This window comes from Nakamurella sp., from assembly GCF_044224575.1.
Classification (GTDB): Bacteria; Actinomycetota; Actinomycetes; order Mycobacteriales; family Nakamurellaceae; genus Nakamurella.
In genome coordinates, this window is sequence record NZ_JBGAKE010000013.1 from 114,640 (window position 1) to 160,627 (window position 45,988).

The 45,988-nt window shown below is 70.9% G+C and carries 45 protein-coding genes and 2 pseudogenes; 25 read left to right on the plus strand and 22 right to left on the minus strand.

Features of this window, described 5'->3' with window-relative positions; genetic code table 11:
- Positions 1-459: 459 nt before the first annotated feature.
- From ACILSK_RS16015 to ACILSK_RS16025, 3 genes are all read right to left on the minus strand, one after another.
- A complete protein-coding gene (locus ACILSK_RS16015) occupies positions 460-966 on the minus strand; it encodes a GNAT family N-acetyltransferase (RefSeq protein WP_395728167.1) in 507 nt (168 codons plus the stop codon).
- 548 nt (positions 967-1,514) lie between these two features.
- Positions 1,515-2,336: a tRNA (adenine-N1)-methyltransferase gene (locus ACILSK_RS16020; protein ID WP_395728168.1), complete on the minus strand. Its 822-nt coding sequence runs from the start codon at positions 2,334-2,336 to the stop codon at positions 1,515-1,517.
- Positions 2,333-3,559, minus strand: coding sequence for a site-2 protease family protein (locus ACILSK_RS16025; protein WP_395728169.1), 1,227 nt, complete (start codon positions 3,557-3,559; stop codon positions 2,333-2,335). Before ACILSK_RS16025 ends, ACILSK_RS16020 begins: the two co-directional genes overlap by 4 nt.
- A gap of 109 nt (positions 3,560-3,668) precedes the next feature.
- Here ACILSK_RS16025 and ACILSK_RS16030 point away from each other — a divergent pair, with 109 nt between their 5' ends.
- Entirely contained in the window at positions 3,669-4,532 is an 864-nt protein-coding gene (locus ACILSK_RS16030) for a RecB family exonuclease (RefSeq protein ID WP_395728170.1), read from the plus strand.
- A gap of 3 nt (positions 4,533-4,535) precedes the next feature.
- On the opposite strand, the gene hisG is transcribed toward ACILSK_RS16030, so the two are convergent.
- Positions 4,536-5,381, minus strand: coding sequence for an ATP phosphoribosyltransferase (gene hisG, locus ACILSK_RS16035; protein ID WP_395728171.1), 846 nt, complete (start codon positions 5,379-5,381; stop codon positions 4,536-4,538).
- Positions 5,382-5,451: 70 nt separating this feature from the next.
- Positions 5,452-5,715: a phosphoribosyl-ATP diphosphatase gene (locus ACILSK_RS16040; protein ID WP_395728172.1), complete on the minus strand. Its 264-nt coding sequence runs from the start codon at positions 5,713-5,715 to the stop codon at positions 5,452-5,454.
- A 104-nt stretch (positions 5,716-5,819) separates the two neighbouring features.
- Between ACILSK_RS16040 and ACILSK_RS16045 the strand changes: the two genes are divergently transcribed.
- From ACILSK_RS16045 to ACILSK_RS16075, 7 genes are all read left to right on the plus strand, one after another.
- A complete protein-coding gene (locus tag ACILSK_RS16045; protein ID WP_395728173.1) occupies positions 5,820-6,158 on the plus strand; it encodes an ArsR/SmtB family transcription factor in 339 nt (112 codons plus the stop codon).
- Between the two features lie 83 nt (positions 6,159-6,241).
- Complete coding sequence (locus ACILSK_RS16050) at positions 6,242-6,730, plus strand: NADH-quinone oxidoreductase subunit B family protein (RefSeq protein ID WP_395728174.1); 489 nt, start codon at positions 6,242-6,244, stop codon at positions 6,728-6,730.
- Positions 6,727-8,754, plus strand: coding sequence for a proton-conducting transporter membrane subunit (locus tag ACILSK_RS16055; protein ID WP_395728175.1), 2,028 nt, complete (start codon positions 6,727-6,729; stop codon positions 8,752-8,754). The genes ACILSK_RS16050 and ACILSK_RS16055 overlap by 4 nt, the downstream gene beginning before the upstream one ends.
- Complete coding sequence (locus ACILSK_RS16060; protein WP_395728176.1) at positions 8,751-9,692, plus strand: respiratory chain complex I subunit 1 family protein; 942 nt, start codon at positions 8,751-8,753, stop codon at positions 9,690-9,692. Before ACILSK_RS16055 ends, ACILSK_RS16060 begins: the two co-directional genes overlap by 4 nt.
- A 7-nt stretch (positions 9,693-9,699) precedes the next feature.
- Positions 9,700-10,362 (plus strand): hypothetical protein, encoded by a 663-nt coding sequence (locus tag ACILSK_RS16065; protein WP_395728177.1) that lies wholly within the window; start codon positions 9,700-9,702, stop codon positions 10,360-10,362.
- A complete protein-coding gene (locus ACILSK_RS16070; RefSeq protein WP_395728178.1) occupies positions 10,362-11,894 on the plus strand; it encodes a proton-conducting transporter membrane subunit in 1,533 nt (510 codons plus the stop codon). The genes ACILSK_RS16065 and ACILSK_RS16070 overlap by 1 nt, the downstream gene beginning before the upstream one ends.
- A gap of 86 nt (positions 11,895-11,980) precedes the next feature.
- On the plus strand, positions 11,981-13,384 hold the full coding sequence (locus tag ACILSK_RS16075) for an NADH-quinone oxidoreductase subunit C (protein ID WP_395728219.1): 1,404 nt from the start codon (positions 11,981-11,983) through the stop codon (positions 13,382-13,384).
- Between the two features lie 3 nt (positions 13,385-13,387).
- Here the strand turns inward: ACILSK_RS16075 and ACILSK_RS16080 are convergent, their stop codons facing one another.
- The 6 genes from ACILSK_RS16080 to uvrA form a co-directional block, all read right to left on the minus strand.
- On the minus strand, positions 13,388-14,269 hold the full coding sequence (locus ACILSK_RS16080; protein WP_395728179.1) for a carbonic anhydrase: 882 nt from the start codon (positions 14,267-14,269) through the stop codon (positions 13,388-13,390).
- Between the two features lie 161 nt (positions 14,270-14,430).
- Positions 14,431-14,664 carry a biotin/lipoyl-containing protein gene (locus ACILSK_RS16085; protein ID WP_395728180.1) on the minus strand — a complete coding sequence of 78 codons (234 nt, stop codon included), beginning with the start codon at positions 14,662-14,664 and terminating at the stop codon, positions 14,431-14,433.
- Complete coding sequence (locus tag ACILSK_RS16090; protein ID WP_395728181.1) at positions 14,661-15,683, minus strand: alpha-ketoacid dehydrogenase subunit beta; 1,023 nt, start codon at positions 15,681-15,683, stop codon at positions 14,661-14,663. The genes ACILSK_RS16085 and ACILSK_RS16090 overlap by 4 nt, the downstream gene beginning before the upstream one ends.
- 12 nt (positions 15,684-15,695) lie before the next feature.
- Positions 15,696-16,694, minus strand: coding sequence for a thiamine pyrophosphate-dependent dehydrogenase E1 component subunit alpha (locus ACILSK_RS16095; RefSeq protein ID WP_395728182.1), 999 nt, complete (start codon positions 16,692-16,694; stop codon positions 15,696-15,698).
- 204 nt (positions 16,695-16,898) lie between these two features.
- Entirely contained in the window at positions 16,899-17,642 is a 744-nt protein-coding gene (locus ACILSK_RS16100) for an IclR family transcriptional regulator (protein ID WP_395728183.1), read from the minus strand.
- A 266-nt stretch (positions 17,643-17,908) separates the two neighbouring features.
- Complete coding sequence (uvrA, locus tag ACILSK_RS16105; RefSeq protein WP_395728184.1) at positions 17,909-20,947, minus strand: excinuclease ABC subunit UvrA; 3,039 nt, start codon at positions 20,945-20,947, stop codon at positions 17,909-17,911.
- Positions 20,948-21,066: 119 nt separating this feature from the next.
- Between uvrA and ACILSK_RS16110 the strand changes: the two genes are divergently transcribed.
- The 3 genes from ACILSK_RS16110 (at position 21,067) to ACILSK_RS16120 (ending at position 23,582) form a co-directional block, all read left to right on the plus strand.
- Positions 21,067-22,116: a Gfo/Idh/MocA family oxidoreductase gene (locus ACILSK_RS16110; protein ID WP_395728185.1), complete on the plus strand. Its 1,050-nt coding sequence runs from the start codon at positions 21,067-21,069 to the stop codon at positions 22,114-22,116.
- Positions 22,113-22,835, plus strand: coding sequence for a maleylpyruvate isomerase N-terminal domain-containing protein (locus tag ACILSK_RS16115; protein ID WP_395728186.1), 723 nt, complete (start codon positions 22,113-22,115; stop codon positions 22,833-22,835). Before ACILSK_RS16110 ends, ACILSK_RS16115 begins: the two co-directional genes overlap by 4 nt.
- Before the next feature lie 72 nt (positions 22,836-22,907).
- Complete coding sequence (locus ACILSK_RS16120; RefSeq protein ID WP_395728187.1) at positions 22,908-23,582, plus strand: MBL fold metallo-hydrolase; 675 nt, start codon at positions 22,908-22,910, stop codon at positions 23,580-23,582.
- A 76-nt stretch (positions 23,583-23,658) separates the two neighbouring features.
- On the opposite strand, the gene ACILSK_RS16125 is transcribed toward ACILSK_RS16120, so the two are convergent.
- Positions 23,659-25,119 carry an MFS transporter gene (locus ACILSK_RS16125; RefSeq protein WP_395728188.1) on the minus strand — a complete coding sequence of 487 codons (1,461 nt, stop codon included), beginning with the start codon at positions 25,117-25,119 and terminating at the stop codon, positions 23,659-23,661.
- Positions 25,120-25,264: 145 nt separating this feature from the next.
- On the opposite strand from ACILSK_RS16125, the gene ACILSK_RS16130 reads away from it, so the two are divergent.
- The 3 genes from ACILSK_RS16130 (at position 25,265) to ACILSK_RS16140 (ending at position 27,675) form a co-directional block, all read left to right on the plus strand.
- Complete coding sequence (locus ACILSK_RS16130) at positions 25,265-25,900, plus strand: TetR/AcrR family transcriptional regulator (RefSeq protein WP_395728189.1); 636 nt, start codon at positions 25,265-25,267, stop codon at positions 25,898-25,900.
- Positions 25,901-25,988: 88 nt separating this feature from the next.
- Complete coding sequence (locus ACILSK_RS16135; RefSeq protein WP_395728190.1) at positions 25,989-27,215, plus strand: MFS transporter; 1,227 nt, start codon at positions 25,989-25,991, stop codon at positions 27,213-27,215.
- A 181-nt stretch (positions 27,216-27,396) separates the two neighbouring features.
- The gene (locus ACILSK_RS16140) at positions 27,397-27,675 is read left to right on the plus strand and encodes a DUF3040 domain-containing protein (protein WP_395728191.1); all 279 of its coding nucleotides are present in this window, start codon (positions 27,397-27,399) and stop codon (positions 27,673-27,675) included.
- A 2-nt stretch (positions 27,676-27,677) separates the two neighbouring features.
- Here ACILSK_RS16140 and ACILSK_RS16145 read toward each other — a convergent pair whose 3' ends face one another.
- Positions 27,678-29,165 carry an alanine/glycine:cation symporter family protein gene (locus ACILSK_RS16145; RefSeq protein WP_395728192.1) on the minus strand — a complete coding sequence of 496 codons (1,488 nt, stop codon included), beginning with the start codon at positions 29,163-29,165 and terminating at the stop codon, positions 27,678-27,680.
- A complete protein-coding gene (locus ACILSK_RS16150) occupies positions 29,162-29,593 on the minus strand; it encodes a universal stress protein (protein ID WP_395728193.1) in 432 nt (143 codons plus the stop codon). Before ACILSK_RS16150 ends, ACILSK_RS16145 begins: the two co-directional genes overlap by 4 nt.
- A gap of 215 nt (positions 29,594-29,808) precedes the next feature.
- On the opposite strand from ACILSK_RS16150, the gene ACILSK_RS16155 reads away from it, so the two are divergent.
- From ACILSK_RS16155 to ACILSK_RS16170, 4 genes are read left to right on the plus strand one after another with little or no spacing between them, the layout of a single operon-like run.
- Entirely contained in the window at positions 29,809-30,735 is a 927-nt protein-coding gene (locus ACILSK_RS16155) for an ABC transporter ATP-binding protein (RefSeq protein ID WP_395728194.1), read from the plus strand.
- Entirely contained in the window at positions 30,732-31,493 is a 762-nt protein-coding gene (locus ACILSK_RS16160; RefSeq protein ID WP_395728195.1) for an ABC transporter permease, read from the plus strand. The genes ACILSK_RS16155 and ACILSK_RS16160 overlap by 4 nt, the downstream gene beginning before the upstream one ends.
- 33 nt (positions 31,494-31,526) lie before the next feature.
- Positions 31,527-32,651 carry a sensor histidine kinase gene (locus ACILSK_RS16165; RefSeq protein WP_395728196.1) on the plus strand — a complete coding sequence of 375 codons (1,125 nt, stop codon included), beginning with the start codon at positions 31,527-31,529 and terminating at the stop codon, positions 32,649-32,651.
- Positions 32,648-33,253, plus strand: a complete 606-nt coding sequence (locus tag ACILSK_RS16170; RefSeq protein ID WP_395728197.1) for a response regulator — start codon at positions 32,648-32,650, stop codon at positions 33,251-33,253. The genes ACILSK_RS16165 and ACILSK_RS16170 overlap by 4 nt, the downstream gene beginning before the upstream one ends.
- Here ACILSK_RS16170 and ACILSK_RS16175 read toward each other — a convergent pair.
- Complete coding sequence (locus ACILSK_RS16175; protein WP_395728198.1) at positions 33,250-33,678, minus strand: ChaB family protein; 429 nt, start codon at positions 33,676-33,678, stop codon at positions 33,250-33,252. The two genes, ACILSK_RS16170 and ACILSK_RS16175, sit on opposite strands and share 4 nt — an antisense overlap.
- A 185-nt stretch (positions 33,679-33,863) precedes the next feature.
- Here ACILSK_RS16175 and ACILSK_RS16180 point away from each other — a divergent pair.
- Positions 33,864-34,005 (plus strand): annotated as a pseudogene (locus tag ACILSK_RS16180) (VOC family protein); the annotation flags it as partial.
- A pseudogene (locus ACILSK_RS16185) lies at positions 33,994-34,176 on the plus strand (response regulator transcription factor); the annotation flags it as partial. The pseudogenes ACILSK_RS16180 and ACILSK_RS16185, both read left to right, overlap by 12 nt.
- Before the next feature lie 43 nt (positions 34,177-34,219).
- Here the strand turns inward: ACILSK_RS16185 and ACILSK_RS16190 are convergent.
- Positions 34,220-34,432 carry a Rho termination factor N-terminal domain-containing protein gene (locus tag ACILSK_RS16190; protein ID WP_395728199.1) on the minus strand — a complete coding sequence of 71 codons (213 nt, stop codon included), beginning with the start codon at positions 34,430-34,432 and terminating at the stop codon, positions 34,220-34,222.
- Positions 34,433-34,778: 346 nt separating this feature from the next.
- Between ACILSK_RS16190 and ACILSK_RS16195 the strand changes: the two genes are divergently transcribed.
- The gene (locus ACILSK_RS16195; protein ID WP_395728200.1) at positions 34,779-35,195 is read left to right on the plus strand and encodes a LysR substrate-binding domain-containing protein; all 417 of its coding nucleotides are present in this window, start codon (positions 34,779-34,781) and stop codon (positions 35,193-35,195) included.
- Positions 35,196-35,365: 170 nt separating this feature from the next.
- Positions 35,366-35,791, plus strand: a complete 426-nt coding sequence (locus tag ACILSK_RS16200; protein WP_395728201.1) for a VOC family protein — start codon at positions 35,366-35,368, stop codon at positions 35,789-35,791.
- Here ACILSK_RS16200 and ACILSK_RS16205 read toward each other — a convergent pair.
- The 4 genes from ACILSK_RS16205 to ACILSK_RS16220 are packed head-to-tail and all read right to left on the minus strand — an operon-like array spanning position 35,784 to position 40,262.
- Complete coding sequence (locus ACILSK_RS16205; RefSeq protein WP_395728202.1) at positions 35,784-36,572, minus strand: HAD family hydrolase; 789 nt, start codon at positions 36,570-36,572, stop codon at positions 35,784-35,786. The genes ACILSK_RS16200 and ACILSK_RS16205 overlap by 8 nt on opposite strands.
- Positions 36,573-36,577: 5 nt before the next feature.
- The gene (locus tag ACILSK_RS16210) at positions 36,578-37,705 is read right to left on the minus strand and encodes a cysteine protease StiP family protein (protein WP_395728220.1); all 1,128 of its coding nucleotides are present in this window, start codon (positions 37,703-37,705) and stop codon (positions 36,578-36,580) included.
- A gap of 14 nt (positions 37,706-37,719) precedes the next feature.
- Positions 37,720-39,087, minus strand: coding sequence for a phosphoribosyltransferase domain-containing protein (locus ACILSK_RS16215; RefSeq protein WP_395728203.1), 1,368 nt, complete (start codon positions 39,085-39,087; stop codon positions 37,720-37,722).
- Positions 39,084-40,262 (minus strand): HpcH/HpaI aldolase/citrate lyase family protein, encoded by a 1,179-nt coding sequence (locus ACILSK_RS16220; protein ID WP_395728204.1) that lies wholly within the window; start codon positions 40,260-40,262, stop codon positions 39,084-39,086. The genes ACILSK_RS16215 and ACILSK_RS16220 overlap by 4 nt, the downstream gene beginning before the upstream one ends.
- A gap of 218 nt (positions 40,263-40,480) precedes the next feature.
- Here ACILSK_RS16220 and ACILSK_RS16225 point away from each other — a divergent pair, with 218 nt between their 5' ends.
- From ACILSK_RS16225 to ACILSK_RS16235, 3 genes are all read left to right on the plus strand, one after another.
- Complete coding sequence (locus ACILSK_RS16225; protein ID WP_395728205.1) at positions 40,481-41,056, plus strand: TerD family protein; 576 nt, start codon at positions 40,481-40,483, stop codon at positions 41,054-41,056.
- Positions 41,057-41,154: 98 nt separating this feature from the next.
- Entirely contained in the window at positions 41,155-42,285 is a 1,131-nt protein-coding gene (locus ACILSK_RS16230; RefSeq protein WP_395728206.1) for a DUF475 domain-containing protein, read from the plus strand.
- A gap of 45 nt (positions 42,286-42,330) precedes the next feature.
- The gene (locus ACILSK_RS16235) at positions 42,331-43,041 is read left to right on the plus strand and encodes a tellurium resistance protein (protein ID WP_395728207.1); all 711 of its coding nucleotides are present in this window, start codon (positions 42,331-42,333) and stop codon (positions 43,039-43,041) included.
- A gap of 23 nt (positions 43,042-43,064) precedes the next feature.
- Here the strand turns inward: ACILSK_RS16235 and ACILSK_RS16240 are convergent, their stop codons facing one another.
- Together ACILSK_RS16240 and ACILSK_RS16245 are read right to left on the minus strand one after the other, a co-directional pair.
- A complete protein-coding gene (locus tag ACILSK_RS16240; protein ID WP_395728208.1) occupies positions 43,065-43,520 on the minus strand; it encodes a tellurite resistance TerB family protein in 456 nt (151 codons plus the stop codon).
- A gap of 77 nt (positions 43,521-43,597) precedes the next feature.
- Positions 43,598-45,871, minus strand: coding sequence for a TerD family protein (locus ACILSK_RS16245; protein ID WP_395728209.1), 2,274 nt, complete (start codon positions 45,869-45,871; stop codon positions 43,598-43,600).
- Positions 45,872-45,988 lie beyond the last annotated feature (117 nt).

The following is a 45,988-nucleotide window of genomic DNA, read 5'->3' on the forward strand; positions in this document are numbered from 1 at the left end:
GCGTCCCGGTCGGCCTCTTCCGAGGAATCAAAGCCGGTCACAGTGCCTCCCTCATCATGGAGCTGCAAAAAGCAAGCCTACCTGGGCGTTCCGCCGCAGGTCGGGAAGTCGCGGGCGACACCGGTCACGGGCCGCGAGCGAGACGTCCACCTTGACAGAGGACGGTCGAACCCGGTCTGATCCCGTGAGCAGCCAGTTTCCCAGGCGAATTGATCGACCGCCGCGATTGTCGCGGGGCGATCGCCCGTCGCCTGCGTCGCACGATTGTTACCGCTCCGTCATGCCCCGACAATCTCGTTCGCGGGATTCGGGGTCTCCGTAGCGGTGGAGCAGGTCTGGTCCCCTTCCGCATTGGCGTGACCTTGGTCGGCGCCACGCACGACCGGTATGGGCCGTAGGAGTCTTGAGTGCCGTCGCTGGGGCGGAGGATGTACACGCTTCGCGTTCAGCGGTCAGCGGTCAGGACGGTGTGCGGGTCATGCGGTGGAAGCTCACCTGCTCGCCGAGGATCGGATGTCGGTGGGAACCGGCGCCGGTGAAACCCAACTTGCGCAGCAGCCCGATCGAGGCGGTGTTGTCCGGGCTGACCGAGGCCATCACCCCAGTGACACCGTGCGCGCCGGCCCACGCCAGCAGCGCCGAGGTCGCCTCCTCGGCCAGTCCGCGCCGGCGGTGCGCTGTGACGACCCGGTAGCCAATCTCCACCCAGCCGTCGGAGTCCGGCGGCCCGTGGAAGCCGACTTCCGCGAGCACCGGACCTCGAGCCTTCTCGACGTCGCGGGTTGCCGGGAACACAAGCCGGGTGCCCCACACGATGAAACGCTCATCGGACTCGCCGCGGATGGCCTGCGACTCCAGCCACTGCCAACCGTCGTCGCGCCACTCGAGCGGAAACGGTGCGCCGAGTAGACGTTCCGCCGTCACCCAATCCTTCTGCAGGACCGCGCGGACGAGCCGGCTCGACATCGGAATCATGGCGAGGCGAACCGTTCGAATCGCGGCGGAATGCACACCGCCGGCGGCCCGAACGCTGTCAGTCATTCCCGCAATATTCCGCATGCGGACCACCCGTGCACGCCCCGGGGATGCCGGCCTCATCGACGGACCCGCGTCGGGAGGGCATCGTGAGCCGGTACCGGCCGCGCACGGAGCCACCCGGGCATCGGCTGCGGGAGCGCGCGAGGCTCCGCGCCGGGCAACCAGACGATGAAGGCTCGTGTGCCGTGGTCGATCGAGCGGATCAGCGCCTGGGTCGCCTCTTCGGTGTGCCATTTCCAGCGACGTCGCCGGAGATGAACACCGTGACTGCCGCCATTCATCGCCTCGGTCAGGGGCGGTGAGGCTCCCGGTACCCGGCACGACGTGCCATTGGTCGAGGAATACGTCGACGCCGACTTTGCGAGTTGTTCCGCAATCCGAGTGATCAGCTCGGCGTCAGCGTGGCTGTGCGACAGGAATGGCGCCAGGTCATTTCTCCGCCCCTGACCGCGACCGGCCGCGGCAGATCGCGGGGATCACCGGCCACTGGTGGTCGGCCGGCGCTGCGGACGGGGGGCGGTGACCCCGGGCGCCAGTCGCCGGGCGGTCAGCAGGAAGGCGGTGTGCCCCGCCATCCGATGCTCCGGCCGCACGGCGAGCCCGACGAGGTGCCAGGGGCGGTGCAGCGTCTCCCAGGCGTAGGGCTCGGTGAACCCGCCGTGGGTCCGGATGTCCTCCGCGATCCGGGACAGCTGGGTGGTGGTCGGCACGTACACGGTGAGCACCCCGCCGGGCACCAGGCTGCCGGCGACGGTGGGCAGCACCGCCCACGGCTCGAGCATGTCCAGCACCACCCGATCGACCGGATCGCGGTGCTCGTTCAGGTCGGCCACGGTCAAGGTCCAGTTGGCCGGCCGGCCGCCGAAGAACCGCTCGACGTTGCGGATGGCGTGGTCGGCGTGGTCCTGCCGGACCTCGTAGGAGATCACCCGGCCCTGCTCGCCCACCGCCCGCAGCAGCGAGCAGGTCAACGCCCCCGACCCGGCGCCGGCCTCCAGCACCGTCGCGCCGGGATGGATGTCCCCCCAGTGCACGATCTGCGCGGCGTCCTTCGGGTAGATCACCGCGGCACCGCGGGGCATGGACAGTACGTAGTCGGTCAGCAGCGGGCGCAGCGCCAGGTAGGGCGTGCCGTTGGCGGACGTGACGACGCTGCCCTCGGGTTGCCCGATCAGGTTGTCGTGGGCCAGTGCCCCGCGGTGGGTGTGGTAGGTCGCGCCCTCCTCGAGGATGACGGTGTACTTGCGACCCTTCTGATCGGTCAACTGCACCCGATCGCCGGGCCCGAATGCGCTCACGCCTTGTCGTTCCTTCCGAATTCCTGCTGGCCGAATTCCTGTTGGCCGAATTGCTGTGGCCCGAACTGCTGCGGGACGGCCAGCACGTCCACCGCCCGGATCGCACCGACGGGCACGCCGCTGTCGTCGACGAGGACGAACGTGTCGGTGACCACCCGCCGGGCGCGGCCGAGCACGTCGTCGGGGTCGTCGCCATCGAACACCACGGCCTCGGGCCGGATCGACCGGGCGACCACGGAGGCCGGCGCCAGCGGGTCGCGGGCGGCCAGCTCGCGGGCGGCGTCCGCGTCGAGCACGCCCCGGGCCATCCCGTCGGCCTCGGCCAGGATGACCACGGCTCCGACGCTCGCGGCGAGCGCGTCGCGGACGGGGGTATCCGTCGGCAGCCGGACGATCGGCCGGGCGAGCGACTGCAGGGAGATGCCGACCGGCCAGGTCACCGGATCCGCCGGGCCGGGGTGACCGTGTGCGTCCACCGCGCCGCTGCTGTGCTCGCCGACCAGCCCGGCCACCACGAACAGAGCCATCGCCACCGCGATGCCGGCCGGCAGCAGGGCGGCCGCACCGTCGTCGACCAGCAGGAGCACGGCCCAACCGACGAGGGCCGCGCCCAGCAGGTAACCGCCGACGACCGCCGCGACCGTGCCGGCCCGCCGGCTCCCGGTCACCCCCCAGATGCCGGCCCGGATCACCCGTCCACCGTCCAGCGGTAACGCCGGCAGCAGGTTGAACACGGCGATGACCAGGTTGGACAGGGCCAGCAGCAGCAGGATGAGCCAACCGACGGTGCCGGCCGTCGTGGGCTGTAGGGCCAGCCAGAAGGCGCCGGCCAGCACCCCTGACACCGCCGGACCGGCCGCCGCGACCAGGGCCTCGTCCCGGGCGCCCACCGGCCCGGTGGCCAACTCGCTGACGCCACCCAGCAGGTACAGCCGCACCGCGACGACCTCGATGCCGATCCACTTGGCCACCAGGCAGTGCCCGAGCTCGTGCGCGAGCACGCTGACCCCGAGCAGCACGCCGAGCCCGACCGCCACCACCACCGCCACGGTCGGGTTCGTGCCGGGCACGACCCGGCGAACCACGGGCACGCCGAGCACCGCGATGACCGCGATCGACGCGATCCAGGACGGTGTGATCAGAATCCGGACGCCGCCGATCCGACCGACCGGCCAGCCCCGGGCCGGCGCGAACCGGGGCGCGGATCGGCGGCCGGAAGTCACGCCCGAAGGGTAGTGGCCCGGCCGGCCGGTCCGGCTGCGAGACGGGTCCTGACGGCGGAGCGCGCGTCGCAGATCACGACTGTCGGACCGCCGTCCTACGGTGAGCGCCATGACGTTGACCATGGCTGCGCCGGTCGGCGGTGCGGTGGGACCGCCGGCGCGACCGCGCCGTCCGCTGGCCCTGTCGCCGTCCCGGGCGAGCGACTTCAAGGCGTGCCCGCTGCTCTACCGGCTGCGCGCGGTCGACCGGCTGCCCGAGCCGCCGAGCCCGGCGGCGGTGCGGGGCACCCTGGTGCACACCGTCCTGGAGGAGATGTTCGGCCGGCCGGCCGCCGAGCGAACCCCGACGCGGACCGCCGATGAGGTGCCGGCGGCGTGGGCGCGAATGGTGGACGAGAGTCCCGAACTGGCCGCGATGCTGCCGGCGCAGGACATCGCCGGCTGGCTGGACTCGGCGAGGGCCCTGGTCCGGAGCTACTTCACCCTGGAGGACCCGCGCCGCTTCGACCCCGAGGCCTGCGAATTCGCCGTCGAGATCGACTCCCCCGACGGCGTGCCGCTGCGCGGCTACATCGACCGGCTGGACCTGGCCCCGACCGGTGAGCTGCGCATCGTCGACTACAAGACCGGCCGCTCCCCCGGCCCGGATTTCGAGGGCGCGGCGCTGTACCAGCTCAAGTTCTACGCACTGATGCTCTACCGCCTGCGCGGCGTGGTGCCGGCCCAGCTCAAGCTGATCTACCTGGCGGATCGGTTGTCCCTGCAGTACGCGCCGTCCGAAGCCGAGTTGCGCGGTTTCGGCAACGCCGTCGGCGCCCTGTGGCAGGCGATCGCGTCCGCGTTGGAGACGGGTAACTTTCCCGCCCGCCGCGGCCGGATGTGCCGCTGGTGCACCCACCAGGCACACTGCCCGGAGTTCGGCGGCACACCGCCGCCGTACCCGGGTGCGCCCGCCACGACCCCGTCCCGGTGACGCCTACAGCCGGCAGGTCCGGATGTCGGAGGCCACCATCGCCTTGGCCCCCAGATCGTGGAGGGCATCCATCACCGGGTTGATGTCGGTGCGGCGAACCATGGCCCGGACCGCGCGCCAGGCCGGGTCGGCCATCGGCGACACGGTCGGGGATTCCAGCCCGGGCGTGAGCGCGGTCGCCCGGCCCAGCAGCTCGATCGGGCAGTCGTAGTCGAGCATCAGGTACTGCTGGGCGATCACCACGCCCTGCAGCCGGTTGGACAGCTGAAGGGCGGCCGTGGACGGCTCGGCGTCCATCCGGGCGAACAGGGCCGCCTCCGACTTGAGGATCACGTCACCGAAGGCCACCAGGCCGTGCTGGCGCAGGGACCGGCCGGAGTCGACGACGTCGGCGATCGCATCGGCCACCCCGAGCTGGATGGAGATTTCGACGGCGCCGTCCAACCGGATCACGTCCGCGGCGATGCCGTGCGCGGCCAGGTCGTTGCGGGCCAGATTCGGGTACGACGTCGCGATCCGCGCGCCGGCCAGATCGGCGATGTGCCAGTCCTTGTGCTCCGGCCCGGCGTACCGGAACGTCGAGTAGCCGAACCCGAGGCTGGCCAGCTCCTGGACCGGTGCCCCGGAGTCGGCGGCCAGGTCGCGGCCGGTGATGCCCAGATCGAGCTCGCCGGAGCCGACGTAGACCGCGATGTCCTTCGGTCGCAGGAAGTAGAACTCGACGTCGTTGGCCAGATCCAGGACGCTCAGGTCACGGGACTCGGACCGCCCGCGGTAGCCAGCCTCGCGCAGCATCGCCGCGGCCGGCTCGGACAGCGTGCCCTTGTTCGGCACGGCAACTTTCAACATGGCGCCAGTTCTCCCTCGGGCCCGGCAGGTGCGGCCGGGCGGCATGCCACTGTGCCACGACCGGGCGCGGTCACAGGTACCGGTACACCTGATCGAGCGTGATCCCGCGGCCGATCATGATCACCTGAGCCCGGTACAGCAGCTGGGAGATCTCCAGGGCGAGACTGTCGTCGTCCTCGTGCTCGGCCGCCAGCCACACCTCGCCGGCCTCTTCGAGGAGCTTCTTGCCCTGGGCGTGCACCCCGGCGTCCAGGGCCTGCACGGTCCCGGATTCGGCGGGGCGGGTGCGGGCCCGGTCGACCAGCTCGGCATAAAGGGAGTCGAACGTCTTCACGGGCGTCGATTGTGGCAGAGGCCGCCTCGTCGGGACGGCCGACGCCCGCTCCCGCCGTGCTATATTCGTTGAATTGCAAATATTCGCAATTGCAGGGAGTTAGTGTGCCGCGACCGCTATACCAGGTGAAGGCGGAGTTCTTCAAGACGCTCGGTCACCCCGTCCGGATCCGCGTCCTGGAACTGCTGGGACACCGCGAGCACGCCGTCTCCGAGATGCTCCCGGAGGTCGGTGTCGAGGCGGCGAACCTGTCGCAGCAGCTGGCCGTGCTTCGTCGGGCCGGGCTGGTCACGACCCGCAAAGAGGGGTCGGCGGTCTACTACTCGCTGACCAGCCCGCGGGTGGCCGAGCTGCTCGGGGTCGCTCGCAGCATCCTCACGGAGGTCCTGATCGAGCAGGTCGAGCTGATTCAGGATCTGCAGGCACCCAGCTCCCCCCGCTGACCGGTCGCACGGTTCACCTTCTCGCACTCCAGTTCTCACACTCCAGTTCTCGCACGTCAGGTCTCGCACGCAGGGAGTTCGTCATGCTCGCGTTGTGGCGCAAGATCCGAGCCACCGGCCGGGTCGCCGAACCGGCACCGCCACCGCCGCCTGCCGATCAGGTGCCGGCGCGTGCGCGTGAGTTGGGCGGCTCGGTGCAACTGCGGCACGTGGACGCCGGGTCGTGCAACGGCTGCGAGGTGGAGATCGGCGCGGCATTCGGCCCGGTCTACGACGCCGACCGGTACGGCGCTCGCCTCGTCGCCTCGCCCCGGCATGCCGACGCGCTGATCGTCACCGGCGTCGTCACCCGCAACATGGCCGCGCCGCTGCGCCGCACCTACGAGGCGGTCCCCGACCCGAAGCTGGTGGTCGCCGTCGGCGACTGCGCCCGCAACTGTGGCCTGTTCCGGGACGCGCCCGGGGTCGCCGGCGCGGTGTCCGACGTCGTTCCGGTCGACCTGGAGATACCCGGCTGCCCACCCCGCCCCGAGGCGATCGTCGAGGGTCTGCGGAAGGTGACCGGCCGGTGACGGCGTTGCCGGCCGGCCTGATCATCGCGCTCGCCGCCGGGTCGCTGACCGCCGTGGCCGCGCTGGTGGTGCCCCGTTCGGTCCGGACCGCGGTGGTGGGCGGCGGCCTGGCGGTCGTCGGGGTCGCCGCCGTGGTCGCCGGGGTTGCGGCGATGACGGGTCAGACCGTGACGATCGCCGCCCCCGAGCTGCTGCCGCTGTTCGGTCTGCTGTTCACGGCGGACCCGCTGGCCGGGGTATTCCTGGCGATCACCGGCGGGGTCACGGTCGCGGTCGGCGTCTACGGCATCGGCTACTGCCGGGGCCATGATCTGGACTCCCGCGGGGTGCAGGCCCTGCTGCCGATGTTCGTGCTGGCCATGCTGGGCGTTCCGCTCGCGGCGAGCGTCGGCACGCTGTTGCTGTGCTGGGAGCTGATGGCGCTCACGTCGCTGCTGCTGGTCATCGCCGAGCATGGCCGCCGGCCGGCCGTGGCGAGTGCCGGCCGCTGGTACGCGGTGATGACCCACCTGGGCCTGGTGGCCGTCCTGTGCGGCCTGTCGGTGTTCGCCGCGCACGCGGCGGACGGCTCGTTCCCGGCCCTGCGGGCCGCGGCCCCGACGCTCACGCCGACGGTCGCCGCGCTGGTGTTCGTGGCCACCGGCATCGGATTCGGCTCCAAGGCCGGCATCGTCCCGCTGCACGCCTGGCTGCCCCGGGCCCACCCGGAGGCGCCCAGCAACGTGTCCGCGCTGATGTCGGCGGCGATGGTCAACCTCGGCATCTACGGCATCCTCCGGGTCGGCCTCGACCTGCTGGGCGGCGCCGCCCCCGCCGGTTGGTGGTGGCTGCTCGTCCTGGGGTTGGGCGCCCTGTCGGCGATCTACGGCATCCTGCAGGCCGCCGTCGGCACGAATCTCAAGCGGCTGCTGGGCAATTCGACCACCGAGAACATGGGCCTGATCCTGATCGGGGTCGGCGCCGCCGGGTTCTTCGCCACCACCGGGAATCCGGATCTGGCCGCCCTGGCCATGGCCGCCGCGCTGCTGCACCTGGTCAACCACGCCGCGTTCAAGACGCTGCTGTTCACCTCGGCCGGGTCCGTGGTGCACGCCACCGGGCGCCGGGACCTGGACGAGCTGGGCGGGCTCACCGCCGGGATGCCCGGCACCACCGCCGCTTTCGGGCTGGGTGCACTGGCCGCGTCGGCGCTCCCGCCGGGCGCGGCGTTCGTCAGCGAGTGGCTGCTGTTGCAGGCCCTCATCCACGGGTTGCCCGCCGCCGGGGTGTCCGCGGCGATCGTCATGCCGCTGGCCGTCGCCGCGGTCGCGCTGACCGCCGGGCTGGCCGTGGCCACCTTCGTGAAGGCGTTCGGCATCGGCTTCCTGGCCAAACCTCGGACACCGCAGGCGGCCTCGGCGACCGAGAGCCCGGCCAGCATGCTTGTCGGGATGGGCCTGGCCGGTGCCGCCTGTGTGGGGCTGGCGCTGGCGCCGACCGTGGTCCTGCCGACCATCGGCACCGTCGCCGGCGCGGTCGTCGGTGCCGGGGATCCCGTGCGGATCGACGGTCTGACGATCCGCCTGGTCGGCATCGCCGGGTCGCTCTCCCCCCTGATGCTGACGCTCGCGCTGCTGCTGGGCGCGGTGCTCGCGCTGGCCGGGGTGCGGGCGTTGGCCACCCGGCGCGCGGCCCGGCCGGCCCGGCTCTGGGACTGCGGCGGCGGACCGCTGAGTGCCCGGATGGAATACACCGCCACCTCGTTCGCCGAACCACTGCAACGCGTGTTCGACGACGTGCTGCGGGCCGAGCAGGACGTCGACGTGTCCCATCACGACGAATCCCGGTACCTGGTGCAGACCATCGAGTACCGGCGGAAGGTCCCGGACCGGATCGAGAAGCGACTCTACGATCCCGTGCTGCGCCTCGTCGCGGCGTGGGGGCGAGCCGGCCGCCGGCTGGCCACCGGCAGCGTGCACCGGTACCTCGGGTACGGCTTCTACACGTTGTGCGGGCTGCTCGTCCTGGTGGTGGTGACCCGATGATCGGGTTCGTGAGCGTCCCGCTGCAACTGCTGGTCGTCCTCGCCCTGTCCCCGTTCCTGACCGGACTGATGCGACAGGTCCGGGCGAGACTGGAGGGCCGGGTCGGGCCCGGGATCGGCCAACCGTGGCGGGATCTGCGCAAGCTGATGCGCAAGCAGCCGATCACCCCGGACGGCACGTCGGTGGTGTTCCGGACCGCGCCGCTGGTGTTGGTCGCGACCTGCCTGGTGGTGGCCGCGGTGGTCCCGTTGGTCAGCACGGCGGCCGTGCTGGACCCGGTGTCGGACCTGTTCGCCGTGGTCGCGCTGCTCACCCTCGGCACGGTGGCCCTGGCCCTGGCCGGTATCGACACCGGTACCGCGTTCGGCGGTCTGGGTGCCAGCCGGGAAGCGACGATCGTCGCCCTGGTCGAACCCACCCTGCTGGTGGCCATCTTCGCGCTGTCCGTGCCGGTCGGGTCGACCAACCTGGGCGCGATCGTCACCTCCACGCTGGACGACCCGGCGCAGGTGCTGTCCCCCGTCAGCCTGCTCGCCGCGGCCGCGCTGGTCGTGGTGATCATCGCGGAGACCGGCCGGCTGCCGGTCGACAATCCCTCCACGCACCTGGAACTCACGATGGTGCACGAAGCGATGATCCTGGAGTACGCCGGGCCGGACCTGGCCATGGTCGAGCTGGCCGCATCGATGCGGCTGACCCTGTTCCTGGGCCTGCTGGCGAACCTGTTCCTGCCGTGGGGCATCGCCACCGATGGCAGCCCCCTGCTGATCGTCGTGGCCACCGTCGCCCTCGTGGCCAAGGTGGGGGTGCTCGGGTCGGCGCTCGCCTTCGGCGAGGTGTTCCTGGCCAAGCTGCGGCTGTTCCGGGTGCCCGAACTGCTGGCCGGTTCCTTCGTCATGGGGCTGCTGGCCGTCGGCGCCTCCTACTTCCTGGCGTGAGAGACCGATGAGTGAGACGCTTTTCACCCAACTGCTGAACATCACCGTCGGCGCGATGCTGCTGTCCGCGGTCCTGATCGTGTGGCGGCGCGAGCTGTCCTCGATCATCTTCGTCTTCGGCCTCCAGGGGATCGCGCTGGCCGCGACCGTCGCGTTGATCGCCGTCCAGGAGGGCTCGGCCGAACTCGGGGTGGTCGCCGCGCTCGTGCTGGTGCTGCGGGCCGGGGTGCTGCCGTGGCTCCTGCGCCGCACGCTGGCCGCGGCCGGGCCGAACCGACGGGAAACGAAACCGCTGGTGAACGTGGTGACCTCGCTCCTGGCCGCGGCCGGCCTGACGCTGCTGGCCTACGCCGTCGCCCAGCCGCTGGTCGCGCTGGATCCCTCCGCAACGTCCCACGCCATCCCCGCGGCCCTGGCCGTCGCGCTGATCGGGTTTTTCGTGCTGGTCACCCGCCGGCTGGCGCTGTCCCAGCTCGTCGGATTCCTGTTGCTGGACAACGGGATCACCGCGGTCGGCATCCTGACCACGGCCGAGGTCGGGTTGGTGGTCGAGCTCGGCATCTCGATGGACGTGCTGCTGCTGGTGCTGGTCCTGCAGGTGCTCAAGTCCCGGATCCGGGAGGCCTTCGGCCGCACCGACATCGACGAGCTTCGGGAGTTGCACGACTGATGACCACTGCTCTGATCCAGCTGTTGATCGTGGGTCCGGTGCTGATCCCGCTGCTGGCCGCCGCGGTCGTCCCGGTCCTGCGCCGGCGGGACACCGTGGCCCGGGTCGCGACGGCCAGTTCGGCCGGGGTGCTCGCGGTGGCCGTCCTTCTCGCGCTGACGGTGACCCGGGACGGCCCCGTCACGGGCGTTTTCGGTCTGCTCGCGGTGGACGCGCTCAGCGCGTTCATGCTGCTGGTGATCGGGGCCGTCGCGCTCGTCGTCGGGCTGGCCACGCCCGGCCAGCTGCGGGTCGAGGTCGCCGCCGGGCGCCTCGACGAACCGGGGCGAACCCGGCATCTGGTGTTGGTGCAGCTGTTCCTGGCCGCGATGGCGCTGGCGGTGCTCGCCGCCGGCCTCGGCGTGCTGTGGGTGTCGCTGGAGCTGACGACGGTACTGACCGCCTTCCTGGTCGCGCAGGGCCGCGGCCGGCGCGCCGCCGAAGCGGCGTGGAAGTACGTGATCATCTGCTCCACCGGGATCGCGCTGGCCCTGCTCGGCACCTTCGTGCTGAACGCCGCCGCCCACCACGCCGGCGCCGGTCTGGACTGGCCGAGCCTGACCGCCGCCGCGCCGCACCTGGACCAGGGCGTCACCCGGCTCGCGGTGCTGCTGCTGGTGCTCGGCTTCGGCACCAAGGCGGGGCTGGCGCCGCTGCACGCCTGGCTGCCGGACGCACACTCGCAGGCCCCCGCCCCGGTCTCCGCCCTGATGTCGGGCGTGCTGATCAGCGTGGCGTTCTACGCGGTGGTGCGGGTCAAGGTGGTGGCCGACCTGGCCCTCGGTCCGGAGTTCGCCCGCGGACTGCTGGTCGCGCTGGCCCTGGCCTCGATCGCGCTCGCCGCGTCGCTGCTGATCGCCCAGCGCGACTACAAGCGGATGCTGGCCTACTCGAGCATCGAGAACATGGGCCTGCTCGCCCTCGGCGCAGCGATCGGCAGCCCGCTGGCCGTCGCCGCCGTGCTGCTGCACATCCTCGGCCACGGCCTGGCCAAGAGCTCGCTGTTCCTCGGCGCCGGCCGGATACTCCAGCTCACCGGGACCAGCCGGATCGACGGGGTGCGGGCGCTGGCCGCCCGGCAACCGGTGCTGGCCTGGAGTTTCGGCCTGGGCGTGCTGGCCATCATCGCGCTACCACCGTTCAGCCTCTTCGCCAGCGAGCTGGGGATCGTCCGGGCCGGGTTCGCCGGCGGGCTGGGCTGGGTCACCGCCGCCGCGCTGCTGCTGGTACTGGTCGCCGCGGCGTCGCTGGTCGGCCACACCAGCCGGATGCTGCTCGGCGCACCGCCGGACGACCCCGCCGACCCCACCGGCGCCGAGCCGGGTCCCGGCGGCGGGGTGGCCGTGTCCACCCGGCGGGGCACCCGGGTGGACACGCCCGCCGCGGCGATCATCATCGCGCTGACCGCCTGCGGGGTGCTCGGCGTCACCCTGGGCCCGCTGAGCGGGCTGCTGGACCAGGCCGTCTCGATCGTCACCGGCGGCCGGCCGTGACCGCCGCGCCCGTCACCGAGCTGACCGCCACCGGGCTGGTGCCGGCCGCGGAGTCGCTGCTGGCCCAAGGCTTCCGCCTGGCCCTGATGGCCGGGCACGACGACGGCGACGCCCTGCGGGTGGTGTATCTGTTCCTCGGGCCGGGCGCCGACCGGCGGGTGGAGCTGCAGCTGCGCTGCGACCCGGACGACCCGCGGGTGCCCAGTCTGGCCGGCCTGTCGTTCCCGGCCGGGCGGTTCGAGCGGGAGATCCGCGACCTGTTCGGCATCGTCCCGGACGGGCACCCGATGCCCAGCCGGCTGGTCCGGCATTTCCACTGGCCCCGCGGCTGGCATCCGATGCGCCGCAACGCCGGTGCACCACCGGCCTTCGGCGAGGTCGACGGCCCGTTCTCGTTCCGCACCGTCGAGGGCCCGGGGGTGTACGAGATCCCGGTCGGCCCGGTGCATGCCGGGATGATCGGGCCCGGTCACTTCCGATTCTCGGTGGTCGGCGAGACCGTGCTGAACCTCAAGGCCCGGCTGTGGTTCGTGCACCGGGGCATCGAGACGCTCTTCGAGGGAACAACTCCCGCCGACGGGGTGGCGTTGGCCGAACGGGTTAGCGGGGACACCTCCGTCGGCCACGCGCTGGCGTTCTGCCGGGCGATTGAAAACGCCCTGGACGCCACCATTGATCCGGCGGCGCAACGGATCCGGGCGATCCTGCTGGAACTGGAGCGGCTGTACAACCATATCGGCGACATCGGGGCGCTGGCCAACGATGTCGGGCACGGCATCATCAACAACCAGGCACTACGGATCCGTGAACAGTTGTTGCGGATCAACGACCGGGTCACCGGGCACCGGCTGCTCCGCGGCGCGATCGTGCCGGGCGGGGTCCGGATTCGCAGGTTGCCCGATCCGGCCGAGCTGGCCCTGATCGCCGCCGACTGCGCCGAGGTCGCCGAGCTCACCCTGAACCACAGCGTGGTCCGGGACCGGTTCACCGGCACCGCCGTGCTCTCCCACCGGCAGGCCACCGACCTGGGCACGCTGGGGTACGTCGCCCGGGCGAGCGGGGTGGCCGTGGATGCCCGGTACGACCATCCGGTGCCCGGCCTGACCTACCCACCGGCCGAGACCGGCGCGGCGGACGGGGACGTGCTGTCCCGGTTCCTGGTCCGATGTCGCGAGATCCAGGACTCGGTGCGGATCGTCACTGCGCTGGCCGGCGCGGTGGGCACCACGACCTCGCGGGAGGTGCCACTCGCCACCCTCTGCACCACCGCGGCCCGGACCTCGGGCGTCGGGATCGTCGAGGGCTGGCGGGGCACCATCGTGCACCGGGTCGAACTGGACGCCCAGGGCCGGCTGACCCGGGCCCGGATCGTCGACCCGTCGTTTTTCAACTGGCCGGCGCTGCCCGTGGCCATGGCCGACACGATCGTCCCCGACTTCCCGCTGGCCAACAAGAGCTTCAACCTCTCGTACGCGGGCAACGACCTGTAGCGGTCAGCTGCCGGCCGAGCCCTGCGCCACGGTTCGGCCGTTGAGCGGCTGCACCGGGCGGCTGGTGTCGTCGTAGACCGCGGTGTAGGCGGCGATCTGCTCGGCCGACAGCGTCGACGGCGCGAGGAAGACGTTCCACCGGACACCCTCCGTGCACGGCGGGGTGGTCAGCGATCCGTCGTACTGGGCCAGTGTCGGATCGCTGGGGACCAGTTTGCTCACATCGATCTCATGGTGCAATTCGACCGGCGCGCTGCTGTTCTCCGCCGGCGGAATGGAGGCGAACAATTCGGCCAGCGGCTCGCTGGCGGTCCCGGAATCGAGCAGGACGCCGACAACGGCGATCTGGCCGGCGTCACTCTTGTGCACCAGATGCATTTCCATCGGGCTGGTGGCGCCGTTGATCCGGTGCTCGCTCTTTGTGTGGAAATGGAACTGTTGCAGGTAGTAGGTGGTGCCGTCGATGATGATCGAGTTCTGTTCCAGGTCGGTCGGCACGGCCTCGATGGTGCGCCCGTTGTTCTCCACCTCGAACGTGGCCGGCGTGTAGTTCAGGGTCACATCGGTGCCGGAATCGGGGACCAATGATCCCTTCTCGATGTCGATCGGCGACTCGGTCGACTCCGGGGTGGTGGCGCAGCCGGGAGCGATGTCCCCCCAGTGCTCGGGTCCTGTCGCACCGTCGTAGGACCACACCGACAGGGCGGGCGGGGCGGAGACCGAGGCCGAGCCGAATGCCGACCCCGATTCGGACGCCGACGCCGACGCCGACGCCGACGAGGCAGCTGGCGCGGTGGTCCCGGACGATCCCTGATTGGATCCGGCGCAGCCGGAGGCGGTGAATGACACCGCGACCAGCACGATTCCGACGGCAGACTTGCGCATGACTTCGACTCCCGGAGGGTCCACTGCCGATTTGTCGGCGTTCCGGGGGAAACTACCGCGAACGGATCGTTTGTCGCTTCGCGAACCGGCGCATCCCACTCCGTCGTGACCGCCGTCACCCACAGTAATCGCCCGGCGGCGTCGATCGTGGCCGCCCGCCGTCAACCGATCGTGCCGATCACGCTCCCCTGCGCGGCGGCCCGGCCCTCGGCGACGACGATGGACAGGACGCCGTCGGCCGGCGCGAACACCTCGGCGTCCACTTTGTCCACGGCCACCTCGGCGATCAGCTGACCGACCGTGAGGGTCGCGCCGTCATCCACGAACCAGGTGGCAACGACGCCGTCGCCGTTCGGGTCCTGGTCCGACAGCCTCGGGAAGAGCACGTCCGTCACCGCTGCATGACCTCGCGGACGGCGGTCTCGATCCGCGCCGTGGTCGGCAGGACCGCGTACTCCAGCTCACGGGCGTACGGGATCGGCACGTCCGGTACGGCGACCCGGATCGGCGCCCGGGTCAGCATCCGGGGGTCGTGTTCGACGACCGTGGCGATGACCTCACCGGACATGCCGTAGGAGAGGTAGTCCTCGTCGACGACGACGAGCCGGCCGGTGCGGGCCACCGACTCACGGATGGCGGCGCGGTCCAACGGCACCAGTGAGCGCAGGTCGATGACCTCCACCGAAATGCCGTCGGCGGCCAGCCGCTCGGCGACGTCCAAGGCGAGGTGCACGGACAGCGACACGGTGACAACGGTGACGTCGGTCCCCCGACGCGCGACCGACGCCTTCCCGATCTCCACCTGGTAACTGTCCGTCGGCACCTCGCCGGTGGCCCGGCGGTTCTTGGCCATCCAGGGCAGCCCTAGGACGCCCTTGTGGAACATGTAGACGACCGGATTGTCGTCCCGGATAGCCGCTGTCATCAGTCCTTTCGCGTCGTACGGGTTACTGGGCACCACCACCTTCAGGCCGGGCAGATGCGCAAACGTGCCCCACAGGCACTGCGAATGCTGCGCGCCGTCGGAATAGCCACCGCCGACCGCGGTGGTCAGCACGACGGGAACGGTGACGTTCCCGCCGGACTCGAAATGGATCTTGGCCATGTGGTTGTAGATCTGGTCCAGGCACACCCCCATGAAGTCGACGAACATGAGCTCGACGATCGGCCGCAGACCTTCCACGGCGGCGCCGGTGGCCAGGCCGATGAACGCGGTCTCCGAGATCGGCGTGTCGAGCACCCGAGTCGGGCCGAACCGCTCCAGCAGGCCGGTGGTCGAGGAGAAGATGCCGCCGTAGGCACCGACGTCCTCGCCGAGCACGATGACATTCGGGTCGGCCGCCATCTCGTCGCCGATCGCCTCCACGATGGCCTTGGCAGTGGTCAGTCGACGGCTGGTCAGGGTCGCGGTCATTGGTGTGCCCTTTCAGCGCGCGGTGGCGAACACGTAGTTGCGGGCCTGCGCGGGGTCGGGGTGCGGGCTGTCCTTGGCGAACTGCACGGCCCGCTCGACCCGCGCGGCGGCCTGGGTGCGGACCCGGGCGATCTCACCCTCGTCGAGCACCCCGTCGGCCCGGAGCCGGGCCTCGTAGGCCGGGATCGGATCCCGGCCGGGCACGTCGGCGAGTTCGGGCCGGTAGCCCTGGGCGTCGCCCTCGAAATGGCCCCACAGCCGCAGGGTGTGCACCTCGATCAACGTGGGACCGCCGCCGGAGCGGGCCCGTTCGACTGCCTCTCCGGCGGCGGAGTAGACCCCCTCGACGTCGTTGTCCTCGATCCGGATGCCGGGCATGCCGTAGGCGGCGGCGCGTATCGAGTTGTCCGGGACGGCCGTCGAGGCCGATCGGGAAACCGAGATCCCCCAGTCGTTGTCCTCGACGACGAACACCACGGGCAGCCGCCACAGCGCGGCCAGGTTCAACGATTCGTGGAACGCGCCCTGGTTCGCAGCTCCCTCCCCGGTGACCGCCACCGCCACCCCGTCGCCGCCGCGATGTTTGAACGCGAAGGCCTGACCCAGCGCCGGCGGGTAACCCTCGGCGATGATGCCCGAGCAGGAGAAGTGGATGCTCGGGTCGAACAGATGCATGTGGCCGCCCCGTCCCCGGCCGAGCCCGGTCTCCCGCCCGTAGATCTCGGCCGCCATCCGATCGATGTCGATGCCGTGCGCCAGCGCGAAGTGGTGCGGCCGGTGGGTGGCGGTGACCGCATCGCCCCGCCGCAGATGTGCGCACACCCCGGCCGCAACCGGCTCCTGTCCGGCGGACAGGTGCATCTCACCGGGGATCAGTCCGGCGCCGATGTCCCACGCCGGCTTCTTGTCCGCGTGGTAGTCGGCCAGGATCGCTTCCTCGAAGCTGCGGATCAGCACCATCGTCGAGTGCATCGCACGCCGGACGTCCGGCTCGGGAATGTCGTCGGTCATCTGCCCACTCCTTCGTGGTGATGCCCACGATCGTGCTCCCGGCCACCACGCCCCGGACAGGGTGCGGATTTCAGATGCTGATAGCCGGTGCGGTGACTCGCCCGCCGTCGGAGACGTTCCCGCGGAGACGTCACCGACATATCGGAAACGCGAACGATAGGTCGTTGGCGTTTCCGCGGAGTCGCTTCCGGTGCCCCGGCGGCGCTACCTGCCCGCCGCGCCGAGCGCCAGACCGATCCGGTTGGCCCCGCGGCGCAGCACGTCGGCGTGATCCATCAACTGGCCGCGCCGGGCGAGCGGTGCGGAGACGGCGACCGCCGCGATCCCGTCCTCGGTGCGGACGGCGGCGCTGACGCAGGTCATCCCGAGTTGGTACTCCCCGGTGTCGACGGCCAGGTCGTGGTGCCGCACCAGTTGCCGGCGCAGCACCCGACGGTCGGTGACGGTGTGCGGGGTGAGGTCGGCGAGTTCGTGCCGGCCCAGGTAGTCCTCGCGCAGGTCGTCGGGCAGCACGGTCAGGATCGCCTTGCCCAACGCGGTGGCGTGGCCGGCGTCGTGCAGGCCGACCCAGAGGTCGACCCGGGGGTGGGCCGGGCTGTCCACGATGTCGACCAGCTCGATCTCACCATCCCGGTACACCGCCAGATAGGTGGCGCCGGAGAGCTCCTCGCCGAGCGCGGTGAGCGTGGATCGGGCCCGGACGGTCGTCGGATCGGTGCCCCGGATCAGCTCCCCGACCTGCTGGCCGAGGATGTAGCAGCCGTCGATGCGTTGCAGGTAGCCCTCATGAACCAGGGTCCGCAGCAGGTGATACGCCGTCGGCAGGGCAAGGTCCGTCTCCCGCGCCAACGCCTTCGCGGACACCGGCCGGTCCCGGCGGCCCACCGCGTCCAGCAGGTGCAGCGCACGCTGAACCGAGGTGATGAGGGTCGGACCGGAATCCGTCATCGGCCGTCCTGGAGTGTCCGGAACCATATGTTCTGGCTCACAGTGTCGCATGCCGGGCGGAAACGGTCAGCCCGCCTCGCACTCCGGCTCGTCGAGGCCGGCCAGCACCAACCGGATCGCCACCAGCCACACCAGGATGACCAGCCAGAAGCCGGCATTGAGCAGGTCCCATGAGTTGTCCATCGTCATCGCCTCCTGGTGAAGGGATGACCCGGCCTGCTGACGGTTCGGCTGATGAGACGGGCGTCTCGTTTCGGTTCGCGGCGTCAGACCAGCCGGGCCGCCTTCCGTCGCGCCTTGGCCGCTGCTGCGGTCGGTGCCACCGCCTTCGGTGCGGCGGTCTTCGGTGCGGCGGTCTTCGGTGCTGCGGTCTTGGTCGCCCGTGCGCCACCGACCCCGGCCGAGCCGTTGACCGCCCGTAGCCGCCGCCGCGTGGTCACCGCGGCCCGGCCCTCGAGGATCGGTTCCAGGAACTGCCCGGTGTAGGACTCGGGCATCGCCGCGACCTGTTCGGGGGTGCCTTCGGCGATGACCAGCCCGCCCCCGGACCCACCCTCGGGTCCCATGTCGATGAGGTGGTCGGCCGACTTGATGACGTCGAGATTGTGCTCGATGACGATGACCGTGTTGCCCTTGTCGACCAGCCCGTTGATGACCCCGAGCAGCTTCTCCACATCGGCGAAGTGCAGGCCGGTGGTCGGCTCGTCCAGCACGTAGACGGTGCGACCCGTTGACCGCTTCTGCAGTTCGGAGGCGAGTTTGACGCGTTGCGCCTCGCCGCCGGACAGGGTCGGCGCGGGCTGCCCGAGCCGCACGTAGCCCAGGCCCACGTCGACCAGCGTCTTCAGGTGCCGGTGGATCGGGCCGATCGCCTGGAAGAACTCCTCGGCCTCCTCGATGGTGGTGTCGAGCACCTCGGCGATGTTCTTGCCCTTGTAGTGAACCTCCAGGGTCTCCCGGTTGAACCGGGCGCCCTTGCACACCTCGCACGGCACGTAGATGTCCGGCAGGAAGTTCATCTCGATCTTGATGGTGCCGTCGCCGGAGCAGGCCTCGCACCGGCCGCCCTTGACGTTGAACGAGAACCGGCCGGGCTGGTAGCCGCGGACCTTGGCCTCGGTGGTGGCCGCGAACAGCTTGCGGATGTGGTCGAACACGCCCGTGTAGGTGGCCGGGTTGGACCGCGGCGTCCGCCCGATCGGCGACTGGTCGACACCGACCACCTTGTCCACGTGGTCGATGCCGGTCACCCGGGTGTGCCGGCCGGGCACCATCCGGGCGCCGTTGATCCGGTTCGCCAGCACCGCGTGCAGGATGTCGTTGACCAGGGTGGACTTGCCCGACCCGGACACCCCGGTGACCGCGATCAGGGTGCCCAGCGGGAAGTCGACGGTGACGTCCCGCAGGTTGTTCTCCCGCGCGCCGACCACGGTCAGCTTGCGTTTCCGGTCGATCGGCCGCCGCACCATGGGCACCGCGATCTCCCGTCGCCCGGAGATGAAGGCGCCGGTCACCGACTCGGTGGACTTCTCCAGCTCCTCGACGGTGCCGGAGACGACGACCTTGCCGCCGTGCTCCCCCGCGCCGGGGCCGATGTCCACCACCCAGTCGGCGGTGCGGATGGTGTCCTCGTCGTGCTCGACCACGATCAGCGTGTTGCCCAGATCGCGCAGCCGGGTCAGCGTCTGGATCAGCCGGTGGTTGTCCCGCTGGTGCAGGCCGATGGACGGCTCGTCGAGCACGTAGAGCACGCCGACCAGGCCCGACCCGATCTGGGTGGCCAGCCGGATCCGCTGCGCCTCGCCGCCGGACAGGGTGGCCGCCGGCCGGTCCAGGGACAGGTAGTCCAGCCCGACGTCGAGCAGGAAGCCCAGCCGCGCGTTGACCTCCTTGAGCACCCGCTCGGCGATCATCCGATCGCGTTCGTTCAGGGCCAATCCGGGGAAGAAGGCGGCCGCGTCCTTGATGGACATGGCGGAGAGCTCGGCGATGTTGATCCGACCGTGTTCGGCGTGCTGCAGACTGACGGCGAGGATCTCGGGCTTCAGCCGGGTGCCGAGGCAGACCGGACAGGGCACCTCCCGCATGTAGCCCTCGTACTTCTCCCGGGCGAAGTCCGAGTCGGTCTGCGCGGCCCGCCGCTCCAGGAACGGGATGACGCCCTCGAATTCGGCGTAGTACGAGCGTTGCCGGTTGTACCGGTTGCGGTAGGTGACGTGCACCTGCTGATCGGACCCGTGCAGAACGGCCTTCCGGGCGGCGGCCGGCAGCTTCTCCCACGGCGTGTCCATGGAGAAGCCCAGACCCTGCGCCAGGCCCTGCAGCAGCCGGCCGAAGTACTCGCTGGTCGTGCCGCCCGCCCACGGCTGGATCGCGCCATCGCTCAGCGACGCCCCCGGGTCGGGCACCACCAGCTCGGGGTCGACCTCCTTGCGGGTGCCCAGGCCGGTGCACTCCGGGCAGGCGCCGAACGGCGAGTTGAACGAGAAGGACCGCGGCTCCAGTTCGTCGATCGCCAGCGGATGATCGTTCGGGCACGCCAGCCGCTCGGAGTAGCGCCGCTCACGATGCTCGTCGCCCTCGTCCAGGTCGACGAACTCGAGGATGACCACCCCGTCGGCCAGCCCGAGGCCGGTTTCCACCGAGTCGGTGATCCGTTGTTTGCCCGTCGGCCGGTTGACCAGCCGGTCGACCACCACCTCGATCGAATGCTTCTCCTGCTTCTTGAGCTTCGGCGGTTCGGTCAGCTGGTGCACCACGCCGTCCACCCGCGCCCGCGAGTACCCCTTGGCCTGCAGCTCGGCGAACAGATCGGCGTACTCGCCCTTGCGCTCCCGGACGACCGGGGCGAGCACCTGGAACCGGGTGCCCTCCGGCATCTCCAGCACGCGATCCACGATCTGCTGGGGAGTCTGCTTGGAGATCGGTTCCCCGCAGATCGGGCAGTGCGGATGGCCGATCCGCGCGTACAGCAACCGCAGGTAGTCGTAGATTTCGGTGATCGTGCCCACGGTCGACCGCGGGTTGCGGGACGTCGACTTCTGGTCGATCGACACCGCCGGGGACAGGCCCTCGATGAAGTCGACGTCCGGTTTATCCATCTGGCCGAGGAACTGCCGGGCGTAGGAGGACAGCGACTCGACGTACCGGCGCTGCCCCTCGGCGAAGATCGTGTCGAACGCCAGGGACGACTTGCCCGAGCCGGACAGCCCGGTGAACACGACGAGCGAATCCCGGGGTATGGAAATGTCGACGTTCCGCAAGTTGTGCTCGCGGGCGCCGCGCACGATGAGGTGGTCCATCACGCAGCACATGCTAGGCGTGGCCACCGACAGTCCCGATCGTCGCAGGTCAGCCGCCCGGCCGGGCCGTGGTCGGGGCGATGTCAGGGCAACTGTCCGACGGATCTGCCAGGGTGGGGGGCATGACCGAAGGACGAGTGCGGTGGGCGCTGGCCGGCTACGGCACCGGCGGCCGGATCTTCCACGCGCCGCTGATCCGGTCCGCGGCCGGCCTGGACCTGGTCGCGGTCGTCACCGGGTCGGCCGCGCGGCAGGCGCAGCTGCGGGACGAGTTCCCGCAGGCGGTTGTCGTGCCGTCGGTGGCCGACCTGCCGGACCTGGGCGTCGAAGGTGTCACCGTCACCACGCCGAGCGCCACCCACGCACCGGTGGCCCACCAGGTGCTCGAGCTGGGCCTGCACGCCGTCGTGGACAAGCCGTTCGCCTTGACCGGCGGGGACGCCGCGGATCTCGCGGCGCATGCCGTCCGGGCCGGCCGGGTGCTGGTGCCCTACCAGAACCGGCGGTGGGACAGCGATTTCCTGACGATCCGGCGTCTGCTGGCCGACGGCACGCTCGGCCGGGTGCACCGGTTCGTCTCCCGGATCGACCGGTTCCGGCCGGTGAAGTCGAGCTGGCACGGGGCGACCGCGGCCGAGGGCGGTGGGGTGCTGTTCGACCTCGGACCGCATCTGGTGGACCAGGCGGTGCAGCTGTTCGGGGAGGTCGTCGCGGTGCACGCCGACCTGCAGACCGTCCGGGACGGCGCCGGAGCCGACGACGAGATAGAGCTGCACCTGGTGCACGCCGGCGGCGTGCACAGCACGCTGGCCGCCGGTCTGGCCTCGGCCGCGCCCGGTCCCCGGTTCCAGGTGAACGGTGACCGGGCGGGGTTCGTGATCGACGGATTCGACGGTCAGGAGGATCAGCTCAAGGCCGGGCACACCCCGGCGAGCCTCGGCGCCGGGTGGGGCGTCGAGCCGGAGTCGGCCTGGGGCCGGCTCTGGGCCGGGATGGATAGCGAGCCGGTGCCCAGCGAGCGCGGGGCCTGGGAGAGCTTCTACCCCGCGGTGGCCGCCGCGGTGCGCGAGGGAGCGGACCCGCCGGTCGCCGCGGCGGACGCGGTGGCCACGGCTCGGGTGCTCGATGCGGCGCGAGAGTCGGCGGTGCGCGGGTCGGTGGTGCGCCTATGACCGGCCCCGCATTGACCGACGTGCCGGCTGGCATCCATGCGGTCCGAGACGCCACCGGCCGGGTGGAGGCCGCGGTCGCCCGATTCCGCGAGGAGCGTGGGCTGGACGCGTTCGCCGCACCGTCGCTGCTGCCGGGTTGGACCGTCGGACATGTGGTGACCCACCTCGCCCGCAACGCCGACGGGCTGCGCCGGGTGCTGGTCGGGGCCCGGGTGGAGCAGCAGTTGCTGCCCTACGACTCGCCGCAGGCTCGGGTGGACGACATCGAACGGGGCGCCGCCCGGAGCACCGACACCATCGCCCTCGATCTGGTCGACGCGGATCGCCGGCTCGCCGAGACGATCGACGAGTTGCCGCCGCCCGCCTGGGCATTCGAGATCGACCTGGGTCGCGGCGGGCCGGCGCCGGCCGCGGTGGTGCTGGCGACCCGACTCGGCGAACTCGAGTTGCATCACGCCGACCTGGGTGTCGACGCGGGACTCGAGCTCCTCACCGATGCGCAGGCCGGTCGGCTGCTGGCCGCCCTCCAACTCTCGTACGTGCGGACCCGGGCCGTGCCGGCGATGACGTTGCATCCCGACGGGGCCGCAGCGATCACCGTCCGTGGAGGTGGCCCGGTGGTGGCCGGCACCAACCTCGGGCTGGTCCGCTGGCTGTCCGGGCGTGGGGACGGTGGCGTCCGCAGCGAGGGTCCGTTGCCCGAGCTGCCATCCTGGTAGGCACGGCGGCCGGATCGCCTCTGGATGAGAGCCGTGGTGGTGCGACGGCTCCCCGGCTCCTACGGTGACGCCATGAGCTCCCCCACCTACACCGGTCATGTCGACGCCAAGGGCGCCCCGTCGACCCGCGACCTGCCCGACGTCACGATCACCAAGCTGTCGGTCGGGCCGATGGACAACAACGCCTACCTGCTGGTGTGCAAGCACACCGGCGAGGGGGTGCTGATCGACGCGGCCAACGACGCGGATCGCATTCTGACGCTGGTCGCGGCGGGAAGTGCGCCCGTCCCGGTCCGCTCGATCATCACCACGCACCGGCACTGGGATCACCACGTCGCCCTGCCGGACGTGGCCCGGGCGACCGGCGCGCAGAACGCCGCCGGCCGGGACGATGCGGACGAGCTGCCGGTCGCCGTCGACCGGCCGCTGGACGACGGCGACACCGTCCCGCTGGGCGACTGCACCCTCGAGATCATCGCCCTGCGCGGGCATACCCCCGGGTCGGTCGCCGTGCTGTATCGGGACCCGCAGGGCCATGGCCACCTGTTCACCGGGGACTCGCTGTTCCCGGGCGGGCCGGGCAAGACCAACAGCCCGGCGGACTTCGGCTCGCTGATGGACGACCTGGAGGCGCGGGTGTTCGGCGTGCTGCCGGACGACACCTGGGTCTACCCGGGGCACGGGGACGACACCACCCTGGGCCGGGAGCGGGCCAGCGTGCCGCAATGGCGGGCCCGCGGCTGGTAGCAGCCCCGTGCCCGGGGACCATCCGGCCGCTCCACGCGGCCGGATGGTCCCTGGGGGAAGACCGTTCGCCGGGTGGTCAGCGGGCCAGCGCCACCGGCTCGGACCCGGTCTCGGACCCGGTCTCGGGAGCCGCCCCCGCGCCGGTGGCATGGCGCCCGACCCGCACCGTGCGCAACCCGACGAACGCCGCCACCCCGCCCGCGGCGACCAGTGCCCCGGCGAGCAACAGACCGGCCCGGTACCCGCCGAGGAAGGCGTCGGTCGGGGTCTGGCCGGCGGCCAGCAGGGCGCCCTGCCGGGCAGTGAGCACCGCCCCGATCACCGTGATGCCCAGCAGGCCGGCGACCTCCCGGGTGGCGTTGAAGATGCCCGACGCCACGCCCGCCTCGCCGCGCGGCATCGAGTCCAGCACGCTGGCGGTCAGCGGAACCGTCAGGCCGCCGCCCACGCCGATCACCGCGAACGCCGGCATCAGCGAGGCGAACCCGGCGTCCGCGCCGAGCAGGCTGACCGAGGCGATCCCGCCGGCCATCAACAGCATTGCCACGGGCACCACCCGGCCGGCCCCGAACCGATGCGAGATCCGCTCGGAGACCACGGCCGACCCGGCCATCAGCAGGGCCATCGGCACGAACGCGGCGCCGGCCTCGGTCGGTGAGAAGCCGAGCACGCCCTGCAGGTACAGCGAGGTGAAGAAGTAGATCCCGAACAGGCCGAACGCCCACATCATCAGCGCGAGCACACCGCCGGTGAAGACCCGCTCACGGAACAGCGAGAGCGCGACCATCGGCTCGGCCGAACGCCGCTCGATCAGCACGAACGCCACGGCCAGGGCGGCCGCGACGGCGAAGCAGCCGAGGATCACCGGCGATGTCCAGCCGCGGTCGTGCCCCTCGATGAGCGCGAAAGTCAGCGCGAACAGCGCGAACGCGGAGGTCAGCACGCCGGGCACGTCGAACCGGCGCGGTGTCTGCGGGTTGCGCGATTCGGTGATCACCGCCGCGGCCAGCACGAACGTCGCGATGCCGACCGGCACGTTGATGAAGAAGATCCAACCCCAGCTCAGATACTCGGACAGCAGCCCGCCCAGCAGCGGCCCGACGGCCAGGGCCAGGGCCCCGACCGCGCTCCAGATGCCGACCGCGGCGGCCCGTTGCCGGCCTTCGGCGAAGGTCGCCGAGATGATCGCCAGGGTGGTCGGGGTCATCAGGGCCGCGCCCAGCCCCTGCACCGCTCGGCTGGCCACCAGCACATCGACGGAACCGGCGAACCCGGCGGCGAGGGACGCCCCGGTGAAGATCGCCAGGCCGATGAGGAAAACCCGCTTACGGCCCCACACGTCGGCGAGCCGGCCACCGGCCAGCAGCAGGCTGGCGAACACCAGGATGTAGGAGCTGACGATCCACTCCATTCCGGACGTCGTCAGATGCAGATCGCGCTCGATCGCCGGGATGGCGACGTTGATGATGTTGTTGTCCAGATAGCTCATGAACGTGGCCAGCGCCACCGCCAGCAGGGTCAGTCCGGGTCGCTTCACAGCTCCTCCTTTACGCCGTACATCTACGCTGTATAGGAAACCTCTACGGTGTAAAGTTGTCAACATGGTTCCGCCCGCCAGTGCTCGGACAGCTCCCCGTAAGGCCGCCAAAGCCGAGGCGGCGCCAAGCCTGTCCCGCGAAGCCGTGATCGACCGAGCCCTGGACGTCGCCGATCACGAGGGCCTGGCCGCGGTGTCCATCCGCCGCATCGCCCAGGATTTCGACGTCACCCCGATGGCCCTGTACTGGCACGTCAAGAACAAGGACGAACTGCTGGCCGCGATGGGCGACCGGGTGATCGACGCCATCGACGTACCCGCCCTGCCGAGTGCCGGCGGCCTGGAACGACTGCGCCCACTCCTGCAGCGCCTGGTCGGGATGCTGGCCCGGCACCCCGGCAGCACCGAACTGGTCCAGTACCGCATCCTGCAGTGCCAGCGCGGGCAACTGCTGGCCGAGCAGGCGTTGACCGTGCTGGCCGAGGCGGGTTTCGATCAGCAGCGGCGGGCCGAGCTCGCCCGCGCCGCCCTGCAGTCGGCGGTGATGCTGGTGGTCGGCGCGCCCGGCGCGGAGATCTCCGTACCGGAACCCGACCGGCAGGCCCTGCGCGAGAGCAAGCGGGCCGCGCTGGCCGCACTGCCCGCCGATCGCTTCCCGCAGCTGGTCCTGTGCGCCGGGGCCATGTTCGAGTGCGACGATCCCGAGGCGTACTACGCCGACGGCATCGAGCTGTTCCTGGCCGGCGTCGCCACCCTCGCCGGCCGGCTGCCCATGAACTGACCGCGCCGGTGTGACCCGGTGCTCATCGACGCTCGCCCTCAGCCCGTTCTAAGATAGTTAGCAACAGTAACTACTTGGAGGGCCCACCATGACGCTCGCCCGCGGGGAAGAAACCACCCCGGCCCACCCGAACGATGTCGCGCCTCCCGCGTCGACGAAGTCCGGGCAACCGATCGCGGTGTGGGTGCTGGCCTTCGCCGCGATGGTCTCGTTCATGGGCATCGGCCTGGTCGATCCCATCCTCAAGTCCATCGCCGCCAACCTCGACGCGACGCCGAGCGAGGTCTCGCTGCTGTTCACCAGCTACCTGCTGGTCACCTCCGTGGCCATGCTCGTCACCTCGTTCGTGTCCAGCCGGATCGGCGGCCGCACGACGCTGATGGCCGGCCTGGTGATCATCATCGTGTTCGCCACCCTGGCCGGGACCTCCGACTCGGTCGCCGCACTGGTCGGCTGGCGGGCCGGCTGGGGACTGGGCAATGCCCTGTTCATCGCCACCGCCCTGGCCGCGATCATCGCGGTCGCCCGCGGCGGTGCGGAACGGGCGGTCACCCTGTACGAGGCGGCGCTGGGCGTCGGCATCTCCGTCGGCCCGCTGGTCGGCGCCTTCCTCGGCACCATCAACTGGCGCGCCCCGTTCTTCGGGGTCGCCGTGCTGATGGGCATCGCACTGCTGGCGATCGCGCTGTTCCTCAAGGACAAGGTCCGGGTCAGCCACGCGATCCGGCCGGCCGACCCGCTCCGGGCGCTCGGCCACGGCGGCCTGCTGGTCCTGGGCATCGCCGCGCTGCTCTACAACGGCGGCTTCTTCGCGGTGCTGGCCTTCACCCCATTCACGTTGCCCTACAGCGCCTTCGGCATCGGCTTCCTGTTCTTCGGCTGGGGTGTGCTGCTCGGCGTGTGCGCCGTCTGGGGGGCGCCGTGGATGCACCGCCGGTTCGGCCTGACCCGCGCGTTCATCATCACCCTCGGCGTGTTCACCGCGATCCTGGTCGCGCTGGCGCTCACGGTGGACAACCACGTCGCCGTCACCGTTCTGGTCATCGCCTGCGGCGCCCCACTCGGCGTGCTCAACACGATGTTCACCGAGGCGGCGATGAACGTCTCCCCCGTCCCGCGCCCGGTGGCGTCGGCCGGGTACAACTTCGTCCGGTTCCTCGGCGCCGCCGCGTCGCCCTGGATCTGCGGGAAGCTGGGCGAGGAGATCGGCCTGTCCGCGCCGTACTGGTTCGGTGCCGCCTGCGTTCTCGGCGGCCTGCTGATGATCATGGTGTTCGGCCGCCGGCACCTCGCCGCGATCAACACGCGACACTGACCGGTCGGCGCAACGACGGCTTCCGCGGCGCGGCGTCCGCGGCGAGGTCGGCCCGCCCACCTTGTCAGGAGCGTGCGACCCGTACCGGACGTACCATTGGCCGACCGGGGTACGGCCCGTTCAGGCCGTGGGCAGATCAGGGCATGTGTCCCGGGCCGCCCCGACGCAAGGGGGAAACAGGATGGCTCTGTCGGATGGCGAACAGCGCCGGCTGGACGAGATCGCGGCCGGGCTGACCCTCGAGGATCCGACCTTTGCGCAACGGATCACCCATGCCGGCCTGCGCCGCCCGCGCATCGTCGTGGCGCTCGCGGTGTTCGTGATGGGCATGGTCGCGCTCGTCCTCGGGCTGGTGCTGACCGACGCGTCATTGATCTTCGGCCTCGTCATCCTGGGCCTCGGCCTGACCGCCATGGCCGGCGGCGTCATCCTGGCGCTGCGGGAGCGTCGCCGGCGCTGAGTTCAGTGTTTCTCGACCATCTGGATCTCCCCGGTGGCGACTTTGCGGTCGTACTGCTTGACCTCCCGCTTGAGTACCCGCGCCAGGATGTACAGCCCGATGACGTTCGGAACGGACATCAGGAAGATCATCGAGTCGGAGAAGCCGATGACCGGGCCCAGGGACAGCATGGCGCCGATGAGGGTGAACGTACAGAAGACCGCCTTGAACACGTTCTCGGCCCGGGCGCTGTCCCCGAAGAGGTAGCCGGTGGCCTTCATGCCGTAGTAGGACCAGGCGATCATCGTGGAGAAGGCGAACAGCGTCACCGCCACCACCAGCACGTACTGGAACCACGGCAGCACCGTCTGGAAGGCCGCGGTGGTCAGACCGACGCCACCGAGTGCAGGCGCGTTCGGGTCGTCCCACACCCCGGTGATCACGATGGTCAGCGCGGTCATGGTGCAGATGACGATGGTGTCGATGAACGGTTCGAGCAGGGACACGTAGCCCTCGGTGGACGGCTGCTTGGTTCGCACCGCCGAGTGGGCGATGGACGCCGAACCGACGCCGGCCTCGTTGGAGAAGGCGGCCCGCTGGAACCCGACGATCAGCACGCCGATCATGCCGCCGGTGATGCCCTCGGGTGCGAACGCACCGGAGATGATTGCACCGAATGCCGCCGGGACCGCGCCGATGTTGACGACGATGACGATCAGGCAGGCCGCGACGTACACGACCGCCATGAACGGGACGACCTTGTCGGTGACCCGGGCGATCGACTTGATACCGCCGACGATGACAGCCGCGACCAGGATCGCGAAGACCAGGCCGATGGCCCACCGGTAGCCGTCGAGGGCGCCGCCGGAGACGTCCACGATCAACGCGGTCGCCTGGTTGGACTGGAACATGTTGCCGCCGCCCAGCGAGCCACCGATGCAGCAGACCGCGAATACGGCGGCGAGGATGGCGCCGAGCCTGGGGTTGGCCACCTTGCCGACCCCGTCCCGCAAGTAGTACATCGGGCCACCGGAGACCGTCCCGTTCGGGTGCTCCTTGCGGTACTTCACGCCCAGCGTGCACTCGGCCATCTTCAGGCTCATGCCGAAGAAGCCGGCCACGATCATCCAGAAGGTCGCGCCCGGACCACCGATGCTGATGGCCACCGCGACACCGGCGATATTCCCCAGTCCGACGGTTCCGGAGACCGCCGTCGCCAACGCCTGGAAATGCGAGACCTCCCCCGCATCTTCGGGTTTGGAGTAACGCCCACGGACCAGGTCGATCGCGTGCTTGAATCCGGTGACGTTCTTGAAGCCGAGGTAGATGGTGAAGAAGATGGCGCCGGTGATCAGCCAGACGACGATCACCGGGAAACCGACGCCGAGGAGCGTGAACTCGTAGAAGACGAGTCCGGTGAACCACTCGGCGATCGGCCCGACCGCCTCGTTCACCGTCTGGTCGAAACCCGACGGCTCGGTCTCCTCGGCCGCAGCCAGCACCGTGCTCATGGGACCACCGTCACCGGAACCGGCGCCGCCGCGATCAGTCGCGCCGGTACGCTGCCGAAAAGAAGGTGCTTGACCCGGCTCTCACCGGTCCGGCCGATCACGATGTGTGACATCTTGCGCTCCTCCGCAACGTCCACCAGAAGGTCCACCGGGTGGGCGTGGGTGACCAGCCCGTCGGCCGGTACGCCCGCGACCGCCGCCCGGGCCATGGCCGGTTCGAGCAACTGTTCTCGCGCCGCCGCCAGTTCCTGGTCCCGGACGGCCGCCCGACGGTCGTTCTCCTCGGCCGTGGTGAACGAATAGGGCGACCAGGGGATCGCGTGCACGATCAGCACCGGCACCTTTTCGGCGGCTGCGATCTCCAGGCCGCAGCGCAGGGCGCGCTCACTTGCCTTGCTGCTGTCGATGCCGATCAGTACTCCGGACATTGGCGCTCCTGCCTCGAATCGGTCGTTCCGGGCGGTGTTCGTCAGGCTCGACCCGGCGCGCAGGCCAGGGCTTCTGCCCAGCATGCCTGAATGTGATCGGCATCACTACCCTTCCCGGAAAATCTGTCACGCAGCCGTGACCCATGACGGATGTCATGCCCGAAACATGACGTCCGCCGCCCCGGCGGGCGACGTCACCGGATCATCGTGGTCACATGACCACGAAAGCCCACCCCGCCGACGGCGCCGCGGTTCGACTGACCAAGCTGCACAAGAGGTTCGGGCCGGTGCACGCCGTGCGCGGGGTCGACCTGCTGATCGTCCCCGGCGAGGTCGTCGCCTTCCTCGGACCGAACGGCGCCGGCAAGTCCACCACCATCGACATGCTGCTCGGCCTGACCCGGCCCGACACCGGTGGCGTCCAGCTCTTCGGCACCGATCCGGCGACCGCCGTGCAGGCCGGCCGGGTCGGCGCGATGCTGCAGGCCGGCGCCCTGCTGCCGGACGTGACCGTCCGGGAGCTGGTGGCGATGTTTGCCGGCCTGCACCGGCATTCGATGCCGGTCGCCACCGCGATGGACCTGGCCGGCGTCGGCGACATCGCCGGGCAGAAGACGCAGAAGCTCTCCGGCGGGCAGGCCCAACGGGTCCGGTTCGCGCTCGCCCTGGTGCCGGACCCGGACCTGCTGGTACTCGACGAGCCCACCGCGGCCATGGACGTCGAGGTGCGACGCTCGTTCTGGGCGTCGATGCGTCGGTTCACCGCGACCGGGCGCACTGTGCTGTTCGCGACCCACTACCTCGAGGAAGCCGACCAGTTCGCCGACCGGGTGGTGGTTCTCGCCGGCGGGATCGTCGTCGCCGACGGCACCGGCGCGCAGATCAAGTCCACCGTCGCTGGCCGCACGGTTTCGGCCGTCGTGGATGGCGCGGACATCGACGATCTGGCCCGCCTGCCCGGGGTCCTCGGTACCGAACGACCGGCCACCCGAACCCTGCTGCGCTGCAACGACTCCGACTCCGCACTTCGGGCGTTGCTGGCGCAGTACCCGCAGGCCCACGACATCGAAATCGCTGCCGGCAATCTCGAGGACGCGTTCCTGGAACTGGTTGCCGCCTCCCGTCAGGAGACCGTCCGATGAGTACCGCCGTCCCGGCCGTGGCCATGACCGCCCGCTACGCACTGACCTCCACCCGGCTCGCGTACCGCAACGTGCGTTTCCTGGTGTTGACGGTGGCCCTGCCGCTGCTGCTGTTCCTGTTGTACGCCAACCTGTATCAGGGCCAGGACGCGGGCGACGGGCTCACCGTCGTCGCCTACCTGATGGTCTCGATGGCCTCGTTCGGCTGCATCGGCGCGGCCATCAACACCGGCGCCCGGATCGCGATCGAACGGCAGGTCGGCTGGAACCGGCAACTGCGGTTGACCGCCCTGCCCGGGTCGTCGTACCTCGTGGCCAAGGCGATCGTCTCGATGCTGGTGACGCTGCCCGCGCTGCTGCTGGTGTTCCTGGCCGGTGCCACCATCGGCGCCGTGCAGCTGACCGCCGGGCAGTGGATCGGCACCGGGTTCGCCGTCTGGCTGGGCCTGATCCCGTTCGCGGTGCTCGGGCTGGTCATCGGGTTCGCCGGCACGGTCGACACGGTGCAACCGATCTCGATGATCACCTACCTGGGCCTGTCCATCCTGGGTGGCCTGTGGTTCCCGGTGGAGGCGTTCCCGGCGTTCCTGCAGCAGGTCGCGAAGGTGACCCCCTCCTACTGGCTCGCCGACCTGGGCCGATCGGTCCTCGCCGGCCAGGGAGTGCCGGTGGACGCGGTGCTGGTCCTGGCCGCCTGGACGCTGGTGCTCGGGGTCGTCGGGGTGTGGGCGTACCGGCGCAGCGGCAGCAAGGTCTGATGCTGCGGTCGCATGACGAGGGAGGATGGGCCCGTGACACAGATCGATCCGGCCATCCCCGACCGCCGGATGAACGGCCGGCGACGATGGGAGCTGGGCGGCGTCATCGCCCAGGTCTTCCTGATCACGGTGTACGTCGCGGTCGCCACCGCCCCGGATGTCCCGGTCTCGACCAAGGCGTGGTCGTTGACGCTCCTCGCGGCCTTCACCCTCTTCTACATCTTCGTGCCGGGCCGCTGCCTGTTCAGCCCGTTGCCGGTGAAGCTGGCCGTCGTCGGCGTGCTGGTGGTTCTCCCGGCCGCGCAGCTGCCGGTACTGGGATCGACGGCCGCCACGCTGTGGATCTACCCCGCGGTCGTCGCCGGCTTCCTGCTCCGCACCTGGGTGGGGATGAGCCTGGGCATCCTGCTGGCCGGGGGCATGCTCGCGGTCGACCTGTTGTTCGATGACCCGCTGAGCTGGGAGCTCGCCCTGACGATCGTCGCGATGACGGCATTCATGACCGGATTCGTCGGCAACATCCGGCTGAACCGGGAGCTGCAGCTCACCCGGGAGGCGTTGGCGGTCGCCGCGGTGGCCGCCGAGCGGGAACGGATCGGCCGGGACCTGCACGACATCCTGGGGCATTCGCTCACCGCGATCGCAGTGAAGGCCGGGCTGGCCCGCCGGCTGGTCGGCCGGGACGATGCGGCCGCGGTCACCGAGATCGGCGAGGTGGAGCAACTGGCCCGGGACGCCCTGGCCGACGTGCGGGCGACCGCCTCCGGCTTCCGGGAGGTATCCCTGGCCGGCGAGCTCGCCGTCGCCGGCAGCGTGTTGCAGGCGGCGGGCGTGGCGGTCCGCCTACCGGCCGACATCGACGCGGCGGTCGACCGGATCGACCCGTCGGCGCGGGCGCTGTTCGGTTACGTGGTGCGGGAGGCCGTCACCAACGTGGTGCGGCATGCGCACGCCCGCACCTGCACGATCACCGTCGGTGCCGCGTCGGTGGAGATCGTGGACGACGGCCGCGGTGGCCCGGCGGATGCCGGGACCGGGCTCTCCGGCCTGGCGGAACGGGTCCGGGCCGCCGGCGGGACACTGACCGCCGGACCACGACCGGGTGGCGGGTTCACGGTGCGGGCCGCGGTCCCGATGCCGGCTCGAGCCGGCCGATGATCCGGGTGCTCGTCGCCGACGACCAGGCGCTGATCCGGGGCGCGTTCGCGACCCTGATCGACCTGGAACCGGACATGACGGTGGTCGCCCAGGTCGGCACGGGGGACGGCGTGGTGCCGGCGGCGCTGCGCGAGCGACCGGACGTGGCCCTGCTCGACGTGCAGATGCCGGGCCTGGACGGGCTGGCCGCCGCGGCGATGCTCGCCAGCCGGGTGCCGGCGTGCCGGGTGGTCATCCTGACCACCTTCGGCCGGCCGGGCTACCTGCGCCGGGCGATGGAGGCCCGCGCGGCCGGGTTCATGGTCAAGGACGCCCCGCCCGAGACGCTGCTCGACGCGATCCGCCGGGTGCATTCGGGGCTGCGGGTCGTCGACCCGGACCTGGCCGCCGAGAGCCTGGCCCTGGGCGATTCCCCGTTGACCGGCCGGGAGCGGGACGTGCTGCTGGCCACCGCGGACGGCGGCACCGTCGGGCAGATCGCCAAGCGGCTGTTCCTGTCCGAAGGCACCGTCCGCAACCACCTGTCGTCGGTGATCGGCAAGACCGGGGCGGCGACCCGGGCGGACGCGTTGCGGATCGCCACCGAACGCGGCTGGATCTAGCCGTCCGTCCGCGCCTTGGCGCTCGCCCGGTCGTTCGCCTTCTGCAGCGCATCGACGAGCTCGTCCTTGGACATGGTCGAGCGCCCCTCGATGTTCAGGCGCCGGGCCAGCTCGTACAGGTGCTCCTTGGTGGCATTGGCGTCCACGCCACCGGCGGTGGGATGCGGATCGTCCCGGCCGCCCTCGGCGTGCGCGTCCGACGGCCCCCACTCCGGTTTGGGCTCCCAGTGGTCGCCGACCTTCTCGTGGGTGTGCTTGAGCGCGGCGAAGGCCGTCTGGTGGGCGCGCTGCTCATCGCCGTCGTACTGCTCGATCGCCGAGTCGTAGGTCTGCGCGAACGTCCGCCGGGCCTTCTCGTCGGAGCGTCGGAGGGTGCTGGGCAGCTCCGCCGCGATGGCGTCGCCGCGTTCGGTCGACTTGGGCATGCCGGTCAGGTACCCACCGGGCGCGGCGGCGACGCGCCCGCGGCCCGGGCGTTCCTGACGCTCTCGCCGGTGGAAACGCCTCCGCGGAAACGTGACCGATATGTCGTTGACGTTTCCGATATATCGGTCACGTCTCCGCGGGAACCGCCGAGCCACTGTCGGACCCGGTTCGTAGCCTCTGACCCATGGCATACACATTTCAGGTCGCCGTCGACAGCTCCGATCCGCACGCCCTGGCCGATTGGTGGGCCGATGCGCTGCACTGGGACGTCGAGCCCAGCAACGAGGAGTTCATCCGCACGATGGTCGCCGCCGGGCACGCCAGAGCGGGACGTGCTGCTGGCCACCGCGGACGGCGGCACCGTCGGGCAGATCGCCAAGCGGCTGTTCCTGTCCGAAGGCACCGTCCGCAACCACCTGTCGTCGGTGATCGGCAAGACCGGGGCGGCGACCCGGGCGGACGCCCTGCGGGTGGCGACCGAACGGGGCTGGATCTAGGGGTGTCCTGTGCTCGATGGTGGCCCGTTCGCAAGCTGGCCAACTAGTCGTCCGGGCGGTCCTGCGCCAGCGCCCGGGCGCTGGCCCGATCGTTGGCCTTCTGCAAAGCCGCGACAAGCTCGTCCTTGGTCATGGTCGAGCGCCCCTCGATGTCCAGCCGCCGGGCCAGCTCGTAGAGGTGCTCCTTGGTGGAATTGGCGTCGACGCCGCCCCGGCGGTGCGGGTGCGCCGATCGGCGTGCGCCGGACCGCCCCATTCCGGCGGCTTCCCCGGTCGCCGACCTTTTTCGTGGGTGTGCTTGAGCGCGGCGAACCCCACTGATGGGCCCGCTGCTCGTTGGGCTCCCAGTGGTCTGCGCGACCTTCTCGTGGGTTGTGCTGGAGCGCGGCGAAGGCCGTCTGGTGGGCGCGCTGCTCATCGCCGTCGTAGCAGGGCGGCGATCGCCCCGCCGGCGACGACGGCTCCCATCGCCGCGGATCCGCCCCCGCCCACGGCCACCAGCGGGGAGAGACCAGGATTCCCCCGCCGAACATGCAGGCCCCGAGCACCGCGATCACCCCGAGACCGGCGGGGCGGCGGCCGAGCTGACCGCCCTGGCCGGGGTGCTGGCCGGTCGCATCCGCAGCGGCGACCTGGACCTGGCGCTGGTCGGCCTGTTCGCCGATCAGATCTCGCCCGATCTGGCCCATCGGGTGCTGACGGTGGAGCCACTGGTCGCCACCCTGCCGATCGGTCATCCACTGGCCGGCTCGGCCGATCGGCTGGACCTGCGGGAGCTCGCCGGGGTGGAGTTCGGGGAGATGCGGCCCGAATCCGGCCTGCGCCGCCAGGTCGACGCCGCCGTCGAGCGGGCGGGCATTGTGCGATCGGTCGCGTTCGAACTGAGCACGTCGGACAACGTGGTCCGCTTCGTGCAGCTCGGCTTCGGGGTAGCCCTGGTTCCGTTGTCGGCGCAGGGCCGGCCGGTGGTGGTGCGGCCGCTGACCGACGCCACGGCGCGGCACCCGGTGAGAGCTTGATCCATCGGTCGCCGGCGCCGTCGGCGCCCGCCGCGCGGGCGTTCCTGGACCTGCTCGCCGGTCCGAACGTTGCCGCGGGAACGATCGATCGGAAACGTGAAAGATAGATCACTGACGTTGCCGCGGCAACGACCGCACCGCTGTCGGACCCCCTTCGTAGCCTGTCCCCCATGGCATACACATTTCAGGTCGCCGTCGACAGCTCCGATCCGCACGCCCTGGCCGATTGGTGGGCCGATGCGCTGCACTGGGACGTCGAGCCCAGCAACGAGGAGTTCATCCGCACGATGGTCGCCGCCGGGCACGCCGCCGAATCGGACACCACGACCCATCGCGGGGTGCTGGTCTGGCGCGCGGGTCAGGCGATCACCAATCCCGACGGCGGCGCGCCGCGGGTCCTGTTCCAGCTCGTCCCGGAGGCGAAGACGGTGAAGAACCGGATGCACCTGGACATCCGGGTGGGTGAGGAGAACGTGGAACAGGAGGTCGAACGGCTGACCGCAGCCGGAGCGCGGGAACTCTGGCGGGGACGGCAGGGCCCGCACTGGTGGGTGACCATGGCCGACCCGGAGGACAACGAATTCTGTGTCAGCTGAGCTCCTCGGCGAACCAGCGGACGATCTCCTCCCCGGCGAGCACACCGAAGTTCGCGGTGACCCGGACATGCGGCGCGTGCCAGCCGCTGTCGAACAGCTCGCCGTGCGCCGGCCGGATCCCGTCGTCGGCCAGGGCGAGCATCCCGGCATCCAGGGCTCCGTCGCCGGCGGCCAGCAGCCGGCGGCCGCCGACCCGCCGGCACACCTCGGCGATCGCCGCCTCCTTGGTCAGCACGGCGGGCAGCGCGTAGATCTTGCGGCCCTGCATCGACACCACCCAGTCCCGGTCCGCGCACCACCCGGTCAGGTCGGCCACGAAACCCCTGGGCAAGGAGGCGGTCTCCACCACGAGGTAGCAGAACAGGTCGTCGGCGATCCGTCGGCTGCGCACCCAGCAGTCGTCGGTCAGGCCGTCGACGTGCGCCACCACCTCGGCGAGCGTCGCTGCGGCCGCCGCGATGCGCTCCTGCACCCCGGCCCGCCACCCGCGATCCGGCACCCCGTCGACCAGGATGTGCCCGCCGTTGCTGACCACCGCGAACGGCGCCGGGCCGCCGGGCAGCTGCACCCTCCCGTACTGGGCCGGCGTGCGGGTGGTGGTCGGCACCAGCACCGACGCGGACCGCACCCGCGCCAACCCGGCGTGCGCCGCGGCGGTCATGAACGACTGAGGGTGCTCGTCCAGCACTTCCACGCACACCAGCTCGGTATCGGACGAGCCGGCCGCGGACGCCGAGTAGATGAGCGTGCGATCCAGATCGGAGGCGACCACGGTCGTCATGCCGGTCAGCCCTCACCGGTTTCGGCGCCGACCCGGCGCACCAGGCCCACGCAGGAGTAGGCCAGGTCGGGCACCACCTCGACGGGCACCCCGCGGTCCGCGGCCAGCAGCCGCAGATGCTCGTGGTCCGGATGATCCGGCTCGCGCACGAGGATCTTCCAGGGAACGCGGCGCAGCAGCACCCGGGTCGCCTCGCCGACGCCGGGCTTGACGAAGTTGACCGAGTCGATGCCGTACCGCTCCCGGATCGCCTCGACGGCCGCCCACCCGGCGAAGGTCACCGCCCGGTCCGACCCGGCCAGCGCCGGCCCGTCGGCCCGCACCCGGGCGGCGACCTCGTCGAACCGGGCGCTGACCGCATCCAGGAACACCCCGGACACATCGCGATCGCCGAGCTCCGCGTAGAACTTCGCGCCGTGGAAATCACCGGGGCCGATCAGGTCCCGGTTCAGCACGGTCCGGGACACCAGACCGGAGACGGTCGAGTTCAGGCACGCCGACGCGATGAGGAAGTCGTCCCGGGTGCCGAAGGTACGCACGCAGTGCCCCGGGTCGGCGAGCACGGCCAGATCGTCGGAGAACGCCGGTCCGCCGGCCGCCCGGACCGCGTCGAGTGCCGCGGTCAGCTCCCGGGCGATCGCCCCCTTACCGGTCCAGCCGTCGACGAACACGACGGACGCCGGGTCGTGCCGGGTGGCCAGGTACCGCAGCGCGACCCGGTCGATCCCCCGCGCCCGGACGATCGACACCGCGTAGTGCGGGAGGTCCAGGCCGTGGAACCGCCGCGCCCAGCGCCGCATCAGGATGCCGATCGGGGTGCCGGCCCGGGCCAGCGAGGCGAGCACCACGCCGGGTCCGCGTTCGGCGAGCACCAGTTCGGTGACCGCGCCGACCGCGTACGCCAGCCGCGCCGCCGAGCCGGCCAGGATCGTGTCGAACAGCGCCTGGTAGGCCGGGTCGGGCTGGTATTCCACCGGCAGTGATTCGGCGTAGTGCGCGCGGCCGGCCTGGATCTCCGCCTCGCGATGCGCGGGGTCCGCCTCCAGGTCGACCGCGGACAGGTCGGTCAGCAGCCAGGACACCTCGTCCGGCCGGTAGCTGCCGAACGCCGGTCCGGTCAGCGGCACCGGCAGGGCGGTGACCGCGGTCATCCGGCGACCCCCGTCAGCCGGGCCAGCACGACCGGCGTCCCGGTCGCCCGGGCCACCGACTCCGCGACACCCGTCGGCCCGGGGACTGCGTGCCCGTCGTCGACGACGACGATCAGATCCGCCTCGCCGCCGCCGGCCGACTCGGGCCAGCCGGCGTGGTAGACGTGCCGCTCGGCCCGCTCGCGGCTCCCCGGGTGCACCAGGGAGGCAAAGTCGATGCGTCGCCGGATCGGGTAGCCGGGGGCGTCGATCGCGTGCACCGGGGACCGGGTGGTGGATTGGAAGGCCGTCGCCCGGGTGGCCGACCGCAGCGCGAGCGCCAGCCGCAACGGCAGGTACATCAGTTCCTCCGTGCCCAGCACCAGCACCCGGCCGGCGTCGCCGCACGCCGTCGCCAACGCATCGGCGGCGGCCGGCAGGGTCACCTCGAACTCGGGCCGGTCGGTGACGGCGAACCCGTGCCGCCCGCCGGGCGGCAGCCGCGCCGGCCACGGCAACGGCACCTCCCGGACCGCGACCGGCCGGTCGACTCCCCGGCCGTCGAGCGGCGGCGACCCGGCCAGATCGCGGGCCACTCGCTCGGCGGAGCCGTCCGGCACGCTGACCGTTCCGCGGACCAGCGAGACGACGTCGATCCGGCAGCCCAGCCGCGCGGCCAGCTCGGCCCGGACCGCGTCGGACGCCGGCGAGCGGACGTCGACCAGCCCGGCCAGCACGTACCGCTCCCGCGGGAACCGGGCGTGCAGCGCCTCGACGACGTTCAGCGCGGTCCGGCCGGTGGACAGCTCGTCGTCGACGAGCACCAGCGGCCCGTCGCCCGCCAGGGTGAGCCGCGCATCCGGGCGCAGCAGATGGTCGGTGGCGTGCGAGTGCGACTCGACGAACTCCGCGGTCACCGGTACCGGCCCGTCGGGGCGCCGGGTGGAGTGCAGGTAGGGCGCGCCCAGCTGATCGGCGACCAGGTGACCCAGTGACGTGGCGGTCTCGGCGAAGCCGAACGTCACCACCCCGGGCCTGGGCGCCGGGTCGGGCAGGGCGGACAGCAGCCGCCCGGGCTCCGCACCCCGGACGGTGGCGACGGCCGCCGCCGCCCACTGCGCGGGGAGCTCCGCCGCGCCGGCCAGCTGTCGGGCGACCATGGCCCCGAGCAGCCGGCCGGTGCCGCAGACGACCCGGGGATCGACGGGCAGGTGCTTGCCCAGCACGGTCGAGACCAGCAGCTGGGCCCGTTTGGGGTTGCGCCGCAGGGCGATGCGCGTCAGGTCAGCCATCGTCAGGCCGATCGACCACGGGCCGGCCGGCTCATCCGCAACCTCGATGCCGTAGTGATCGGCGACCCAGGAGGACGTCATCGCGGCCCTCACCCGGCCTCCTGCAGTTCGGACTGCTGCTGGGCGGTGAGGATGTCGATGTGCGAGATGCCGGCCGCGGCCGCGCCGAACACCCGGGCCCGGAGCAGGGTGCGGTCGGCCCAGTTGCGATGCGGACGCATCTCGTTCATCTTGTTGCGGTAGCCGGACGTCCGAACCCCGCCGTGCGCGGATTCGGGTTCGACGATGTCCAGCGCATCGAGGTACTCCTCGTGCGGCACCACCGCCAACGCGTGCACCGGCGCGATGTGCGACGGGTGGATCACCGACTTGCCGGTCAGCCCGTTGGCGCGGTCCAGGATGATCTCCCGCATCAGCCCGTCCAGGTCGCGGCTCATCAGCGATCGCCGAAGCTCGTCGGCGTGCCGGTCGGCGAACGGCGTCTGCCGCAGCTGGGGTCGCAGGATCCGCTCGTGGTTGGCGAAGTACTCCCACACCGGCCCGGTGATCGCGAACCCGGTGCCGTCGGTGCGGCCCAACTGGTTGACCACCTGGGTGATCAGATCGGCGGCCACCCCGACGTCGTAGATGGACAGGTCCCGGTCCCGCCGGATGCCGAACAGCCCGCACAGATCGGTCGCCCCGATCCGCACGGTCAGCACCTGGGGCCGGTACCGGTCGAGCAGCTCCCGGATGCCGACCAGCTCCGTCTCCCGGGTCTCCCGGTACAGCACCTCGGGGGTCTCCAGCACCGGCATCGCGTAGACCGGGTGCGCGGACCGGGCGTCGATCTCGGTGACCGCCTGCAGGTACTCCTCCCCGGTCTTGGTGGAGAACTTCGGCAGCACGAAGCCGCTGACGATCCGCTGGTCGGGGCCCAGCGCCAGCGCGAGCTCCCGGATCTGCGCGGCCGACCGCACGCGGACGAACAGCAGGCTGTCCGGCGGATCCTCGCCGAGCTCGGACAGCACCGCCCCGGTGGACCCGACGGCCGCATCGACCGACGGGTCGGCGATCGCGTCCTCCAGGTCGATGACCATCGAGCGAACGCCCCGGGCGGCCCGCCGGCGGACCGTGCTCGCCAGATCGTTCCGCGTTGCCGGCACGTACAGCGTCGCGCCCAACGCGTGCGCCAGCACGGATCGCTCGCTGGTCCGCTCGAACGACTCCGGCGCGAGATGGAACAGCTCACGGCGAACGCCCTCGGCCAGCTGGTCGAAGTGCCGCATCGTCCTCCTGTCGGGTGGTGCCCGGCCTGTCGGGTTGAGTGGGGGGTGCCCGTCGGGAACTCTGTACCCGGGCCGGACGTTCGCGGGGCGGATGTTGGGAGGGATGCCGCGAACGACTGCGCGCAGAGTAACTGGCCCGACCCGGACGCCAAGTGAACGACAGACGAACAAGCGATCGAGCAAGGCAGTTCGATCAGTGAGTAAAGGGGTAGAGCAGCATGGGTGTGAGCCTGACCAAGGGCGGCAACGTTTCGCTGACGAAGGCCGCGCCCGGCCTGAAGGCGGTGTCCGTCGGCCTCGGCTGGGACGTCCGCTCGACGACCGGCGACGACTTCGACCTGGACGCCAGCGCGCTCGGCCTCGATCCCAATCACCGGATCGTCGCCGACGACTACTTCGTCTTCTTCAACAACACCAGCTCGCCGGACGGCTCCATCGTCCATCAGGGCGACAACCTGACCGGCGAGGGCGAGGGCGACGACGAGGTGATCAACGTCGATCTGCCGTCGGTGCCGGCGACCGTCGACTCGATCGTGTTCCCGGTGTCCATCTACGACGCGGAGACCCGCGGGCAGTCCTTCGGCCAGGTCCGGAACGCGTTCATCCGGGTGGTGGACCAGGCCAACGGCAACGAACTCGCCCGCTACGACCTGTCCGAGGACGCCTCGACCGAAACCGCGATGGTCTTCGGCGAGTTGTACCGCAACGGCGCCGAGTGGAAATTCCGCGCGATCGGTCAGGGTTACGCTTCTGGACTGGCGGGCATCGCCCGCGACTTCGGAGTCAACATCTGACCCCGGCCCGACGCGAAGGAAGGGCTGCGGTCGGACGCGCTCCGAGGTGAACCGACCCACCGCGCCCACCGCGCCCGTCCGTCGTGAAGAGGCCTGGAGTGCATCTCAAGATCTTCATGTGGTCGTACATCGTCACCGCCATTTCCCTGGTGGTGGCGTTCGTCTACGACAGCTGGTCCGGCGTTGTCCTCTGCGCCATCCTGGGCGTCCTGGAGGTGTCGCTGTCCTTCGACAACGCCGTCATCAACGCCACCATCCTCGAACGGATGAGCGACTTCTGGCAGAAGATGTTCCTGACGGTCGGCATCGTCATCGCCGTCTTCGGCATGCGACTGCTGCTGCCGCTGCTGATCGTCTACTTCGCCGCCGGGTTGAGCCCGGTCGAGGCGTTCCAGCTCGCGATGAACCCGCCCGCCGACGACGCCCCGTACTTCCCGGACGGCTCCCCGAGCTACGAGACGCTGCTGACCGACGCGCACCCGATCATCGCCGCGTTCGGTGGCATGTTCCTGCTGATGCTCTTCCTCAACTGGCTGTTTGAGGAGAAGGAGCACCACTGGCTGACCTGGCTGGAGAAGCCGCTGGCCAAGGCCGGGCGGTTGGACTCGATGGCGATCATGGTCGCCTGCCTGATCCTGCTGGTGACCTCGGAGACCCTGGCCGAGGACGCCGAGACGGTGCTGTTCGCCGGGCTCACCGGGTTGGTCGTGTATCTCGCGGTGAACGGCCTCGGCTCCTTCTTCGAGAACGCCGAACATCCGGACGAGGAACCCGAGCGCGACGTCGATCACGAGCCGGCGTCGGCGTTGAGCCGCAACTCCAAGCTGGTCAAGGCGACCGGCAAGGCCGGCTTCTTCCTGTTCCTGTATCTGGAGGTGCTGGACGCGTCGTTCTCGTTCGACGGCGTGATCGGTGCCTTCGCGATCACCTCGGACCCGATCCTGATCGCGCTGGGCCTCGGCCTGATCGGCGCGATGTTCGTCCGGTCGCTGACGGTCTTCCTGGTCCGCAAGGGCACGCTGTCCGAGTACGTCTACCTGGAGCACGGTGCGCACTGGGCGATCGGCGCCCTGGCGATCATCCTGTTCATCTCGATCGGCGTGCACATCAGCGAGTTCATCACCGGGCTGCTCGGCGTCGGGTTCATCGGCGCGGCGCTGTGGAGCAGCATCCAGCGCAACAAGCGTCTGCGCGCGCGGGGCGAGGAAGTCGGCACCATCCACGCCTGAGCCGGGCCCATCATCGACAGCATTCTGAAAGGACGTCGCGGTCCCATGGCCATCGACTACACCAAGCGTCCGCAGCAGCCCCCGGCCGCCCCCGCGGCGCCGGCCGCGCCGTCCGGGGGCGGCAAGGTGATCCTGACCAAGGGCGCACCCAAGGTGTCGCTGACCAAGTCCGGGGCGGTCGGCGGCACCGCCCGGGTCAACCTGAACTGGTCGACCGGCGCCACGCCACCGCCCGCCCCGACGGGCGGATTCTTCGCCAAGTTGAAGGCGGCCGCGGCGACTCCCGCATCCGGCGGCGTCGATCTCGACCTGGGCTGCCTGTACGAACTCGGCGACGGTCGTAAGGGCGTCATCCAGGCGCTGGGCAACGCGTTCGGCTCCTTGACCGCCCCGCCGTGGATCCAGCTCGATGGCGATGACCGCACCGGCAGCGTCGTCGGCGGCGAGAACATGTCGATCAACCTGGGCGCCCCCGGCCGATTCCGCCGCGTGCTGATCTTCGCGATGATCTACGAGGGCGCGCCGAACTGGGCGGCGGTGGACGGCGTGGTCACCCTGACCTCGGCCAGCGGCCAATCGTTCGAGGTGCGGTTGGACGACCCGGACCCCGGCGCGCGGATGTGTGCGGTGGCCCAGCTGGTGGACACCGGGGGTGAACTGGTCTTCCAGCGCGAGGTCCGGTATGTGCAGGGCGGGCAGATGGCGCTGGATCGGGCCTTCAACTGGGGGATGAACTGGCAGGCCGGGCGCAAGTAGCGCCCGGCCTGTGCCGGCCTGGATCAGACGTCGAACTCGGCAGGCGGGATGCCGACCGCGTTGCAGGCCTCCCGCACCGCGGCCCGCTCCTGCGGATCGAAGTTCCCGTCTGCCCCGCCGATGATGATGCCCAGCTGGATGACGGCCCGCGCCTGGTCCGGCTTGTTCCGCAGCTTGCCGATCGTTGCGATGGCCTCGATCTTGCCGAACTCGAAGTCACCGGCCAGCTTGCTGCAGTACCAGTCGAACTTCTGCTGCAGCTCGTCCGGCGGGAACACCGCCAGCACCGAGTTGGTCCGGATGAAGCCAGCCGTCTTGGCCTGCTCCGCCGGGTCGATCGATCCGTCGGCCGCCGCGATCAACGCGCACATCGCCATGCTGCCGTTGGCGAACTCCTTGTTCTTGAACTGACCGGCCTTGGTAGTCAGTTGGCCGTTCATCTCCTTGGTCTTGGCCTTGAGCGAATCCCAGAACGCCATGACGAACTCCCTTGCCGTGTCGACGCCAATGCGGTTGGTGCTGCGCCGGACTCGAGTCCGGCCACCCCCGCCTCCGGCTAACGAACCTCGGCCGCAAGAGGTTCCGCCCGGGGCGCGGGACCTGCCGGTTCGGAGTCGGCCGGCGGCAACGGGGGCGCCGGCGGAGTCCACGGGCGGACGCGTTCGACCACCTGCGTGTAGAACTCGTCGACGGCGTCGCTCACGGACGTCACGAAGCTGCCGCGGGCGCCTGACCGTTTGGTGCCCATCGGGTGCACCCGCGACACGACGAACGTGGTCGGCTCCCAGTCCTTGCCGGGCACCAGGCTCTGCGGCCGGGTCCGCACGTCCGCCAGCCGTTCGCAGGTCGTCTCGGCCCGCGGAGCGAACCGCGCCTCCACCAACAGATCGTCGGGGGCGTCCTTGAGCTGCTTGGTCAGCCACGTGACCCGCCGGGTCAGCGAACTCTCCTGGGGCGCAGCGATCTCGATCGAGACGTGCACCTGGGAGGTGCGCAGATCGGCGACGATGCCGATCGGGCCGGCCGCGTCCGGGACCCGCAGGCTGGCCGCCAACTGCCCGTGATCCCCGAGCCGGTGGGTGCCCTCGTCCAGCCGGGCCGCCGGATCGGCCTGCAGCCGGCGCGGCACGATTGTCCGGACCGGTACGCCGAGGCGGGCCGTCAGGCCCAGACTCAGTTGGCGGATCAGCTTGCGCCAGCTGTTCACGATCGGCACGGCCTTGGCGTCGCTCGGCCGGAGCGTGCCCGCCGCGACCGACTCCCGCACCGACACCCAGGACGGACCCATGTCGTTGAACGGCATCGCACCCGAGCGCGGGTGGCCAAGGTAGCGGTCGAGCTCGGACAGGATCCACATCGGCAGCGGATCGGTGAATCGATGGTGCGACAACAGCATCCGGATCTCGTGCATCACCTCCGACCACGAGATGTGCACCAGGCCGACCGCCAGGCTCGCCTTCGCGGCGATCTCCACCGGGTGCACGTCCGGCTCCGTGCTGATCTGGTTCGAGATGGTGATGACGGCGTCGTACTTGCGGCGCTTGGCCAGCCGCAGGTACGTCTCGATCTGCTCCCGCCCGAGCATGCCGTCGCCGGTCTTGACCTCCACCAGGGCCGTCCAGACCCGCTGGCCCCGTGCGATCCGGATGACTCCATCGGGAATCACGCGCCGTTCGCCGAGCGGGAACCCGACCTCGATGAACGTCTCCAGCGCCCCGGCCGGCGCACCGGCCCGGGCGGTGAGGGCTCGGCCGAGCGGGCGCACCGCCGCCATGGTCCAGAGCAGCGCCGACGTGGCGCGCTTCTCCTGCTCATCGGCAGCGCCGATCCCGGAGATCGAAAACAGCCGGGAATCCTGCCACCCCGGCTCGTCGGCCAGCCGCCGAGGTTCCAGGGCAACGGGTTTCGGGGCCGCGACCCGCACCCGCCGGGGGCGGTCCGCCAGCTGCGAATGGCTCGGGCTCGGGACGGGCCGAGCGGTCGCCTGCGCGTGACCCGCCGCACCCGCCTGCGGCTCGGCCATCGGCGACTCGTCGGCGAGCGGGTCGTCCGTCCACTGGTCGGGGCTCGGGTCGGGGGCCGGGTCGTCGGCGGCTTCGACCTCGTCCGGCGCACCGGCGCTCGTCTCGATCTCGGTGCTGATCTCGGTGCTGATCTCCCCGCCAATGTCGGAGTCGATCTCACCCCCGACGTCGCCGGCGATCTCGGTGTTGCTGTCGCTGTCGCTGTCGACGCCACTGCCACCGTCGACATCGCTGTCACTGTCGAGGTCCCCGTCCGGGCCCGGCTCTGCGGGGTCGACGTCCACCCCGTAGTCCGTCGCCAGCCCGGCCAGGCCGCCCTGCCAACCCTGGCCGACCGCGCGCAGCCGCCAGCCGTCGTCGCGCCGGTAGACCTCGCCGACGACCACCGCACGTTCGGTGGTCAGCCCGGCGACCGGGAAGCGCGCCAGCGGGTTCGCGCGCTCGTCGTTCACCAGCCACTCGAGAACGTCCAGGTCGGCCAACGTCGCGCCGTCCGTGGTCGCGACGAGCGTCAACGAGCGCACATCGGGCTCGACGGCGGACAGATCGACCAGGACATCGCCCGACCCACCGGCATCGGCGGCAACCTTCCCGGCCAGCACGACCGAACCGTCCGCCGTCGCCGGTTGGTTGTAGAAGATCATGTCCGCGTCGCTGCGCACCCGGCGGTCGGCCCCCAGCATCAGCGCCACCACGTCGACGTCGACCGGATCATCGGTGGTCGACCAGCGCACGCTCAGTCGAAGGCTGGACAGCTCCCCGTCGATCGGCACGTTCTGACCCTTGACAAGAACGATTTCCCCCATCGGCCGACGATAGGTCCGGACGACGCACCGCGCATCCGGGCCTCAAGCGGATTTATGGGCGATCCCGTCGGCCCGAGTGTGCGGAAAGTGCCCCCAAACCTGCGGTTTGGGGGCACT

Bases quoted from the DNA above. Each gene is read 5' to 3' on its own strand.
- ACILSK_RS16080 (WP_395728179.1), bottom strand. From the start codon at position 14,269: ATGCGCAAGTCTGCCGTCGGAATCGTGCTGGTCGCGGTGTCATTCACC.
- ACILSK_RS16110 (WP_395728185.1), top strand. From the start codon at position 21,067: ATGACCGAAGGACGAGTGCGGTGGGCGCTGGCCGGCTACGGCACCGGC.
- hisG (WP_395728171.1), bottom strand. From the start codon at position 5,381: ATGTTGAAAGTTGCCGTGCCGAACAAGGGCACGCTGTCCGAGCCGGCC.
- ACILSK_RS16120 (WP_395728187.1), top strand. From the start codon at position 22,908: ATGAGCTCCCCCACCTACACCGGTCATGTCGACGCCAAGGGCGCCCCG.
- ACILSK_RS16140 (WP_395728191.1), top strand. From the start codon at position 27,397: ATGGCTCTGTCGGATGGCGAACAGCGCCGGCTGGACGAGATCGCGGCC.
- ACILSK_RS16205 (WP_395728202.1), bottom strand. From the start codon at position 36,572: ATGACGACCGTGGTCGCCTCCGATCTGGATCGCACGCTCATCTACTCG.
- ACILSK_RS16225 (WP_395728205.1), top strand. From the start codon at position 40,481: ATGGGTGTGAGCCTGACCAAGGGCGGCAACGTTTCGCTGACGAAGGCC.
- ACILSK_RS16200 (WP_395728201.1), top strand. From the start codon at position 35,366: ATGGCATACACATTTCAGGTCGCCGTCGACAGCTCCGATCCGCACGCC.
- ACILSK_RS16095 (WP_395728182.1), bottom strand. From the start codon at position 16,694: ATGACCGACGACATTCCCGAGCCGGACGTCCGGCGTGCGATGCACTCG.
- ACILSK_RS16135 (WP_395728190.1), top strand. From the start codon at position 25,989: ATGACGCTCGCCCGCGGGGAAGAAACCACCCCGGCCCACCCGAACGAT.
- ACILSK_RS16075 (WP_395728219.1), top strand. From the start codon at position 11,981: ATGGCCGGGCACGACGACGGCGACGCCCTGCGGGTGGTGTATCTGTTC.
- ACILSK_RS16155 (WP_395728194.1), top strand. From the start codon at position 29,809: ATGACCACGAAAGCCCACCCCGCCGACGGCGCCGCGGTTCGACTGACC.
- ACILSK_RS16175 (WP_395728198.1), bottom strand. From the start codon at position 33,678: ATGCCCAAGTCGACCGAACGCGGCGACGCCATCGCGGCGGAGCTGCCC.
- ACILSK_RS16235 (WP_395728207.1), top strand. From the start codon at position 42,331: ATGGCCATCGACTACACCAAGCGTCCGCAGCAGCCCCCGGCCGCCCCC.
- ACILSK_RS16065 (WP_395728177.1), top strand. From the start codon at position 9,700: ATGAGTGAGACGCTTTTCACCCAACTGCTGAACATCACCGTCGGCGCG.
- ACILSK_RS16145 (WP_395728192.1), bottom strand. From the start codon at position 29,165: ATGAGCACGGTGCTGGCTGCGGCCGAGGAGACCGAGCCGTCGGGTTTC.
- ACILSK_RS16015 (WP_395728167.1), bottom strand. From the start codon at position 966: ATGTCGAGCCGGCTCGTCCGCGCGGTCCTGCAGAAGGATTGGGTGACG.
- ACILSK_RS16050 (WP_395728174.1), top strand. From the start codon at position 6,242: ATGCTCGCGTTGTGGCGCAAGATCCGAGCCACCGGCCGGGTCGCCGAA.
- ACILSK_RS16100 (WP_395728183.1), bottom strand. From the start codon at position 17,642: ATGACGGATTCCGGTCCGACCCTCATCACCTCGGTTCAGCGTGCGCTG.
- ACILSK_RS16115 (WP_395728186.1), top strand. From the start codon at position 22,113: ATGACCGGCCCCGCATTGACCGACGTGCCGGCTGGCATCCATGCGGTC.
- ACILSK_RS16070 (WP_395728178.1), top strand. From the start codon at position 10,362: ATGACCACTGCTCTGATCCAGCTGTTGATCGTGGGTCCGGTGCTGATC.
- ACILSK_RS16170 (WP_395728197.1), top strand. From the start codon at position 32,648: ATGATCCGGGTGCTCGTCGCCGACGACCAGGCGCTGATCCGGGGCGCG.
- ACILSK_RS16245 (WP_395728209.1), bottom strand. From the start codon at position 45,871: ATGGGGGAAATCGTTCTTGTCAAGGGTCAGAACGTGCCGATCGACGGG.
- ACILSK_RS16060 (WP_395728176.1), top strand. From the start codon at position 8,751: ATGATCGGGTTCGTGAGCGTCCCGCTGCAACTGCTGGTCGTCCTCGCC.
- ACILSK_RS16030 (WP_395728170.1), top strand. From the start codon at position 3,669: ATGACGTTGACCATGGCTGCGCCGGTCGGCGGTGCGGTGGGACCGCCG.
- ACILSK_RS16090 (WP_395728181.1), bottom strand. From the start codon at position 15,683: ATGACCGCGACCCTGACCAGCCGTCGACTGACCACTGCCAAGGCCATC.
- ACILSK_RS16240 (WP_395728208.1), bottom strand. From the start codon at position 43,520: ATGGCGTTCTGGGATTCGCTCAAGGCCAAGACCAAGGAGATGAACGGC.
- ACILSK_RS16150 (WP_395728193.1), bottom strand. From the start codon at position 29,593: ATGTCCGGAGTACTGATCGGCATCGACAGCAGCAAGGCAAGTGAGCGC.
- ACILSK_RS16190 (WP_395728199.1), bottom strand. From the start codon at position 34,432: ATGGGGCGGTCCGGCGCACGCCGATCGGCGCACCCGCACCGCCGGGGC.
- ACILSK_RS16220 (WP_395728204.1), bottom strand. From the start codon at position 40,262: ATGCGGCACTTCGACCAGCTGGCCGAGGGCGTTCGCCGTGAGCTGTTC.
- ACILSK_RS16160 (WP_395728195.1), top strand. From the start codon at position 30,732: ATGAGTACCGCCGTCCCGGCCGTGGCCATGACCGCCCGCTACGCACTG.